Genomic DNA, 57,219 nt, shown 5'->3' on the forward strand with positions numbered 1-57,219 from the left:
CCTTACCGGCGTCGAGTGCCGGTAAGGAGGCCTTCACGGTCGCGGAATCCACAAAGGACACTTCCCGTGGGGGGCGGGCGGAAAGCGTCCGTCGTGTGCTTCCGTCAGCCGACGTCGGTGTTGCCGAGCACCGCGTCCTGGTCCGGCGGGTCGAGGGCGAGGTTCACGTCGAACTTCGCCAGCGACGGGTCCGAAACGTCGGTCGTCACGTGGGTGACGGCCTTCGGGTCGACCGAGATCGTCGCCTTCCCGGTCGGGGTTCCCTGCGGGACGGTGAAATCGACCTTGCCCTGAGAGGTGAACTTGATCGGGCCGCTCGGCGGAACCTGCGTGTCCGGGATGGGCAGGTTCACCTTCAGGGAAATGGACTTCCCGTCGCTGACCTTGATCGCCACCGCGGCGTCGATCGAGCCGCCGATCTTCTTCCCGCCGACGAGACGCAGGCCGTCGCCCACGCCGTCCCCGGTGTCCACGTCGAGGGTGAACGGCACCGAAACGGGCTGCCCTGGGGTCGCCTTGGCCGGGATGTCCACGTGGACGACCGTTTTCACCTGCTGGTCGCCGATGATCGGGAAGCCACCCTTCCAGGTCAGCGGCTTGTCCGCGGCGCTGGCCGCGCCCGCGCCGCACACCGTGACGACGGCCGCCGCCACCGCGACGATCCCGGCCCTGGCGAACCGGGTACGCGTTTTGGTCGCTGTCACATTCAGCTCCTTCTTCGTTGAACGAATACTGAACTGGGGGATAATGAATGGCAGGCCGGGCGCCCGGCCGCTCGAGGGCAACGGTAGTGGGTAAATAATGGCCACGACAACCGGGCCGTGTGACTTTTACGGGATATCTTCCTCTTCATCACAAGAGCACGAAACAATCTGGTATTCGTTGTCATCCGGATACGGATATCGCCGCTTCCATTCGTGAATACCGGAAACCGGGACCCGCACGGCCGTGACAATTTTCGCTTCAGGCGCGCAGGAACGGGAGCAGGAGACCGAGCAGGGCCTCGGGCCGGTCGAGCGGGATGATGTGCCCGCAGTCCTCGAGGAGATGCCCTTCCAGGTCGTCGGCGATCGGCCGCAGTTGCCGCTCCAGACTCCGCCCGACCGGATGCGCGCCGACGGCCATCGTGGGCACGGTGAGCCGCCGGCCGCGGACGGCGTCCCGGATCAGCTCCGCGTTCGCGGGCATCGCGCGGTAATGGGCGAAAGCACCTCGCAGGGCGTCGGATCCGGTGTAGGCGCTGACGAAGGCGTCGCGGATCGGCCCTGGCACGCCCCGACCGCGGGTACCGGCGCCGAGGAACCAGTCGATGTACTCCGCCTCGTGCCCGGCCAGTACCGTCTCGGCCAGCCCTGGCACCGAGTGGAAGCCGAACCACCACGGTTTCCCGCCCGCCAGGAACTCTTCGGCGCCGGGCAGAGCACCCAGCAGCGACTCCATCAGCACGAGCCGCCGGACCCGCTCCGGGTGGCGCAGGCCGAGCAGGAACGCCGGCGGCGTGCCCGCGTCGATGCCGACCACGGCGGCGGACGGCTCCCCCAGCGCGTCGAGGATCCCTTCCGCGTCGTCGGCGAGCGTGCCCGCGTCGTAGCCGCCGGACGGCCGGGTGCTCGCGCCGAGGCCGCGCAGATCCGGCGCGAGCACGCGGAAGTGCCGCGCCAGCACGGGAATGACCGCGCTCCACAGCCGCCAGGTGTGCGGGAATCCGTGAAGCAGCAGGACGGCGGGGCCGGTGCCGGCGACCGCGACGGACGTCTCGATGCCGTTGGTCGCGACGCGCCGCAGGGAAACCCCTTCGACAGTGGTGGTCATGACTTCTCCCGGGAAGGTGGTTACCATTGGTGACCAGATCAACGTAGGTAACCGTCTTGGCTCCGCCAAGACGGCACTTTCCCGACAGGTGGTGAGCCCGAGGTGACCTCCCGACCGGCCGCGCGCGGTGACGTGTTCGACCCGGCCTGCCCGGCCCGGCGGCTGCTGGACCGCATCGGCACGAAGTGGACGTCGATGGCCGTCAAGGTCCTCGCCGAGGCCGATCCGCCCGAGGTGCGCTTCGCCGAACTCAAGCGCCGGATGCCCGGCGTGTCCCAGAAGATGCTGTCCACGACCCTGCACAGCCTGATGCGGGACGGTCTGGTCGCCCGCCGCGTCGAGCCGACCGTGCCGCCGCGGGTGCACTACCGGCTCACCCCGCTCGGCCGGTCCCTCGACGGGCCGCTCGCCGCCGTCCGCGCGTGGGCCGAGGAGCACATGGCGGAGATCGACGAGGCCAACGCGCTCAGCGACGAAAACGGCGAGAACACGGAAAGCGCTGCCATCCCGGCGCCGTAACCGCTGCCCAGGCCCACCGTCGGTGTCGCCGGGACGGGTCGAAGTCGATCATTCGGAGTATCGGTGACCCCCGTTTGCTGATAGCGTCCCCAGATCCTGAGCTCGCGGAGGCGTCAGTTTTTGCCGGGGAACGCCCGAGCGCGCGATGTGAGGCAGGTGCAGATGCGTGACGATGTTGTCCAGGCGAGTTCCGTGCTGGCGCACCCGCCCGAGCGGGTGTGGGAAGTGGTCGGCTCGCCCGAGCGCTACTCGCGGTTCGTGCCGGAGATCAGCTGGTGCGAGGTGGTCGAACCGGCCTCGCTCGGCCGCGGCCCGCGCTGCCTGATCCGGCTCCGGCCGCGCCGGGGCGAGCTCGTCGAAGAACAGATCCACGCCGTCGTGCACCGCTCGGGCGAGCACGTCGTGTGGCGTGGCGTACAGGACGAGCGGAGCTGGGTCTCGGTCGAACTGCACGCGCTCCCGGACAGCCGCACCGAACTCGTCGCCCGGCTGATGCTGCCCTCACCGCGCGCCGAGATGTCCTCGGCGGCGCTGCGGCGCAGCGTCCAGGAAATCGCGCAGCGGATCGACCTGCACCTGTCCGGCCGTCCCGCCCCGCCGGACCGCGCGCAGGAGAACAAGGCCACCACGCTGAGAACCGCGAGCACGCTGGTACGGGCCGGCGTCCTGTCCCCGGGACGGCCCGACAAGGTGGCCCGGCAGCTGACCTCGCTCGCGCAGTGGGGCGCCACGGTGGCGGGCGGTTACCAGGCCGCGGCGGCACGCGGGCCGGACGAGCCCGCGCTGCACGACGAACGCTGCGTCCGCACGTTCGGCCAGACCGAGGAACGCAGCAACCGCCTGGCCAACGCGCTCGCCGACCGTGGGGTCAAGGCCCGCGACCGGGTCGCCCTGATGTGCCGCAACCACGCCGCGATGGTCGAGTCGTTCATCGCCTGCGGCAAGCTCGGCGCCGACGTCGTGCTGCTCAACACCGGCCTGTCGGCGAGCGCGGTGGCGAAGGTGATCGCCTCGCACCAGCCGGCCGCGGTGCTCGCCGACGACGAGTTCGCCCACGTGATCAAGGACGTCCGCGGCGAGTTCCTCCGGGTCAGCACCTGGCCGGAGGCCGAGGCGGGGTACCCGACGGTGGACGAGCTGATCGCGGGCGCGGCGGCCACCCGGCGCAAACCGGTGGACCGGCCCGGCCGGATCGTCGTGCTCACCTCCGGCACCACCGGTGTCCCGAAGGGGGCCCGGCGGCCGACCCCGAAGGGCGTCGGCGCGGCGGCGGCGCTGCTCGACCGGATCCCGCTGCGCGCGAACGACCGGATCGTGGTGGCCGCGCCCCTGTTCCACACCTGGGGGCTGGCCGCGATGCAGATCGGGATGGCGCTGCGGGCGTCGCTGTCGATGGTGCGCCGGTTCGACGCCGAGGAGACCCTGCGGACCATCGCCGAACAGCGGTGCGACGCGCTGTTCGCGGTGCCGATCATGCTGCAGCGGATCCTCGACCTGCCGTCCCGGATCCGCGGCCGGTACGACCTGTCCTCGCTGCGGATCGTGGCGAGCAGCGGCTCGGCGATGTCCGGCTCGTTCGTCCGCGAGTTCACCGAGACCTTCGGCGACGTGCTCTACAACCTCTACGGTTCGACCGAGGTGTCCTGGGCGAGCATCGCCGACCCCGCCGACCTGCGTGCCGCGCCGACGACCGCGGGGCGCTGCCCGCCCGGCACGCGGGTCGCGATCCTCGACGAGGACCGCCGTCCCGTCCCGCCCGGCGGGGAGGGCCAGATCTTCGTCGGCAACGAGATGCTGTTCGACGGCTACACCGACGGCGGAAGCCTGCCCAGGGCCCACGACCTGATGGCCACCGGCGACGTCGGCTACGTCGACGCCGACGGCAGGCTGTTCGTCACCGGCCGGGCCGACGAGATGATCGTCTCCGGCGGCGAGAACGTCTTCCCCCGGCCGGTCGAAGAGGCGCTGATGGCGCTGCCCGGGGTCTACGAGGTCGCGGTGGTCGGGGTGCCGGACAACGAGTACGGCCAGCGGCTCGCGGCCTACATCGTGCCCCGGCGCAACGCGCGGCTGCACGCCGAGGACATCCGCGCCTACATCCACCAGCGGCTGGCCCGGTTCGCGGTGCCGCGCGACGTCTACTTCGTCCCGGAGCTGCCGCGCAACGCGACGGGCAAGGTGCTCAAGCGGCTCCTCAACGACGACACCTGGCCGATCGACCCGGACGGCGGGATCGCTCCGGCCGGATCGTGGCCCGGCGTCTGACCCGGCCCCGGCGCGGGCTGAAGGGGACCTTCGTCTCGTCCGGCGAGCTGAAGGGGACTTTCGTCGCATGCGATGCGAGGAAAGTCCCCTTCAGCCCACGCTACGGCGCGACGGCCTCCACGCGGGCGGGAACGTACTTGTGCCACGGCGTGCCCGCCAGCCAGTCCCGCAGCCCGAGCGAGGTCAGCTCGTTCGGTGCCACGCCGGCGATCCCGTGTTCGGGGTGGTCGACGCCGAGGCCGTTGGGCAGCGAGACGTGGCCGGGCTGCATCATGTCGGTGATCTCGACGACGACCTCGGCCACGCCGCGTTCGGTCACCACGCGCGCCGGGCCACCGGCCGTGAGGCCGAGCCGCGCCGCGTCGTCCGGGCTGACGCGGAGCGCGCCCGCCGCGTCCCGGCGCCGCCAGGTCGGATCGCGGTAGATCGTGTTGGCGGTGAAGGAACGCCGCTCCCCCGCCGACAGCACGAACGGGAACTCCTCGCTGACCCAGCCGGGTTCGGTGTCCCGCAGTTCGCCGAGCTTGCCGAGCAGTTCGGGGATCTCGACGGTGAACCGCCGGTCGGGACGGCGCACGTAGGTCCACACGTCCTCCCACTCGTCGACGGTGAACGTCACCCCCGACGGCGTCGACACGATGGCGTCGAACAGTTCGTTGCCGTCGGCGAATCCGGCGCGGCGCACCGCTTCGGGGTTGGTCATCGCGCACAGCTGGGCCAGGCCCCACACCGCGGCGGTCCCCCGCTGACCGTCGGGCAGGGCCGCGCCCAGCGTCTCGTACAGCACGAATGGCGCGAGGCCCATGAGCGCGGGATCCGCTCCCGCCGCGGTGAAGAACGCGGCCGCGAACTCCGCGCGTCCCGCATGGGCCGCCGTGGTCAGCTTCGCGAGTACCCCGGGATCGACGACGTCGAGATGCCGCAGCACACGGGCGTAGATCTCCGGCTCCGCCATCGTGCCGGGCAGCGGATCGAGCGCGGGCGGACGCAGCTGGAAGGTGTTGTGCGGGAATTCGACGTTGAAGAACGTGGCTTCCCACTTCTCGAACTGGCTGGACGCGGGCAGCACGTAATCGGCGTGACGGGCCGTTTCGGTGAACGCGACGTCGACGACCACGACCAGGTCGAGCGCGTCCAGCGCCCGGCGGAAAGTACGCGAATCGGCGAGCGAGTGCGCCGGGTTCGTGCTCTCGATCCACATGGCACGGAAGCGATCGGGGTGATCGGTGAGGATCTCCTCCGCGATGGAATTGCACGGCACCAGACCGGAAATGATGCGCGCGCCGGTCACCGGCGTCCGTTTGCCGCGCACGCTCTTCCCGCTGCCGCCCGTCCCGGCGCCCGCGATCGCCGCGAAGCTCGAGTGCAGGAACATCGTGCCGGGCCTGCCGAAGTTGCCGGTGAGGATCCAGATCAGCTTGTTCAGATAGGACACCAAGGTGCTGTTCGGCGCCTGCTGCACACCGAGATCCTCGTAGGTGGTGGCGCTCGACGCGGTCCCGATGCGCCGCGCCGCCGTCCTGATCAGATCCTCGGGAACACCGCAGCGCCGCGCGTACACCGCGACCGGGACCTCGCCCAGCGCGGCCACCACGGATTCGGCGCCGGTGGTGTGCTCGGCCAGGAAGTCGTTGTCCAGCAAGCCTTCCTGGACGAGCACGCCGAGCAGCGCGGCAAGACACCACGCGTCGGTGCCGGGTTTGACCTGCAGGTGGATGTCGGCCATCGCGGCGGTCTCGCTGCGCCGCGGGTCGAGCACGATCATCGTCCGGCCGGGGTCCTTCGCGATCTCGCGCAGGGTGGGCCGTGCCCGCGGGAAACTGTGCGACTGCCAGGGATTCTTCCCGACGAACACCACGACCTCGGCATGCTCGAAGTCGCCCTTGGTGTGCCCGCCGTAGAGCTTGCCGTCGACCCACATCTCGCCGGTCTTCTCCTGCGCCAAGGCGTTCGAGAAGTACCTGGCGCCCAGCGCGGCCTGCAGCGCCCGGTTGTAGACGCCGCCGAGGTGGTTACCCTGGCCGCCCCCGCCGTAGAAGAAGATCTTGTCGCCGCCGTGGGCGTCACGCACGGCCGAAAGCCGTTCCGCGATTTCGCGGAGCGCGGTGTCCCAGTCGACTTCCTCGTACGTCCCGTCCTCACGACGGCGAAGCGGGGAGGTCAGCCGGTGCCTGCCGTTCTGGTAGTGGTCCAGCCGCAACGCCTTCTCGCAGGTGTACCCGGCGGACGCCGGATGCTCCTTGTCGCCGCGGATCCGCTCGAAGCGGCGGCCGTCGAGCTTGATTTCGATGCCGCAGTTGCACTCGCAGAGGATGCACGCGGACTTGCGCCACTGGTCGGTCATGACTCCCGCTCCCGGTTCAGGACGCCGCGGTCCGCTCGCGCTCGGCCTCGGACGCCTTCTTCAGGTCGGCGAAGCGGATCGTCTGGCCCGCCGCGCCCCAGTTGCCTTCCGGGACCTCGCGGATCAGCGTCCACACGTGCAGCGCCTGGGCGGGGTCGAGCCCGGCGGCCGCGGTGACGGCGGCGTGGACGTCGGCGACGAGACCGTCCTTGCGCCGCTGCGACAACGCTCCTTCGGGCACGGTGATGTCGACGCGGTAGCGCGGCGCGCCACCGGGACGTCCGCCGACGGCGAGCCCGCCCTCGGGGATCTCGTGCAGGTAGACCCAGGTGATCTCGCGGAAGAACTCGGTGTCCGGCGCGCCTTCCCAGCGCAGCAGGATCGTCGCGAGCTCGTCCGGCAGGGACTTGGCCGCGGCGTCGCCGAGGGCGCCGGCGGGAACGGTGATGTCGATCAGCGGCATGACGGCCTCCTGAGGCGGCGTACGGGCTACTGTCGAGTAACTATGGACTCTGTCATAATGCTGAGTCAAGCGGGTCCGCTACACGGAACGGGAGACGGAGTTGGGGCGAAGGCCAGGGCAAAGCCGTCAGCGCATGCTCGACAGCGCGATCGCGTTGCTGCGCGAGCGGGGCGCCTCGGGCGTGAGCATCGACGCCGTCCTCGCGCACAGCGGCGCGCCCCGCGGCTCGGTGTACCACCACTTCCCCGGCGGCCGGAACGAGCTGATCACCAGCGCGGTCGGGCAGGCGGGCGAGTTCATCGGCGGGCTGATCGACCAGGCGGTCGCCGACGGCGATCCCCGCGCGGTGCTCGACGGGTTCGTCGCGTTCTGGAAGCGGTCCCTGGTGGACAGCGACTACCGGGCGGGCTGCCCGATCGTCGCGCTCGCCGTCGACAACCGCGAAGACCTGCCCGAAGCGGCGGAACTGGTCCGGGAGATTTTCGCGCGCTGGCACGAAAAACTCCGCGACCTGCTCGTCGGCGGCGGCATCCCCGCCGACCGCGCACAGCGGCTCGCCACCCTCGCGGTCGCCGCGATCGAGGGCGCGGTGATCCTGTGCCGGGCGGAACGCAGCAGCGTCCCGCTCGACGACGTCGTCACCGAGATCGCCCCGCTGTTCGGCTGAAGCCGGATTACGAGGCGACCCCGGCGAGGAAACGTTCGACGAGCAGGGCGATGTCGTCGGCGGTGCGGTCCGGGCTCGCGCTGGGCTGCATGATGTGGCTCAGCACGGTCCGCACGACGGTGTCGATGGCGACGTCCAGCTCGCGGGCGGGCAGCGCGGGCGCCGTCGCCTCGACATGTTCGCGCAGCACGGTTTTCGCGGTTTCGATCAGGGTCCGCGACTGGGTGGTCAGCAGCGGCAGGAGATCGTGGCCCGCGCCGTGCGAAGCACTCACGATCGCGTGCAGCAGCGGGGTTTTCGTGGCCAGGACGAGGACGTTGTGGCAGGCGCGCCGCACCGCGTTCACCAGATCGCCGGGATAGGCCTCGAACGCGGCGTCCACCGCCGCCAGGAAGTTCTGCAGCTCCGCCAGCACGATCGCCTCGGCGAGCTGCTGTTTCCCGCCGATCTCGTTGTAGACGGTCTGCCTGCTGACCCCGACCAGTTCGGCGAGTTTGCCCATCGTCACCGAGGACCAGCCGGTCTCGACGGTGGCTCTGGCCGCGGCACCGACGATCCGGCTTCGCAGCGTCAGCTCCTTCTCCCGCGAGGACGGCGGCGCGACTGTCATATCCGCGATGCTAGCCAATCTTCCGCCCCAGGGCGGCGAAGGTGAGAGCCTCCTCCCACTCGCCGCGCTCGGCGACGCGCCGCCGGTACTTCATGATCTCGCGGGGCCGGTCCACGGTCAGCGCGCCCACCAGCCGGTCACCTCGCCGGTACAGCGCGGTGAATCCCTCGACCGCGCGGGAAGTCACGCGGACCTCGTCGGCACGCGGGGTGCCGACGAACTGGAGCCGGTGGCCGTACCAGTCCGACCAGAAGTAGGGCACCGGCTCCAGCGGGACGGCCGACGCCGGGTCGAGCGCGTGGCGCGCCGCCGCCGCTCCCTGCTCGGCGGCGTTCGTCCAGTGCTCGAGCCGCATCAGGTCGCCGTCGAAGAGGGGGCTGGCCGCATGGGCCACGTCGCCCGCCGCGTAGACACCCGGCACGTTCGTGGAAAGCGTCGAGCCGCAGACCACTCCGCCGTCCAGGGCGTGCAGGACCAGCCCGCTCCCCCGCAGCCAGCTCGTCGCGGGCGCCACCCCGATGCCCACGACGACCAGATCGGCGGCGATCTCGTCACCGTCGTCCAGTACGACGCCGATGACCCGGCCGGCGTGCGAAGCGATGCCCGTGACCCGCGTGCCGAGCCGCAGATCGGTCCCGTTCTCGCGATGCAGCGCGGCGCAGACCTCGCCGGCCTCGCGGCCGACCGACCGGACGAGCGGCAGTTCCAGCGCCTCCACGACGGTGACCGGCAGGCCGCGCTTGCGTGCCGCCGACGCCACCTCCGACCCGATGAACCCGGCCCCGATCACCACGGTGCGGGCACCGGCGTCCAGCGCGGCCCGGATCGCCAGCGCATCCTCGACGGTACGCAGCTGGTGCACCCCCGCGATCCCTTGTCCCGCGGGGAAAGCGCGCGGGGTGGCGCCGGTCGCGATCACCGCCGCGTCGTACGGCACGGGACGACCGTCGACGACCACCTCGCGCTCGGCGGTGTCGAGCGCCTCCGCGGGAGCGCCGAGGCACAACCGGACGTCCCAGTCGTCCCGGAGTTCGTCCGCCGACCGGAACGGCGTCACGACGCCGTCGTGCCCCTTGCCGAGGAAGGCTTTCGACAACGGCGGCCGGTCGTAGGGCAGATGTTCCTCGGCTCCGATCAGCGTGATCGAGCCGGTGTATCCGCCGCGCCGCGCGCTCTCGACCGCGCGAAGCCCCGCGAGCGAGGCGCCGACGACCACGAGGCGTTCCATGGCGTCAGCCCTTCAACGTCAACGCGAGCACCGGGCACGCGTCGACGGCGGCGGCCAGCTCCCGGCGGTGTTCCTCGCCCGGATTCTCGTCGAGGACGACCATCGTGCCGTCGTCGGTGACCTCGAAGAACTCGTGCGCCATCGCCTCGCACATGCCGAGGCCCTCGCACCTGGTCCGATCCACCACGATGTTCATGTCAGCGACTCCTTGATTCCTGCTCGGCTGCTGCGAAATCGACCTTTTCCCGCACCCCGCAGTCCGGGCAGCACCAGTCGTCGGGGACCTCGTCCCACGCGGTACCGGGCGGGAAACCCTCACGCGGATCACCGGCGGCTTCGTCGTAGACGTACTCGCAGCCGGGGCAGACGAACCGGCTCATGCGATCGCCTCGCTCCGCGAGACAGTGTTGAATCCCTTTTGGCGCATGATGTCTTCGATTCGCTCGCAAGCTTCGCTCATGACGCCACCACCGGATACCTCGCCAGCACCTTGCCGCGCTTGCCGGGCTGGATGTTCGCCCGGGAGATGTCGCCGTCGAAATGCGTGAGCACGCGGCGGTCCATCACCCGGCGCCACACCGGCGGCACCAGGGCGAGCACGATCATCCCGGCGTACCCGGTGGGCAGCACCGGGGACTCCTCGAAGTCGCGCAGGGTCTGGTAGCGGCGGGTGGGGTTCGCGTGGTGGTCGCTGTGCCGCTGCAGGTGATACAGCAGCACGTTGGTCGCGATGTTGTTGGAGTTCCAGCTGTGGCTGGGATCGACGCGCTCGTAGCGGCCCTTGCCGTCCGGGCCGGTGCGCTGCCGCAGCATCCCGTAGTGCTCCATGTAGTTCACGACTTCCAGCAGCGAGAAGCCGACCACGGCCTGGATGATCAGGAACGGCAGGATGCCGGCGCCGAAGGCGATGACCATCGCCGCCCACAGGGCCGCCGACATCAGCCACGCGTTGAGCACGTCGTTGCCGATCCGGAACGGGTGCTGGTCGCGGCGCGCGTAGCGCTTCTTCTCGATGTTCCAGGCGCTCTTGAGCGAACCCCACACGGTGCGCGGCCAGAACCGGTAGAAGCTCTCGCCGACGCGGCTGCTCGCCGGGTCCTCCGGCGTGGCGACGCGGACGTGGTGGCCGCGATTGTGCTCGATGTAGAAGTGGCCGTAGAAACTCTGCGCGAGGGCCACTTTGGACAGCCAGCGCTCGTGACTTTCCTTCTTGTGCCCCAGTTCGTGCGCGGTGTTGATGCCGATGCCGCCGACACATCCGATCGAGACGGCCAGCCCGATCTTGTCCACAAGGGACAGATCACCCTTCGCGATGAGCCAGAACGCGCCGATGAAACCGACGTACTGGATCGGCAGGTAGAGATAGGTGATCCAGCGGTAGTACTTGTCGTTCTCCAGCGCCTCGATGACGTCGTCCGGCGGATTGGACCGGTCGAGGCCCGCGATGAGGTCGATGGCCGGGACGACCACCAGGATCACCACCGGGCCGATCCAGAACCACGCGCCCCAGCCGGTGAGTTCCCGCATCCCCACCGCGATGAACGCGAGCGAGGGCACTACCAGGCCGATGAGCCAGAGGTAGCGCTTCTTGTCCTTCCACTGCCCGGTCGATCCCTCGGGGATCGTGCCGGTGTCCTCGGCTGTGACGGCCACTGCGTCCTCCTCGACGAGCGTGCTTTGACAACACCATAGATTTTGTACAGTGGATTTGACAAGTGGAAGTCGGTTGTAAAGTTCTGACGGCGTGTCAGGTCACCCGTGGATGGCCAAAAAACTCCGTTCGGGCCGGGCACCGGGGCAGCCCTGCACAATGGGACCCCGAACCGAGCCGAGGAGTGCCGTGCCCGAGAAGCTGACCGTCGACCTGCACCCGTTCTTCCGCAACGACCGGGACCTCGACGCCACGGTCCGCCGCACGATCTTCCGCGCGGCGAAGGAGCGGGTGCCGGTCGTCGAGTTCATCCCCGGCAAGGGATCGGGCAAACTCAAGAAGCGCGTGCTGGCCATGCTGAATCAGCCGCACCTCAAGAAGCTCTACCGCAGCGTGGAAGCCGACGCGACCAACGAGGGCCGCGTGCTGGTGAGGTTCTGAGCGGCGATCAGGCCGTGAGGCGCCGCTTCTCCTGACGCAGCCAGCCGTCGATCCACCAGCCGAGTTCGACCAGCACGATCCCCACCGCGGCGCAGGCCAGCCCGGACAGCGTGTAGCCGACGTTGCCGGGGTCCAGCATGAAGATCTTCCGGCTCAGCGGCAGCAGGAACATCAGCGCGGAGATCCCGATCATCGCGACGATCAGGCCGAGCCGCCACCAGGTGTAGGGCCGCGCGATGATCGCCAGCACCCACAGCGCGATGGCCATCAACGTGATCAGCGCGGTCGTGCTGGCCTGGACCTGGGCGGTCTCCCCCGCATTAGCTCCGGGGTGCACGAGGAGATAGGACACGAACGAGGACACCGCGATCACGACCCCGGCCGGCACGGCCATCCGCATCACCCGGCCGACGAAGCCGCCGCGGGCGCGGTCGTTGTTGGGCGCCAGCGACAGCACGAACGCGGGCAGGCCGATGGTGAACCAGCCGACGATGGTGACGTGGCGGGGCAGGAACGGGTACGGCAGCGCGTCGAAGCCGATCAGGCCGGGGATCCCGACCATCAGGGCGAGCAGCACCGAGTAGACGGTCTTGGTGAGGAACAGGTTGGCGACGCGCTCGATGTTGCCGATCACCCGCCTGCCCTCCCCCACGACGTGCGGGAGCGTGGCGAAGGCGTTGTCCAGCAGGACGATCTGGCCCACCGACCGGGTGGCCGGGCTGCCCGCGCCCATCGCCACGCCGATGTCGGAGTCCTTCAGCGCGAGGACGTCGTTGACGCCGTCACCGGTCATCGCGACGGTGTGCCCGCGCGACTGCAGCGCCTTGACCATGGCCCGTTTCTGGGCCGGCGTCACGCGGCCGAAGACCGCGCCCTGCTCGACGATGTCGGCCAGTTTTTCGGGATCGTCCGGCAAGGTCCGGGCGTCGACCGGGGCGTCGGCGCCGGGCAGGTCCAGCGAGCGGGCGACCGCGCCGACCGACACGGCGTTGTCGCCGGAGATCACCTTCACCGCCACGCCCTGGGCGGCGAAGTAGTCCAAGGTCTCCCTGGCGTCACCACGGATCTTCTGTTCCAGCACCACCAGCGCGACGGGCGTGACCGAGCCGGGCGCGTTCTCGGCGTCGACCGGCTGCCCGGCACGCGCCAGCAGCAGGACACGCAGGCCCTGGGCGCCGGTCTCCTCCGCCTCGGCCCGCTCCGCCGCGTCCGCGGGCAGCAGGACGTCGGGCGCGCCGAGCACCCAGTTGCCGTGCTCGCCGAAGCTCGCTCCGCTCCACTTCCGCGCCGAGGAGAACGGCGCGACGGCCGTGTGCTGCCAGCCGGGATTGTCCGGGTAGGCCTCCGCGATGGCCTGCAGGCTGGCGTTCGGACGGGTGTCGGCCGCCGCGAGCGCGGCGAGCACGACGCCGGGGTCGGTACCGCCGTCACCCAGCGGCCGCACCTCGGTCAGCCGCATGGCGTTCTCGGTCAGCGTGCCGGTCTTGTCCGCGCACACGACGTCGACCCTGGCCAGACCCTCGATCGCGGGCAGCTCGTTGACCAGGCACTGCCGCCTGCCCAGCCGGACGACGCCGACCGCGAAGGCGATCGAGGTGAGCAGGATCAGCCCCTCGGGCACCATCGGGACGAGCGCCGCGACCATGCCCCGCAACGCGTCCGGCAGCGCCTGGTCGCCGGAGAGCTGGTTGTAGATCGACAGCGCGCCCGCCGGGACCAGCAGGTAGGTGATGACCTTCAGGATCGTGTTGATGCCGTTGCGCAGCTCGGAGTTCACCAGCGTGAAGCGCCCGGCCTCTTCGGCCAGCTTCGCCGCGTACGCCTCCTTGCCGACCTTCGTGGCGCGGTACGCCCCGCTGCCCGCCACCACGAAGCTGCCGGACATCACCGGGTCGCCCGGGTTCTTCACGATCAGGTCGGATTCGCCGGTGAGCAGCGATTCGTCGACCTCCATCGCCTCGGCCTCGAGGACCTCGCCGTCCACCACGATCTGGTCGCCGGGGCCGATCTCGATGACGTCGTCGGCGACGACCTGGTCCGGCGCCACCTCGGCGGTCTTCCCGTCGCGGCGCACCCGCGGCCGGACCTGGCCGACGATGGCGAGCTTGTCCAAGGTGCGCTTCGCGCGGAGTTCCTGGATGATGCCGATGACGCTGTTGGCCACGATCAGCCCGGCGAACAGGCCGTCCAGCAGGTACCCGGTCGAGAAGATGATCACCGCGAGCACCGCGAAGATCGCGTTGATCCGGGTGAACACGTTGGACCGGATCACGTCCCACGTGCTGCGGCTGGCCCGTGCCGGAACGTCGTTGGTCCGCCCCTGCGCGACCCGCTCGGCCACCTCGGCCGCGGTGAGTCCCCGCTCGGCGTCCTGGATCAGCAGCCGTTCATCCCCTGACATGATCCCGACTTTACGCACATTCCGGGCAACGCCGCCCCCCGAGGTCGGCATCGGGGGTCACCCGGCCGCGTAAGCGGGCGACAACTGCGCCAGATGGTCGGCCAGCATCCGCCGGGAAAGCCGCGCGACCTGGCCGAGCAGCGCGGGTGATCCGCCGGTGAGCAGGCCGAGGCCGCCGAGCAGCACCAGTATCCGGTCGGTCTCGTGCCGCGGGTCCACAGTGGACGGCAGTTCACCGGCGGCGACGGCGTCGGTGAAGACCCGGGTCAGCCATCCGGTCAGCGCGCCGTATCCGGCCCCGCCGCCCTCCTTCGCGGTCAGCTCGTGGGCGGCGCGGTCACCCCAGAAGGCGAGCCAGACCGTCCACGTCCGGAGCCTCGCCTCGTCGAGCGGGAGCAGCGCTTCGACGCCGCGGCGCACCGCCTCCAGCCCGGTCGCGTCCCCCACCGCGGCCAGCACCTGCTCGGTGGCCAGCTTGTTGTTGTAGCGCAGGACCGAGGACATCAGCTCGGCCTTGTCCTCGAAGTAATGGGTGACCGAGCCGGTCGAAACACCGGCCTCGGCCGCGATCGCGCGCACGGTCGTCGCTTCGACGCCGTGCCGGGCGACCAGCCGCCACGCCCCGGCGGTGAGCCGGTGGCGGCATTCGGGGTCTCGGGTCCTGCGTGCCACCCCCGCAGTCTACTTACGTAACGAATGTTGCGTAACCAGCGTTGCGTAACGCTCGTTCTTACTGCACAGTAGGTAGCTGACCGAAGGCAAGGGGGCCTCATGACGGCAGCCGGACGCGGGCGATCGGGATCGGTGGCCGAGGTCGGGGTGCTGTTCGGATTCGCCGCCGACACGGCGGTCGCGGGCTGGCGGACCCTCGCCCGGCGCCGGTTCGCCTGGCGCGAGGCGCTGGAGCAGATGTGGTTCCTGGCCGGGGTCACCGCGGTCCCGGCGATCCTGGTGATGATCCCGTTCGGGGTGGTGGTCGCCGCCCAGGTCGGCGCGCTGACCGGGCAGATCGGCGCGCAGAGCTACAGCGGCGCGGTCGTCGGCCTGCTCGTCGTCGGCCAGGCCGCTCCCCTGGTCTGCGCGCTGATGATCGCCGGCGTCGGCGGGTCGGCGATGTGCGCGGACCTCGGCGCCCGCACCATCCGCGAGGAGACCGACGCGCTGGAGGTCATGGGCCTGTCCGTGCTGGAGCGGCTGGTGCTGCCGCGGATCGTCGCGGCGGTGGTCGTCACGATGCTGATGGACAGCCTCGTGATGGCCGTCGGGATCACCGCGAGCTTCCTGTTCCAGGTCGTGGTCCAGGGTGTACCCGCCGGGAGTTTCCTCGGCACCCTCACCGATTTCGCCCACCTGTCGGACTTCCTGGTCTCGCAGCTCAAGTCGGCGGTGTTCGCGTTGCTCGCCGCGTCCGTCGCCTGCTTCAAGGGCATCACCGCGAAGGGCGGCCCCGACGGCGTCGGCAACGCGGTCAACGAAGCCGTCGTGCTGGCGTTCCTGCTCGTGTTCTTCGCGAACGTCGGGCTCGGCGAGCTGTACGCGCTCGCCGTGCCGCCGGACGGAGGTTTCTGATGGCCGTCCCCGTCATCGGCTCGCTCACCCAGCGCCTCCGCCCCCGGCTGCGCCGGAGCATGCGCGGCTTCGCCGAGGCCGGGGCCCAGTTCACCTTCTATCTCCGGGTCGTCGCCGACATCCCGTACGCGCTGGTGAAGCACTGGCGGCACATCCTGCGGCTGATCGCGCAGATCAGTTTCGGCTCGGCCACCCTGCTCGCCGGCGGCGGGAGCATCGGCGTCGTCTTCGCGATGAGCTTCGTGACCGGGTCCCAGATCGGGCTGGAAGGCTTCCGCGGCCTCGATCTCGTCGGGCTTTCGCCGCTGTCCGGGGCGATGTCGGGACTGGTGAACACCCGCGAGCTGGCCCCGGTGGTGGCCGGGATCGCCCTGGCGGCCAAGGTCGGCACCGGGTTCACCGCGCAGCTCGGCGCGATGCGGATCGCCGAGGAGATCGACGCGCTCGACGCGATGTCCATCCGGTCGCTGCGGTTCCTGGTGACGACGCGGATGATCGCCGCGTTCTTCGCGGTCATCCCGCTCTACCTGGTCGGGCTGTTCGGCTCGTACGTGGCGACCCGGCTCATCGTGGTGACCGCGAACGGCCAGTCCGGCGGGACCTACGACTACTACTTCCACCTCGTGCTGCCGCCGCAGGACATCGTGCTCTCGCTGGTCAAAGCCCTTGTCCTGGCGATGATCGTGACGATGGTGCACTGCTACTACGGCTACACCGCCACCGGCGGGCCGGAAGGCGTCGGCAAGGCGGCGGGGCGGGCGCTGCGCACCAGCATCGTGCTGATCATGATCGCGGACATCCTGGTGACGTTCGCGCTGTGGGGTGTCTATCCGGAGCTGCCGGGCATGGGGGTGGCGCGATGAGCCACCACACCACGTTGGTACTGCGGGGAATCCTGGCGTTCGCCGCGAGTGTCGCGCTGATCGTCACGGTCGTCGCGTATGGCAGCGGCGCGCTGAGCGGCGACCCGGAGCTGACCTCCGACATCCCGCCGCAGAGCGTCGGCGTCACCGAACGGTCCACTGTGGAGTATCGCGGGGTCGTGGTCGGCACCGTCGAATCCGTGCACAGCGACGCGCGGCGCACGCGGCTCGGCCTGCGCCTGGCACCGGACCAGCTGGCGAGCATCCCCGCCGGGGTCCGCAGCCGGGTACTGCCGCGGACGCTGTTCGGCGACCAGTACGTCGACCTCGTCCCGCCCGCGCACCCGACCGGTACCCGGCTGGACGCGTCCGCGCCGATCCCCGCGGACACGTCCGGTGAGACCATCGAGCTCTACACGGCCTACAAACGTCTTTTCGACGTCCTGACCAAGGTCCGGCCCGCCAAGATCGACGCCGCGCTGTCCGCGGTGAGCAAGGCGCTGTCCGGCCGCGGCGAGCGGCTCGGCCGGATGATCGACCAGGTCCACGACCTCACCGACAGCGCGCCGGCACTGCTGACGACCTTCGGCGACACCCTCGGCTTCCTCGCCGACCTCTCGGGCCAGCTCACCGCCGTCGCGCCCCAGGGCGTGCAAGCGCTCAAGGACGCCACCGCGCTGAGCCAGGACCTGGTGAACCGGCGCGGTCAGCTCGAAGCGCTGCTCAGCGGCGGGCTGACGCTGTCCGGTCAGGCCAGGCAAATCCTCGGCGACAACAAGGACCGGCTCATCCACCTCGTCGGCAACAGCGGGCAGATCCTCGACATCACGGCGGACAACGCGAGCGGCCTCAGCGGCCTCTACGACAGCTTCGGCACACTGCTGAACGGGCTGCAGGGCACCCTGCGCACCGGGCGGCTGCCGGTGAACCTCGACGTCACCCTCGACCGGAACGCCCCCTACACCGGCGCCGACTGCCCGCGCTACGGCTCGCTCACCGGCCCGAACTGCGTCGCCGCCCCGAAGCCCGCTCCCCCGCCCGAACCGCCGACGTTCGGGGGCACGTCCGGACCGGTCGGCAGCGAGCAGGAAGCCGCCGCGCTCGAGCAGTTCGCGAGCCGTCTCCCCGGCGCGCCGTCGCTGCCCGATCTGCGCCAGAGCGTCCGTCAGGGCGTGCTTTCCCTGCTGGCGGGCCCGATCCTGCGGGGCAGCGAGGTGAAGCTGCCGTGAGGACGTTCCGCGCGCTGTTCCCGACACTGGTCAAGTTCGGCGTGTTCGCCGCGCTTTGCCTGCTGTGCACCGCGCTCGTGGCCAACACGCTGCACCGGCCGTTCGGCAGGCCCACGACCGGATTCACCGCGGTGTTCACCGACGCGCTCGGCGTCAAGCCCGGCAGCGAGGTGCGTGTCGCCGGTGTCCGCGTCGGCAAGGTGAACGCCGTCAGCCTGCGCGACGGCACGGCTTCGGTGTCGTTCGAGGTGACCGACGATCAGAAACTTCCCGCGGACACCACGGCGGTGATCCGTTACGCCGACCTTCTCGGCGCGCGTTACGTCGCCCTCTCGCCGGGCGGCGGTGCCGTCGGCCCGCTCGCGCCGGGAGCGACGATCCCGTTGTCCCGCACCAAACCCGCGCTCGACCTCACTGTGCTGTTCAACGGGTTCAAGCCGATCTTCGACGTGTTGCGCCCGGAAGACGTCAACCAGCTGGCGAAGGAGATCGTCGCGGTGTTCCAGGGCGAGGGCCCGACGATCAACGCGCTGCTGTCCAAAGTGGTCTCACTGACCACGACGTTTTCCGGGCAGGACAAGCTGATCGGCGAGGTGCTGACGCATCTCCGGCCGGTGCTGGACAGCGTGATCGGGCACGGTCAGGACTTCAAGGACCTCATCGCCGGGCTCGGTGTCCTGGCCGACGGGCTCGCCGGGAACCGGCAGCTCATCATGGACGCCCTCGACAGCGGAACGCGGCTCGCTGGGACCGTCGCGGACCTCGTGCGGCAGGTCCAGCCGTCGGTGAACCACGACCTCGCGGCACTGAACGAGGTCGCACACGGCTTGGTGCGGAACGAAAAACCGATCACCGAAGCGCTGAAGGACCTGCCGAACCTGCTCGGCAGGGTCGACGCCATGCACAGCTACGGCAGCTGGACGAACGTCTACTTCTGCACTCTCGGCATCAAGATCGGCGGGCTCACGGCCGACCTTGGTGCCGGCCCGCATTCGGAGGTGTGCCGATGAGGCGGCCGTTCCGCGAACGCGACCCGCTCAAGCTCGCGCTGGCCGGGACGCTCGTACTCGCGCTGCTGGCCGCGCTCGCGATCGGCCTGCCGCAGGTCGTGTTCTACACCCGTACCACCGACTACACCGCCGAACTCGCCAACGCCGCCGGGCTCCGGCCCGACGACCAGGTCTTCGTCGCCGGGGTCCCGGCCGGACGGGTCCGCACGATCGCCCTCGCCGGTGACCGGGTCCGCGTGAGCTTCCGGCTCGACGGCGGCCAGCCGCTCGGCGATGCCACCACCGCCGGGGTCAAGATCCAAACCATCCTCGGCAAGCGCTACCTCGACGTCCATCCCGGCGGCGGCGGACGGCTCGCGAGCGGCGGCACGATCCCGCTCGCCAGGACGTCGGTGCCGTACTCGCTCGACGATCTCGGCCGCAGCGCGGCGAGCACGACCCAGCAGCTCGACCTCGCCGGGCTGCGGCGGATGATCACCACGTTGCAGGACAACGCCCCGGACGCGAAGCTCGCGGCACAGGCACTGCAAGGCGTCGGGACCGCGACCGCCGTGTTCGACAAGTACCGCGAACAACTCCAGGCACTGCTCAAGGGTGCCCAGCAGGTGACCGGGAACCTGGTGAGCCAGCAGGACAGCCTCGTCAAACTGCTCGGCGACACCGATCTGGTCACCAGCGCGCTCGCGCAGCGCAAGAACACCCTGAACACACTCATCGCCGAGGTGGCGGACATCGCCGCCCGCATCAGGTCCATTGTGGACACCAACCGGCCGCTGATCGGCCCGATGCTGCAACGGCTCGACACCGTCGTGAGTGGACTGACCGCGCACCGGGGCGAACTCGACCGCGTCGTCGCGATGCTCGCCCCCACCGGGCGATACCTCGCCAACGCGAGCGGCAACGGGCCGTGGCTCGACGTCACCGGCCCGGCGGGCCCGCTCCCGGACAACCTGCTGTGCCTGGCCGGACTGGTGAAGGGATGCCGATGATCGCCCGTCTAGTGGCTCTACTCTGCGTCGCCGCTTTGCTGGTGGCCGGGGCGATCCTGTACCTGCGGCCCGAGCCGAAGACCACCGTGGTCGCCGAATTCGCCCAAGCCGAGGGCATCCATCCCGGCAGCAAGACCGCCATCCTCGGCGTGCCGGTCGGCGAGGTGACCGCCGTCGACCCGCACGGCACCGGGGTGCGCGTCACCCTCTCCCTGCCCGCCGGGACGAAGGTGCCCGCGGCGGCACAGGCGTGGGTCTTCTCGCCCGCCGTGATCAGCGACCAGTACGTCGAGCTGACCCCGGCCTACACCGGTGGCGACACGCTCCCCGACGGCGGGGTCATCCCGCTCGGGCGCAGCCACGCGCCGGTGAAATGGGACGACCTGATGAACTCGCTGAACCGGCTGCTCGCCACGTTCGCGCCGGGGGACGGGAAAACCGGCGCGCCGATCGGCGAACTGCTGGACTCGGCGGCGAAGCTGCTGAGCGGGCACGGCAAGGACTTCCGCGACGCCGTCACCGGGGTGAGCCAGGCCAGCGGGTTCCTCGCCGGACAGCTCCCCGACGTCGAGGCCCTGCTGACCACGCTCGGCACGCTGGTCTCCACTTTGGACAAGAACAAGGCCACGGTGGACCGGGTGACCGGCTCGGTGCGCCTCGCCGCCGACGAGTTCGGGAAACAACAAGGCACCATCACCGGCACGATCCAGAACCTGTCGGTGGTGCTCGACGACGTCGCGAAACTGCTGAAGGAGCACGGAACCACGCTCACCAAGGACGTCTCCCAGCTCGGGACCGTCGCCGGGGACATCGCGAAACGGCAGGGAGAACTGGCGGAAATCCTCGACACGCTGCCGTTGGCGGGCCAGAACCTGAGCAAGGCGATCTCGCCCGACGACCGGCTGCGCGTCCGGCTGGACGTGTCGACCAATCTCAGCCAGTTCGCGGCGGGACGGCAGCTGTGCGAGAAGTTCCCGATCCCGCTGTGCTCGGGCGCCGGGCTGATCAACCCGATCGCCTTCCCGCCCTCGGTACCCGACCCGCTCGGCCTGCCCGCGGCCGCGTCCGCGCCGGGAGGCAAGTGATGCGCCGCCTTCTGGCCGGGCCCGGCCTCGCGCTGACCGCGATGCTGCTGGCGGGCTGCGGGGTCAGCCTGCAGAACCTCGACGTGGGGCGAGACGTCGACGGCCCGTCGTACGAGCTGACCGCGGTGTTCGGCGACGTCTCCGGGCTGCCGATCGGCGGGCAGGTGAAGCTCGGGCCGACGGCGGTCGGCCGGGTCGTGTCCGCGAGGTCGGAGAACTTCCAGGCCCACGTGGTACTGCGGCTGCGTGACGACGTCCGGCTGCCGAAGGGCACCCGCGCCGAGCTGAAGCTGAGCACCGCGCTGGGCGATCAGTACGTCGACCTCCAGCCGCCGCCGAAACCGGGGCCGGACGTCCTGGCCGCGGGCGCCGTCATCCCGGCCGCCGACACCGCGCGCGGGCCGGACATCGAGAACACCCTCGCGGTGCTCGGCGCCGTGCTGAACAACAGCGGGTTCGACCAGGCACGCACGATCATCACCGAGCTGAACACGATCCTCGGCGGGCGCGAGGACAAGATCCGCGACCTGCTGGCCAGGTCCACCACGATTCTGACCACTTTGGACAATCGCACCGAGGACTTCAAGCGCACGCTCGACTCGCTGAACCGGCTCAGCAAGGTCGCTTCGGACAACAAGGAACTTCTGGACACCGCGTTCGCGCGCATCACACCGGCGGTGAACCTGCTGCGGAGCCAGCAGGACTCGCTGACCGCGATGCTGGCGAGCCTGCCCCCGCTCGCGAAGTCCGCCGACGAAACCCTCGGGCGGACCAAGGACACGCTCGGCGGCATCGCCCGCGACCTCGGCCCGATCCTCGACCGGCTCAGCGGGTTCAGCGGCAGTCTCGGCGACACGCTGGGCACGCTGAAATCCGTGACGGCCCTGGCGGGCAAGGCGATCCCCGGCGACTACCTCGACCTGAACGTCACCTTCGACGTGCCGAAATCGCTGATCTCGCTGTTCAGCCCGATCGTCAGCGCGGCTGCGCCGGGCGGCGCCCCGGTCGTCCCGCTGCCCGGCGGCCTCGGGCAACTGCTGCTGGGAGGAACGCGATGAGGACGCGCTTCAGCCGTCGCCTTCCCCTGGTGCAGTTGCTGGTGTTCGTGGCGATCGGCGCCTTCTGCACGATCTACCTCGCCGTCACCGCCGTCGGTCCCGCCGAGTTCCGCGCCGCCACGCACGTGACCGTCGAACTCCCCGACGCGGGCGGCATCTCCCCCGGCGCACCGGTCACCTATCACGGTGTGCGTGCCGGGTCCGTCGACGCGGTGCGGCTGCGCGCCGACGGACAGGGTGTCGACGCGGTCCTCAGCATCGACGGGGCGTTGAAGATCCCGGCGAGCACCGAGGTCGTCATCGCGCAGGACACCGCCGTCGCGCTCAAACACCTCGATCTGCGCCCCGGCACCGAGACCCCGCCCTATCTCGCCGACGGCTCGACCATCCACTCCGGACAGACCGCGGCGCCGGTGCCGCTGCAGACCGTGCTGGTGAACCTCATGAAGGTCACCGACAGTGTCGACCTCGACGACGTGTCCACGATCGCCGACGAGCTGTCGGCCGGGCTCGACGGCACCGCGCCGCAGCTGGAGAACCTGACGAGCAAGGGCAGCGAGATCGTCGAGGCGCTGAACCGCATGCGGCCGTCTGTCACGACGTTGCTGGGCGACGCCAAGGACTTCCTCGGCGAGGGAACCTCCGCGCGGTTGCCGAAACTGGTCGACTCGCTGAGCCGGATGACGCGGGAGCTGCGCGACCTCGAACCGCAGGCCGCTCCGCTGCTCGACAAGGCACCCGGGCTGGTCGAGCAGGTCATCCCGCTGGTGCAGGCCAATGCGCCGGGACTGCCGGTGCTGCTGGCGAACCTGGTGTCCGCTTCGGACGTGATCGCGGTGCGCGCGCCCGCGCTGGAAGGCATGCTCACCGACGTCCCGAAGGGACTCGGCGACCTCGCCAAGGCGGGCCGGGGCGATCACGCCGCGATGACGCTCGTGCTGGCGCAGGGCGGGATCTGCTACTACCCCGCCGAACGACGCCCCCCGACCGACACCACACCACGCGATCCCGCGCTCGACTTCCACTGCACCGGCGGGCAGACCGGCGGCCTCGGCGTCCGTGGCGCCGCGAACGCACCCCGGCCTTCCGAAACGCCCGCGCCGGTGACCGCTCCCGGGAGTCCGCCGCGGGAACCGCCGCCCGGCACGGCTTCCTGGCCCTCGCTGTATCTGCAAGGAGCGCACTGATGAAGAGTCCGACGAAGACCGTCAAACGCCGCGTGACCGTGGCGGGCACGAAGACGCCGCCCCGCCCTGTTCCGTCACCGAAGCCACGCGAACCTGCCGACGTCGTGTCCGACGCAGCGAAGCCGGAGGACGCCGTACCCGAAGAAGCAGAGCCGGATGCTCCTGTGGTGCAAGAGGAATCCGACCACAAACCGTCCCGGCGCAAGCGGCTACGCGCGGCATTGAGTCCGAAAAGGATAGTGCTCGGTGTGGTCATCGTCCTGCTCGTGGCGGCCACCGCGGTCACCGGCTGGCAGTGGTACCGGCACCAGGAACTCGAGTCGGCGCGAGCCGACGCGACCACGGCCGCCGGGAGGTTCGCGCTCGACCTGACGACCTACGACTACACGAAGATCGACCAGAACTTCAAGACCGTCGCCGCGAACTCGACGCCCGGGTTTTCCCAGCAGTACCAGACGATCACGAGCAACCTGACCGGGGTGCTGACCCAGTACAAGGCGGTGTCGCAGAGCAAGCTCGTGCAGTCCGGCGTCGTGGACGCGAGCACCGGCCGCGCGGTGCTGCTGCTCGCCGTCGATCAGACGATCACCAACACCAACAGCCCCCAGCCCCGCGTCGAACGCAACCGGATGCAGCTGACGGTGCTCAAGCAGGACGGCCGGTGGCGCCTCGACGACATCAGGATGGTCTGACCCGGATCGTCAGGCTGCCCGGGGCTTGAGCAGGTTCTCGACCAGGGTGCTCACCAGGGCACGCGGGATGGCCGACCCGGTCAGTGCACAGTAGACGATCGGGCCGACCAGCGCGTCGAGCGCGGCGTCGAGACCGAGTTCGGGCGAGATCTCGCCGGCGTCGGCCGCGCGCGCGAGCAGATCGCGTTCCCGGTCACGGCGCGGGCCGAGATAACGCTCGTGGAAGCTTTTGGCCGTCTCGGGATTGTGCTGTGCCTCGGCGATGAGCGCGAGCAGGACCTTGCCCGCGGGGTCGCGGGTGAGGAATCGCGCGTAGCCGCGCAGGTAGCCGCGGATGCTTTCCGCGGTGGGCTTGTCCGCCGGGACGGGAAACCGCTTTTCGCTGTCCTCGATGAGCGTGTCGAGGAGGATCTCGACCTTCGAGGGCCACCAGCGGTAGATCGTCTGCTTGGCGACGCCGGCGCGGCGCGCGATCGACTCGACGGTCAACCCGCCGAAGCCGTTCTCGACGAGCAGATCGTCCGCAGCATGCAGCACAGCCTGACGCGCGGCCTCGTCGCGACGGTTGCCGGAGCGCGTCCGGCGCGGCTGGGAGTTCACCTCGGGCATGCGGATCACCATACCCGGCGGCGGAGCCGTGACCCGGGCCGTGGCGCGTGCTACTGTCGAGACGCAACGTCTCGTCTAAACAGAGTTTTCGCACTAAGGAGTACCTGTGTCCACCACGTCCCCCCGTCAAGCTCTCGTCATCGGCGCCTCGCGAGGCTTGGGGCTCGTCCTCGTCGGCGAACTCGCCCAGCGCGGCTGGCAGGTCACCGCCACGACGCGCACCAGCGGCGGCGAACTCCAGGCGGACGCCGACGCCTCCCGCGGACGGCTGACCGTCGAATCGCTGGAGATGACCAGTTCCGGGCAACTCGCCGCGCTCCGCGAGCGGCTGTCCGGCCGCCGGTTCGACCTGCTCTTCGTCAACGCCGCGATCGACCGCGGCAACCTGCCGATCAGCGAGGTCCCGACGGAGATGTTCACCGAAGTGATGATCACCAACGCGCTGAGCCCGCTGCGTGTCCTCGAAGCTCTTCGCGACCTCGTCGTGCCCAGCGGAACCGTCGCGGTCATGTCCTCGGAGCAGGGCAGCATCTCGCAGAACACCGAGGACGGCTACGAGCTCTACAAGGCCAGCAAGGCCGCGCTCAACCAGCTCATGCGCAGTTACGCCACCCGCTACGCCGGCGACGGGCAGACCAAACTGCTCATCGATCCCGGCCACAACAAGACCCGGCTCGGCGGGCCCGACGCGCCACTGACCCCCGAGGAGAGCATCCCGGCCGTCGTGGACGTCCTCGAAGCGCAGGCAGGCGCCCTCGGCCTGCAGTTCCTGGACCGCCACGGCGAAACCGTCCCGTGGTGAGGCTCACGCGTCCCAGGTGAGCGTGACCAGTTCACGTCCGGACGACCCGAGGTCGGGCGGGACGTCCGGACGGTGGCCCAGCTCCAGCAGCACCCGTCGGACCTCGCCGGCGGCCGAGGGCGGCAGGCACAGCCGTCGCCGGGTCACCTCGACGAGTCCGGGGAACTCCGCGTGTTCCGGCTCGGGCGGGCGGCGCCAGCGGCGCACCTCGGGCTCGACGCCGAGTTCCCGCAAGGCCGCGACGCAGTCGTCGGCGGTCGGCCCCTCGGGGCGGGCTATCCCGTGGAAGTGTGTCCACAGTGGATTCAGTTCGGTGAGCGGATGCCGGGCCGCCAGCTCGGCGACCACCCGGCGGCGGGCATGGCCGGTCAGCGCCGTCACGAACGGCTCCAGATCCGGCACGTTGTAGAGAACGTTGCCGCAGACGACGACGTCGGCGATCCCGGCTTGCGGAGCGACCTCGGGCCAGTGCCCCGGGACCACGGTGACGGGCACCCCGAGCTCGCCGGCATTGCGCGTGAACGCCTCCAGCAGGGCCGCGTCACCGTCGACGGCGGTGATCGCGGTGACCTGTCCCGTCGCGGCGAGCGGCAGGCTCGTCGCGCCCGCCGCGGCACCGACGTCCAGCACGGTCCCCGGCTCCGCCAGCGCCGTAAGGGCTTCCCGGTAGGTCGCGCCGATCGGCGCGGCGAGCTGTTTCCGCGCCCGGCGGCGGAACACTTCGCGGGGCAGCACCCAGGGTGTCTCGTCCGTCCCGGCCAGCACCTCCGGCGGGATCGCCCACTCCGCCAGCGCGGACGTCCACGCCTCGTTCGCACTCATCGCCGTCCATTTTCCCCTCATCCGCGGGTAACCCACCAGACGGCGACTGTCCGTGTGCGTGTGGATTCCGCTGGTAGTATTCGATCACGATGAGGATGCGACCGGCAGCCCCGCGCCGTCCCGGCCCGACGCGAAGCCGTGGTCTCGTGATCACGGCCGCGTTCCTGGTGCTGCTCGGCTATCTGGGGCTCCACGTTTCCTTGTGCTGCCTGAGCGAATCGGGCTCGGCGTCCCCCGTGGCCGCCGTGTCCGATGCCGGGCACCCCGGTGACTGCCACGACGAGCACGACCGGCACGCCCACGACCACACCGACGTCCTCTGCGCGCCCCCACGCGCCGACGACGGTGGCGCGCTCGCCGCCGTTCCCGCCGTGCTCCCGGCGGAAGCCGTGCTGCGCCAACCCCTTTCCCGGGTTTCCGCCCGGCGGCGATGTCCACTCCGGAGCCGCCCCGGCCGGTCCCTGCTGCTCGACCTCTGTATCGCGCGGACCTGAGCGAGCCGCACCCGTTTCCCGCCCCGTCCTTTTCCCACGTCCGGCGTGGGGCGGGCCGAGGCATGCCGAAAACGGGCTTCGCGACTCCCTTCCGCCCGTGCTTCCGCACGCGATACCGAGAAAGCCAACGCCATGAACAGCGTCATTTCCGCGCCCGTCGCGGCGCCGTCCTCCCCCGCGCGGCTGCTCACCAGCGCCGTCAGCTGCCACTCCCCCGCCACCGCCGTCGGCAACACCCCGGTGCTGTGGATCGGCGAACCACTCGCCCCCGGCGGCCGCGGTTTCTGGGCGAAACTCGAAGGCCACAACCCCGGCGGGATGAAGGACCGCCCCGCACTGCACATGGTCGCGAAGGCCAGGGAGCGCGGCGATCTCGCTCCCGGCGCGCGCATCGTCGAGTCCACCAGCGGCACGCTCGGGCTCGGCCTCGCGCTGGCGGGCATCGTCTACCGGCATCCGGTCACGCTGGTCACCGACCCCGGGATGGAGCCGATCGTCCGGCGATTGCTGGTCGCGCACGGCACCGAGGTCGACGTCGTCGCCGAACCACACGCGACCGGCGGCTGGCAACAGGCCCGCCGCGACCGGGTGCGGGAGGCGCTGGCCGCGCATCCCGGCTCGTGGAGCCCGGACCAGTACCACAATCCCGACAACGTCGAGGCCTACGCGTCGCTGGCGATGGAACTGCTGGCCCAGCTCGGCCGCGTCGACGTCCTCGTCTGCTCGGTCGGGACGGGCGGCCATTCGGCCGGGATCGTGCGGGTGCTCAAGGAGTTCAACCCGCATCTGCGGCTGGTCGGCGTCGACACGATCGGCTCGACGATCTTCGGCCAGCCCGCCCGCACGCGGCTGATGCGGGGCCTGGGTTCGAGCATCTTCCCCCGCAACGTCGACTACGCCGCCTTCGACGAGGTCCACTGGGTCGCGCCGGGCGAAGCCGTCGCGACGTGCCGCCGGCTCGCGGCCACGCACCACGCCACCGGAGGCTGGAGCGTCGGCGCCGTCGCGCTGGTCGCGGGCTGGCTGGCCCGGACCGAGGACCCGCACGTCCGGATCGCCGCGGTGTTCCCCGACGGGCCGCACCGCTACTTCGACACCGTGTACAACGACGCGTACTGCGCGACGCACGGCCTTCTCGACGTCGAACCCGCCGAGCATCCCGAAACGATCGAGCGCTGCGACGAACGCGAAGTCACCCGATGGACGCGCTGCGCCGACGTCACCGACCCGGCCGGAGCGGCCCGATGAAGCTGCTGACCGAATTCCGCTCGTTCGACCGCCCGAGCAGGCTGCTGATGGTCAACCAGTTCACCATCAACGTCGGCTTCTACATGCTCATGCCCTATCTCGCCGGGTACCTCGCGGGCCCGCTGGGCCTCGCGGGCTGGGCGATCGGGCTGGTGCTGGGCGTCCGCAACTTCTCGCAGCAGGGCATGTTCCTGGTCGGCGGCACACTCGCCGACCGGTTCGGCTACAAACCGCTGATCGTCGCGGGCTGCGTGCTGCGCACCGCCGGGTTCGCCCTGCTGGGCCTGGTGGACGCGCTCCCGGCGCTGATCGTGGCGTCGGCCGCGACCGGGTTCGCCGGCGCGTTGTTCAACCCGGCCGTCCGCGCCTATCTCGCCGCCGACGCGGGTCCGCGCCGCATCGAGGCCTTCGCGTTGTTCAACGTGTTCTACCAGGGCGGCATCCTGCTCGGCCCGCTCGTCGGCCTGGCGCTGACCGCGTTCGACTTCCGGCTGACCTGCCTCATCGCGGCCGCCGTGTTCGCCGCGCTGACCGTGCTCCAACTCCGCGCGCTGCCCGCCCGCGCCCCGCGTGACCCGGACGAGGAACGCCGCTCGGTCCTGCACGACTGGCGGACCGTGCTGGCCAACCGCCCGTTCGTGGTCTTCGCGCTGGTGATGGTCGGCTCGAACGTCCTGACGTTCCAGGTCTACCTCGCGCTTCCCTTGCAGGCCAAGGCGATCACGGGTTCGGGCACGGCTCTCGTGACCGCGTTGTTCGTGGTGTCCGGCGCGGTCGCGATCGCCGGGCAGCTGCGCGTCACCGCGTGGTTCCGGCGGCGCTGGGCACCCAGCCGGTGCCTGGTCATCGGCATGGCGCTGCTCGCGATCGCGTTCCTGCCCCCGCTGCTGGCCACCGGCCGCACCGGTCCCGGCGGGCAGGCGGGCGCGGCGGCGGCGTTGCTGCTGACCGCCGCGCTGCTCGCGCTCGGCACGGCGGCGATCTTCCCGTTCGAAATGGACACCATCATCGGGCTCTCCGGGGAACGCCTGGTGGCCACGCACTACGGCTTCTACAACACGATCGTCGGCGTCGGCATCCTGCTCGGGAACCTGTTCACCGGCAGCGTTTTCGACCTCGCCCGCGCGGCCGGGTACCCCTGGCTGCCGTGGGCCGGGCTCGCGCTGCTCGGCGTCGTCTGCGGCGCCGGTCTGTACACATTGGACCGTCGGCGGGTCCTGGCACCGGCCGCACCGTAGCTGTCCGTGGGGGCCTCCCCGAGGGAGCTGTAGTCCCTCAAGGAGGCCCCACGGACTTTTGCTCTACTCGGTAGCATACGTTGTATGCTAGCGTGACGCGGCACACAGCGAAGTGCCGACCGGGAGGAGCGCGATGGCCGGGCAGCGCACCCCTCGGGGGACCCTCAGCCGGGAAAAGATCGTCGCGACGGCCGTCGAGGTACTCGGCAAGGACGGGCTCGACGGCGTCACCATGCGCTCGGTCGCGAACGTCCTCGACGTCAACGCGATGTCGTTGTACCGGCATTTCCGCGCCAAGGAGGATCTCCTCCTCGCGCTCGTCGACGAGCTCATGGCCGGGCTGCCGCTGCCGCCGCCCGGCACGCCGCCGGTCGAGGCGGTCCGGGAGATCGTGCGGGCGCATTTCGCGCTGCTGCTGCAGTATCCCGGGCTGCATCTGGTGGACACCGGCACCATCCCGGCGCCCGGCGAGCTCCGGGTGAGCGAGCGGCTGTACGCCGCGCTCCTCGAGTCCGGAATGGACATTCCGGGCGCGGTCGGCCTGCTGGCGGTGATCCAGCGTTTCGTCGTCGGCTGCGCGTTCCGCTACCCCGCCCGGCACGACTGGGACCACAACCTCGTGTACTGGAACGAGGTCCGCGCCTCGCTCGCGAAGCTGCCCGCGGACGACTACCCGACGCTCCGGAAGCTCGGCGCCGGTCTCGACGACGCGATGCGCACGCAGGAAGAGATCTTCGAGGAAGGCCTCGACGCCCTCCTCGCCCCGCTGACCACCCGGACGAGGAGGGGATGACCCGTGACCGAAGGGCACCGACCAAGCCTGGGCCGGGTCGTCGACGACCTGGGGAGCACGCTGCTGAAGGTGGTCGCCGGGCCGCCCGAGGCCGATCTGCGGGTCAGCTCGGTGTCGATCTACGACCCGGCCGACGGCGTGACCGTCGCGCCGGGCGGGATCCTGCTGGGTGTCGGGGTCACCGATATCGCGACGGTCGCGTCGCTGCTGGCCCAGCTCGAGCGTTGTGAAGGCGCGGCGTTACTGCTCAAGACCCCGGCCCCGCTGGACGACGGCATCCGCGAAACCGCGCTGCGAAGCGGTGTCTGCGTCCTGGAGGTGAGCCGGGCCGCGTCCTGGGAGCAGCTCGTCGTCCTGCTGCGGACCCTGCTGGATCCACCCGAGTTCGGCGACCCGGACGAGGAGATCGCGGGATATCCGGCCGGGGACCTGTTCCAGCTGGCCAACGCGGTGGGCGCGCTACTGGACTCGGCGGTCACCATCGAGGACCGCTCCTCCCGGGTGCTCGCGTTCTCCAGCGGGCAGGAGAACACCGACGAGGGCCGCGTCGAGACCGTGCTGGGCCGCCAGGTTCCCGAACGGCATACGCGCACGCTGACCGAGATGGGGATCTTCCAGCAGCTCTACCGCAGCAAGGAACCGGTGTACGTCCCGGCGATCACCGACAGTGCGCTCCCCCGGACGGCGATCGCGGTCCGGGCCGGGGACGAGGTGCTCGGCTTCCTGTGGGCGGTCGTGTCCGAACCGCTGACCGAACACCGCAAGCAGGCTTTCATCGACGCCACCAAGATCGTCGCGCTGCACCTGCTGCGCGAACGCGCGGGCTCGTCGGTCGACGCCCGGCTGCGCGCCGAGCTCGTGGCCCGGCTGTTCGACCGGAGCGGCGATCCCGCCGAGGCCGCCCGGCGGCTCGGGGTACGGGACAAGCCGGTGTGCGTCCTCGGCCTCGAACTCGCCGCCACCGCGGACGACGACGAGGTCAAGCGGGCGGCGGAGATCCGGCGGGTCGCCGACGCGCTGGCGCTGCACCTGAGCGCACTGCACCGCTCGGCCGCCGCCACGACGCTGGGCGACGTCGTCTACGGCCTGCTCCCGGTGTCCGGGAAGTCCGACGGCGAAGCCATGGCGCTGCGTGTCGCGGAGGATTTCCTGGAGCGCATGGGAACCCGGGTCGCGCTCCGCGTCGGCATCGGCCGGGTGGCCTGCGCGCCGGAGGGCATCGTCCGCTCCCGCACCGACGCCGACGTCGTGCTCCGGGTCCTGCGCGAAACCGGCCGCGCCGAACGCTGCGCCACGGTCCGCTCGGTACGTCTCGACCTGCTGTTGTTGCGCCTGGCCGAAATCTCGGGTAGCGACGATGGTGACCACGACGGCGCCGTCACGAGTCTGCTGACCTACGACGCCGAGCACCGCTCGGACCTCACCGGCACCCTCGCCGCCTATCTCGAAGCCTTCGGCGACATCGCGAAGGCGTCCGCCGCGGTGCACATCCATCCGAACACCTTCCGCTACCGGCTCAACCGGTTGTGCGAGATCAGCGGCCTCGACCTCACCGATCCCGACGCCCGCTTCGAGGCGCTCATCGATCTGCGGCTGCACCGGCTGCGGCGGATGCCCGCCGCCGGGTGAACGCCACCTGACCGCCGCCCGGTCCGTGGGCTGCCCACTCGGTGAAGTCCACGACCGGAGCGGACCGCTTTCGTGCGTTCTCACGAAGTGGCGTGGGTCACCGCCTGCCTACTCTGCTCCCGATCACCCCGTGAGCCAGGTCCCCGTAGGCGAAGGCGGTACCGCTCCATGCTGACGAGATTTTCCTTGCTGGGCGCCATGGTCGTGGCCGCCGCGTTCCTTACCGGCTGTACCGGAGGAGTGCCGAGAGCCGCGGGGCCACGAGCCGCGACCGACGCCGACGTCCCGCTCATCACGTGGGCGGCGAGTGGCCCGCCGCGCTCGCTCGACATCGCGCACGCCCTCGACACCCGATCGGAACTGCCCATCGTCGCGGCGTTCGACGCATTGCTGACCATCGACGCCGAAGGCCGGTTGCAGCCCGGCCTGGCCAAGTCGTGGTCCTCGCCCGATCCGCTGACCTACGTCTACCAGCTGCGCACCGACGTCAAGTTCTGGAACGGCGCGCCCATGACCGCCGAGGACGTCGCGTACTCGCTCGCGCGGCAGGCCGATCCGGCGAGCGGCACCGAAAGCGCGCTGTACCTGCCGGCGGTGAAGAGCGTGGACGTCACCGGACCGGCGGAGGTCACCGTCAAGCTCTCCCGGCCGGACGCGTTGTTCCAGTACGTGCCCGCCATCGTGTGGTTCGTCCAGCAGAAGGCGTACGTCCAGTCGGCAGGCAAGGACCTCGGCACCGGGCAGAAACCCGGCATGGGCACCGGCGCCTATCAGGTCACGTCGTTCTCCACCGACGGTGTCCACTTGCGACGGAACGACGGCTACTGGGGCGTCCGGCCGAAGGTGGCCGAAGTGGCCATCAAGGTCATCCCGGACCCGGACGCGCTACGGCTGGCGATGCAGTCCGGCGCGGTGGACGGTACCTTCGACTTCCCGGTGCAGCGGGCCCGCCAGTGGGAACAGACCCGTGGTGTGGCCACGGTGTACCCGCAGTCGCCCGGCTCGATGTACCTCTCGTTCGACATCACCCAAGCGCCCTTCGACGACGTCCACGTGCGGCGCGCGATCGCCGCCGCCGTCGACCGCCAGGGCCTGCTCCAGCCCGCGTTCGGCGGGAAGGCCACGCTCGCGGCGAGCATGATCTCCGGTGTCCAGCTCTCTTCCACGCTGGGGAAGGAAAAGTCCGATCAGCTCACGAAGTCGATTCCCGGGCAGGCGTTCGACCTCGCCAAGGCCCGTGCCGAACTCGCCCAGTCGGCTCACCCACAGGGATTCACGACCGAGGTACCGTTCACCACCAGTCAGCCGTGGGCCCAGCTGACGCTGGAAAACCTGGCGACCAACCTGGCGCCGCTCGGGATCAGGCTGAACCTCAAGGCGCTGCCGGACCAGCAGTGGGTCGCACAGCTCTACGCACACCAGAACCTGGGCATGCAGATTCTCCGCGCGAGCGGCGGGACGCCGTACGCGGGCGAGATGGCCAGCGTCCTGTACGGCAAGAAGTCGGCGGGCCCCAACGGTCTCAACACCGCGAACTTCTTTCCCGACGACATCCAGCGCGTCCTCGTCCAGCTGGCCGAACCCGCGGGCACCGACCAGCGCGCCGAACAGCTCGGGACCCTCATGCGCGCCACCGCCGAGCAACTGCCCTACGTCCCGCTGTTCGAATCGCAGCTGGGGATCGCCATCGCGGACCGGCTCACCTTCGACCCGCCCATCAGCACCGCCTTTCTCCTGAACAGCAACTGGGTTTCGCTGATCAGGGCGGCCGCGAAATGACCGGGGGCCGCTCGTGGACGCGCTGATCTTCCTCGTCCGCAGGCTCGGCACGACCGTCCTGCTGCTGGTGATCGTCTCGTTCCTCATCTACAGCCTGCTCGCGCTCAGCCCCGGCGACCCGGTGCGGATGCTGCTCGGCACGCGCCCGGCGTCGCCGGAACTGCTGGCGAGCATCCGCGCCGAGTATCACCTGGACGCGCCGTTCCTGACCCGGTACTGGGACTGGCTGGGCGCGGTGGTGCGGGGCGACCTCGGCCGGTCGATCCAGTCGCGCGAGACCGTCACGGCCCTCATGGGCCAGCGGCTCGGCGTGACCGTCCAATTGGGACTGTTCAGCTTCGTGCTGGTGCTGCTGATCGGGCTGCCCGCCGGCATGCTCGCCGGGACCCGGCGTGGTTCGGCCACCGACCGCGCGGTGACGCTGGCCGCGCTGGCGGGCATGAGCGCCCCGGTGTTCGTGATCGGCCTGGTGCTGCTGTACGTGCTGGGCCTGGCGACCGGCCTGTTCCCGATCTTCGGGGCGGGCGGCGCGGGCCTGGACCGGCTGTGGCATCTGACGCTGCCCGCGATCGCCCTCGCCGTCGCGCAGATCGCGGTGGTGACCCGGCAGACCCGGGCCGCCGCGATGGGCGTGATGGCCAAGGACTTCGTGAGCTTCGCCCGTTCCCGCGGCCTCCCGGGCAGCCGGATCTGGCGGACCTACGCGCTGCGGAACTCGGCGCTGCCGGTGGTGACCTCGGCGGGAATGGTCCTGGCCTACTCGCTGTCCGGCACGGTGCTCGTGGAGAACATCTTCGGCCTGCCGGGGCTCGGCTCACTGCTGGTGACCTCCGTCGGCACCAAGGACATCCCGGTCGTGCAGGGGCTGACGCTGATCACCGCGACCGTCGTGATCGTGGTCAACCTGCTCGTGGACCTGTGTTACCTCGTCCTCGATCCCCGCGCCCGGCACACCGGAGGTGTCCGATGACCACGATCGTGGGCGCCCGCCGGATCCCGGCGTCGACGGTGACCAGCGCGGCGGTCCTGGGGCTGCTGCTGATCGCGGCCGTGCTGGGGCCGTGGCTGGCGCCGCAGGATCCCGGGGCCCAGCACCTGGCCGACGCCGCGCTCGGCCCCGGCGCGGACCACTGGCTCGGCACCGACGGCCTCGGCAGGGACGTCTTCTCGCGGCTTCTCGACGGCACCCGGCACGCGCTGGCAGGCCCGTTGATCGTCGCCGCCTGCACCGTCGTGCTCGCGACGGCGATCGGCCTGCTCGCCGGGTTCGCCGGCGGCTGGGTCGACGCGCTCATCATGCGCGCGATCGACCTGATCTACGCGGTCCCGCCGCTGCTGGTGGCGATCGTCGTGGTCGGTGTGCTCGGCGGTTCGTACCCGGTGACGGTCGGCGTCCTCATCGTACTGACCGCGCCCGCCGACATCCGCATGGTCCGCAGCGCGGTCCTCGCCCAGCGAGGGCTGCCCTACGTGGAAGCCGCCGTGACGCTCGGCGTCGGCCGTACCCGCGTGATGGGCCGTCATCTGCTGCCGAACGTGCTGCCGACAGTGCTGACCAACGGACTGCTCGACTTCGTCACCGCGCTCGTCGCCCTGTCGGCGCTGGCGTTCCTCGGGCTCGGCATCCAGCCCGGCACCCCGGACTGGGGCCTGATGCTGGCCGAGAACAAGGACATCCTCGACCTCAACCCCGCCGCGACGATCGTGCCCGCGATGCTGATCACCCTGGCCGCGGCGTCGGTCACGGTGCTCGGCGACGGGATCTACGACCGTCTCGCCCACCGGGAGGCCCGATGACCGGGGACAAAACGCTGCTGCGCGTACGGAATCTGACCGTCACGCACGATTCGGGCGGCGGACCGCGCACCCTGGTGCGAGAGGTCGGCTTCGAGGTCGCCCCGGGCGAAGCCGTGTGCCTGGTCGGCGAATCCGGCTCCGGGAAGTCGATGACGGCGAAGGCGCTCATCTCGCTGCTGCCGCCGTCGGTCCGCGCGAGCGGTTCGGCAGTGTTTTCCGGAACCGAGTCGTCCGGAACCGAGTCGTCCGGAACCGAGTCGTCCGGAACCGAGCTGATCGGCGCGGACGAGACCACGCTGCGCGGCCTACGCGGCCGCGCGCTCGCCCTGCTCATGCAGGACCCGTTCACCATGCTCAACCCGGTACTCACGATCGGCACCCACCTCGCGGAAAGCCTTGCCGTGCGCGGAAACCGGCGCACGCTCCGGGCCGAGATCCAGCGCAGGCTGGACGAGGTCGGGATCACCGACCCGGCGGTGGCCGCGAAGTACCCGTTCCAGCTCTCCGGCGGGATGCTGCAACGGGTCGCGCTCGCCGCCGCGCTGGCCAAGGATCCGGCACTGCTGATCGCCGACGAGCCGACGACCGCGCTCGACGTCACGACGCAGAGCGAGATCCTGGCGCTGCTGAAGGAAATCCAGCGCACCCGGCGGATGGGGCTGGTGTTCATCACGCACGATCTCCGTGTCGCGATGTCGGTCAGCGAGCGCGTCCTCGTGATGTACGCGGGCTCGCTGGTGGAACGCTCCCCCGCCACGGAGATCACGGCGGCGCCCGCCCACCCCTACACCGCCGGGCTGCTGCGCTCGGTGCCCTCGGCCCACGTCCGGACCCGCGAACTGGCCGGTATCCCCGGTTCCGTGCCCCACGCCGACGACGTCGCCGGCCGCTGCCCGTTCGCCGGCCGCTGTGCCTGGGCGGAACCGGCGTGTACAGCCGATGCGCCCACGCTCGCCGAGCGCATGCCCGGCCGGTTCACCGCCTGCATCGCCTTTCCCCGCATCGCCGAGGAGCTGGCGGCGACCGTCGCCGAGTCCGAAGTGGACGACCCGGCGCCGCGGCCGGACAGTGCGGCCGTCCTGCGGGTGAGCGGCCTGCGGAAGACGTTCTACAGTGGACGTTCCCGACGGCACGGAGTCGAGGTGCTGCACGGAGTCGACCTCACGCTGCCCGCCGGCTCCAGCCTCGGTGTGCTCGGCGAATCGGGTTCCGGCAAGACCACCCTGGCTCGCTGCCTGCTCGGGCTGAGCGAACCGACCGAGGGAAGCATCGAACTCGACGGCATCGATGTCACGTCCTATCGCCGATTGAGCCGCCGCGACCGGATCACCGCTCGACGCGCCGTCCAATGTGTCTTCCAGGACCCGTACTCCTCCCTCAACCCGTCCCTGTCCATCGGGTCCACGCTCGCCGAAGCCGTCCGGCAGCGGGCGGAAGTCCCGGCCGACGTGCCCGCCGAGGTCAGGGAGCTGCTGCGCACGGTCGGGCTTCCCGGGGAGTTCGCCGCACGCAAGCCCGCCGCGCTTTCGGGCGGGCAGCGGCAGCGGGTCGCCATCGCCCGCGCGCTCGCGGTGCGCCCCAAGCTCATCGTCTGCGACGAACCGGTGGCCGCCCTCGACGTGTCGGTGCAGGCGCAGATCCTCGGCCTGCTTCGCAAACTGACCACGGAGACCGGGACCAGCCTGCTGTTCATCACCCATGACCTCGCGGTGGCCCGGCAGATCACCGACGACGTCCTCGTGCTCTATCGCGGCGACGTCGTCGAGCACGGACCCACCGCGCGGGTACTCGACGCGCCGGTCCATTCCTACACCCGCAAGCTGATCAGCTCACTTCCGGAGTCGTTCCCGGGCCCGAAAAACCCGGCCGGAGTTCGTAATCCGGCACAGTCGAGCCCGGGGCAACGCGCCGTAGGCTGCGAAGACGACCAGCGTTCTCGCGCAGTGAAGGAGGCTCACGGATGACCATCGACACCGCGGCATTGACGCGGGTGGCCGAGACAGCGGCGAACGAGCTGGGCATCGTCGGCGCACAAGTCGCCTTCGCCATCGGCGACGAATTCGCCGAATGCCCCGTCGGCATCGAAAACGTCGCGACCGGCCGCGCGGTCACCCGTGACACGCTGTTCCAGATCGGGTCCACCACGAAGGTGTTCACCGCCGCACTGGTCATGCAGCTCGCCGACGCCGGGCTGGTGGACATCGACACCCCGGTCGCCGAGTACGTCCCCGGATTCCGCCTCGGCGACGATCGCGCGACCGCCTCGGTGACCCCGCGTCAGCTGATGTCCATGACCAGCGGCATCGACAACGGCCCGTACACCGACACCGGCCGCGGCGACGACTCCGTGCGCACGTCGGTCGGCCTGGTGGCCGACCTCCCGGTGATCGCCCAGCCGGGCCGGACATTCGGGTACACCAACGCTTCCACGAACGTGTCGGGCTTGATCGTCGAAACCTTGACCGGGAGCACGTGGGACGAAGCGCTCCGCGAGCGGCTCCTCGAACCGGCCGGGCTCCGGCACGCGGCGAGCCTGCCCGAAAACCAGCTCTATCATCCCGTCGCCGTCGGCCACGTCCGCACCGACGACGGCGTCGAGCACGCGAAACCGTGGATCTTCGGGCGCGGATACGGGCCCGCGGGGTCGTCTCTGGCTTGCAGCGCCGGGGATCTGGTCCGGTTCGGCCAGGTGTTCCTGCGCGGCGGACTCGCCGCCAACGGCACCCGCGTGCTGTCGGAGCACGCCGTCGCCGAGATGCAGACCCAGCAGGTGGACGTACCCGCCAAGGTGCTCGCAGACGGCTGGTGTCTCGGCCCGTACACCAAAATTTGGGACGGGGTAAGGATTTTCGGCCATTCGGGCACGACCCCGTGTGGATCGTCGACGCTGCTGTGGGCTCCCGGCCTCGACGCCGCGGTCGCGGTGACCGTCAACGTCGCCAACCGTGGCTATCACTTCGCCGACCGGGTCTTCGACCACGTCTTCGGCGAGGTCCTCGGCGTCGAGAAGCCGAGCCGTCCCGCCAAGGTACCCGGTGATCCGGTCGATCCGGCGCCCTACCTCGGAGAGTACGAATCCGCCGACACGCGCTACCGGGTGAGCGCCGAGAACGGAGTGTTGTTCGTGACCATGGCCGTCAAGAAGCCCTCGGAACTGCACGGCGACCGCGCCCCGGTGACATCGGAGCTGTACGCGCTCGGCGGACACCGGTTCTTGCCCGCCGACGACGCTCTCGGCAGTGACCACCTCTGGGACGTCGCGTTCTCCGTCGGGGACGATGGGAAGGCCTCCCACTTCCTCAACGGCGCTTTCGCCGCGCGCCGTGTCGGGGCTGTCGCATGAGCCCCGCCGCGAACGGCAGCCAGCCGTGCGACATCGTTTTCACCGGCGCCAGGGTGATCGACCCCGAGACCGGCCTCGACGGCATCCGCGATGTCGGCGTCACCGGCGGGACGATCACCGCGGTGTCGGACACTGCGGTATCAGACACTGCGGTATCAGACACTGCGCTGGCCGGACGCCGGACGATCGACGTCTCCGGGATGGTGCTCGCTCCCGGGTTCATCGATCTGCACAGCCACGCGCAGTCGAGGACCGGGCTGCTGCTGCAGGCCATGGACGGGGTGACCACCGCGCTCGAGCTGGAGGCCGGCGCCGCTTCGGTGTCGGCCGCGCTCGCCGATGCCGAACAAGACGGGCGGCCGGTCAACTACGGCTTCTCGGCCTCGTGGCTGCTGTCGCGGATGATGCTGTTCGACGACGCGCCGCTGGCCGATCCGATGACGATGTTCGGCGCGAACCACGACCGTCCACTGTGGAAGATCCCGGCGAGCGGGCGGGACGTGGACCGGCTGCTCGACCACGTCGCCGGTGAGGTCGACAACGGCGGCATCGGGATCGGCGTACTCGTCGGCTACGCGCCGGAGACGGGCACCGCCGAGTACTTCGCGCTCGCCCGCCGGGCCGAGCAGCTGGGCATGCCGACCTTCACCCACACCCGCTACATCTCGACGCTGGAGCCCCATACGTCGCTCGAAGCGGCGTTGGAGGTCATCGCCGCTTCGGCGGGCACAGGCGCACACATGCACATGTGCCACGTCAACAGCACGTCGAACCGGATGATCGACGAGATCGCCGAAGCGATCGCCCGCGCGCAGGCCACCGGGGTCAAGGTCACCACCGAGGCATACCCGTACGGCTCCGGATCGACCGTGATCGGCGCCGACTTCCTCGCCCCCGAGAAGCTGCCGCGGATGGGCATCACCCCGGACCGGCTGCGCTACCTGCCGACCGGAGAGCTCGTCGCGGACGCGGAACGCCTGGCCGAGCTGCGTGCCAACGATCCCGGTGGCGCCGCGGTGATCCAGTGGGCCGACGAAACCCTCGAAGCCGACCGGGAGTTGCTGCTGCGGTCGCTGCTCTTCCCGGACACCGCGATCGCCTCCGACGCCACACCCATCGTCGCCCCGGGCGGCGCACCGGTGCTGCACGACTGGCCGGTGCCGGACGCGTCGCTGACCCACCCTCGCAGCACCGGCTGCTACGGGCGGACCTTCGGCTGGCTGGTCCGCGAGCTGGGTGTGCTGTCGCTGCCCGAAGCCGTCCACCGGTGCACGCTGGTCCCGGCGCGGATCCTGGAGGAAGCCGTGCCCTCGATGCGCCGCAAGGCCCGCATCCAGCCAGGCGCCGACGCCGACCTCGTCGTCTTCGATCCACAGACGTTCGCCGAACAAGGCGACTACCTCGTCGTCGCGCCCTCCACCGGGGTCCGGCACCTGCTGGTCGGCGGGCAGTTCGTCATCGCCGACGGGAAACTCGACACCACCTCCACCGCGGGACGGCCGATCCGAAGTGGACAGCGCTGAGGCGGCCAGCGCTGCAGGGGACGGCTCTGGGGGACGGCTCTGAAGGGACAGTGAGGAGAACCATGGGAACCCGGGAAGACACGATCGCCGAGATCCAGGCCGAGGCCGCACGGGCAGGCGTACGGGTGTGGCTGCACGCTCAGTCCGTCGACGGCGGCCCCGAACTGGGGATCGGCGACGAAGATCCGGTGGTGACCGCGTCGGTGTTCAAGGTGCCGGTGGCGGTGGAGCTGGCGCGGCAGGCCGCCACGGGGGCGATCGACCTCGCCGAGCAGGTCACCGTGCGGCCGGGTGAAGGGCCACCGTCGCCGTATGGGCTCGCCACGTTTCCCCACGAAACGACGTTGTCCTGGGACGCGCTGGCGGGCTTGATGATCAGCGTCAGCGACAACGTCGCCACCGACCTCGTGCTCGGCAAGGTGACCAAGGAGTCGGTGAAGGCGCTCCTCGCGGACCTTCAGCTGCCGGGAACAGCGGTTCCCGCGAACTGTGCCGAGTTGCTGAGCACTGTCGCCGAAGATCTCGGCATCGACTACGCGGACGACGAGCGTGCGCTGAGCGACCTGTCGGCCGAGCAGCTTGCGTGCCTGCGGGCGCTGGACCCCGCGCAAACCTGCCGTTCCACACCCGCGGAGACGACGCGGCTGCTCGAGATGATCTGGCGAGACGAGGCGGCACCGCCGGCGGCCTGCGCCGACGTCCGGCGCTGGCTGGGCGGGCAGGTGTGGCCTCATCGGCTGCGGTCCGGATTCACCGGCGACGACGTCCGCGTCTCCGGCAAGACCGGTACCCTGCCCACGGTCCGCAACGAATCCGGCGTGGTCGAATTCGACGGCGGCGGCCGGTACGCGGTCGCGGTCTTCACCCGTGCCGAGGACGCGCGTTCGCAGGTTCCCGCCCGGGACGCATTCATCGGCTTCGCCGGGGCGAAGGCCGTGGAGTGGTTGCGCGGCAACGTGCCTGCGTGATCTCCGTTCATCGGCGGTCAGGGGCCGTTCACTCATTCATCCCCTCCTGTAGTTCGTCCCAGCCTGACGCCGATCTGACCTTTGTGGACAGATCGGCCTCGAGATCACGGGCGCGACGCCGACCCTGAAAATGCGCAGCACCGGCTGTTCGGTGCGACGAAGCGCGACGTCGCCGTCTCTGCCGTCGGCCGGTGTCAGGCGGCTGTGCGGGGTGGGTGGAATGGCCGAGGATGGTGGATGAATCTGCGTCCCGTGGGAGTGATGATCGTGTAGCTCCCGTCTTCGTGGGGGATGTGGTACCAGCCGGGTTCGTTCTTGACTTTGTGGTGGAAGCCGCAGCGTCCGCCCAGGTTGTCCGCACTGGTTTCGCCCTTTTTGGCATGCCAGTCCTCCACGTGGTCGAGTTCGGCGAACTGGGCCGGACGTTGACAACCCGGGGTGCCGCATTCACGGTCGCGGACCCGGATGAAGCTGTCCAAATCGGCCGGCGGCCGGTACTTGTGCCGGCCGACTGACAGGAGCTGGCCGGTTTCCGGGTCGGTGATCAACCGTCTCCAGGTCGAAGAGGGTTCGGTGGCGATCTGCCGGGCCAGCCACGGCGGGATAGGCCCATACCCGGCCACCTCCGCGGGTTCGTTGTTCAACCCGGCCAAGGTCAGCAGGTCGACATAGACATGGATGTCCGCACGGATACTCGCGTCACCGCCGCGGGCAGCCAGCAGCCGCTCGGCGAACACGTCGGCCCGCAGTTGTTCGGTCGTGCGTTCCTCACCCGGCAGACGGCGGAGTTTCCGCGCGGCACGGTCGACCGAGGCATAGATCGCGCCGGCCTGCTCGACCGGCAGCTTCGCGGTAAGGCTGCTCATGGTCTCGTCCTCGTGGTGCAGCCGTACCTGCCGGGTCTGTCGCCGGGCACGGGCGCGACGCTCGTACCCGTCCGGATCCACGGTCATGACGACCCCATTGACCGCGCGCCGCAGAGTACTGGAGTTCTTCCCGGCAAGCCGGTGCACGATGATCTCATCCACCCGCCGCGCCGCCTCGTCCGACAGCACGGCCGTCACTTCGGCGATCTTGGACGCCTTGAGTTCGTCGAGCTCACCCTCCTCCATCGCCGCCAGCGTGCGTGGCAACCGATGGACCAATGCCTCGGCGAGAGACAGTTTCCGCTCCGCCTGCCGCACCGTGAGACCAGCGGCGAGAGCGAGCTCCGCGGTGGCGGATCTTCGCGACCCGGCACATCCGGAATACCGCTCCAGCGCACGCAACTGACGCGCCTGCGACCGGCACATCTCCTTTCCTATACCGCAATAGTCGGACAAAGCCACGTCGGCGCCGACGGCATCGAGCGGGGACTGGGAAACAGCAGAACTGGACACGAATTCGACAGTACCTCGAACACTCGTGCGAGCCAATCACTCACACGAGCGAACTTGACCATAACTGTCCACGGAGGACTATAATGACGAATATGCGTTGTCACATAAGGAAATCTCTCGTACCTGGCCAAGATTCGCGGCCGTCCAGCTTGCCTGTCGCCGCAGAATGAAGCACGAACCGGGACCGACGAAAGATGACCACTCGCTCCGGGTCTGGTAAACGTGTTTGAAGTGAAGCGCGGCCACCCCACTCCACCATGAAGCCGCGTCTGGAACCCCGCCGCACCAACGACAACGGAGCCTGAATGTGGAACTCACACACGCGAACGTGGAACTCGCGCGCAAGACGAGCGGACTCGGCAGAGCGGTGTCTCCCCGGCCAAGGGGTATCGCCGAGGAGACACCGCGAACCTCAGAGCTTCGGCGCGGCCCGGCCACCGAAGTGAACGTACGGGGTGCCGTCGGCGAGCCGGTAGAACAGCGCGGGCGTCCACTGCCGCTCCCCTGGCATGCGCGCGAGGTACCGGTTTTCCTTATCGGGAACCAGATCCAGCACCATCGGTTCGGCTGCGCCCAGCTCGGCCATCGCACCGGTCTGGGTCACACGCATCCGCACCGCACCGCGCTCTTCGAACACGTCGAGCCGGATGCCCGCCCGTTCGTACACGCCGGTGACACTCGCGGCGTCCACGGACACCGGAACCTCGGGTTTTCCGAAGGGCGCGGGCATCTCCACGTCCACCAGGTCGCGGAAGATCTCGCGGTACAGGGCGTTGTAGAGGTCGCGCGCGGGGCCGCCGTTGGTCAGCAGGCACACCGCGAGACCCCGCTCCGGCAGGATCCGCAGGCACGCGATCTGACCGATGGTCCCGCCGTCGTGGCCGACGATCTCGTGGCCCTGCCAGTGGTGCCGGAACCAGCCGAGCCCCCACGAGTCCGCCAGGCCCACCCCCTCCGGCAAGGTGACCTGGTTCCGCCGCATGTCGGCGGCGAGCGCCTCCGAGAGCACGCGGGTGCCGTCCGCCGCCACTCCCCCGCGCAGGTGCAGCCGGGCGAACTCGAGGACTTCGCGGGCGCTGGCGCTGATGGTCCCCGCGGGGCCGGACGAGCGCGGGATCTCCCAGCGCGGTGCGGGCACCGGCACGCCGTCCTTGCCGTTGACGTGCCCCAGCGCGGCGTTGTGCAGCAACGCTTCCTCGGGCAGCGTCACGGTCGCCGTCAGCCCGAGCGGGCGGAACAGCAGCTCGCGCATCGCCTCGTCCCAGACCAGCCCGGTGACCCGCTCGATCATCCGGCCGACCAGGACGAACCCGGAGTTGCAGTACGACCAGGTCGCGTCGATCGGGTGATTCTGGGCGACCTCGGCGAGGCCGGCCACGTACCGTTCGACACAGTCGTCACCCCTGCCGGTGTCGGTGAAGACGTCCCCGTCGATCCCGCTGGTATGGGTCAGCAGATGCCGCAGTGTGACCCGCTTCGTCACGTCCGGGTCGGTGAGCACCAGGTCGGGCAGCACGTCGACGACCGGCGCGTCCAGGCTCAGCTTGCCCTCGTCCACCAGCCGCATGGCGACGGTCGCGGTGTACACCTTCGAGATCGAGCCGATCTGGAAGATCGAGTCGGGGGTCGCGGGCACCCCGGTGCGCTTGTTCACCACGCCGTACGCGGCTTCGGCGGTCTCGCCGCCGAAATGGATCGCCAGCGACGCCCCGACGATTCCGTGTTCCTCGGCGAGCAGATCCAGCCGTCGCTGCCAGTACGCCTGGTCCAGGGGCACCGCGGCCGACACCGCCCCGTCCGGCGCAGCGGCGCGGGTGTGCCGCACGACCCAGTCGACGACGCGATGGTTGTAGTCGGCCCGGTGCGAGGGCTTTCCGTTGAGGATGAACAAATGCGACGCGCCAGGGTAGAGCACGAGCTCCGCGGGGACGTCGCGGGCACGCAGCGCGCCGAACCACTGCTCGGCCTGACCGACGGGGCACCGCTCGTCCGCCTCACCGTGCAGGACGAGCGTCGGGCTGGTGACCTTGCCGACCTGCGCGATCGGGGACAGCGCGGCGAACCGCGCGGGGTCGTCCCAGAAGGTCACCCCGAGTTCGGAACGGAACAACACCGATCCGGCGTCGGAGGTGCCGGTCATGCTCACCAGGTCGCTGACGACACCGCCCGCCACGACGGCGGCGAAGCGACCGGTGCGGGTCGGCAGCCAGCAGGCCATGTAGCCGCCGTAGCTGTAGCCGCACAACGCCAGGCGCTTCGGGTCCGCGGTCCCGTCGGCGACCAACTGATCCACCGGCTCGAGGAAATCGCGTTCGTCCGCCTCACCCCACGCTCCGACCGCGCCACGCAGGAAGTCTTCACCGTAGCCGTCGCTGGCTCGCGGGTTGAGCAGCAGCACCGCCCAGCCGCGCGCGGCCAGGACCTGGTGGTACCGGTGCGCCGGGTCGAGCACCGGGCTCCACGCGTTGTGCGGTCCGCCGTGCACGTCCACCAGCAACGGGAGCGGCCCGGTCGCCGAGGGGTCGCGCACCAGCCAGCCATGCACCTCGCCGCCGTCGGAGACGGTGAACGTGCGCTCCACCGGAGTGAACAGTTCGACGTCGCCGAACGCGTCCGCAGTGTGCGATGTGAGTGGCGTGAGTTCTGCGGACGCGGGGTCCAGCAGCACGACCTCGCCGACTGTGTCCACTGTAGACACAACGAGCGCCGCGACGCCGGCGGAGCCCGCCACGGAAAGCCCGGCCACGACGCGGTTCCCGTCGATCAGCTTCCTCGTCCCGGCGGCACCGGTTGTGTACAGCTGCGTACAGCCGCGATCCCTGGCACAGAACAAGATGCCCTCCGCCCAGGCCTGCGGGAGCGCGCCCGGGTAGCCGCCCGCACCCGGCATCACGTTGCGGTCGAGATCCGCGGTCAGGTACTCGAGGTCCCCGGTATCCGGGTCGACCCGCGCGAGCCGGGCGTTGCGCACTTCGGTGTCGGGCGCGCAGACGAGCAGGATGTCCGCGCCCGCCCAGTTCACCGCGCTCACCGTGCCGCCACGCGGTCCGATCCGCCGGGGTTCGGCCTCGTCGTCCGAGAGGTGCAGCACGTACGCCGAGGACTCGCCGCTGAGATCCGCGTCGGCCGTGAGCGCGTTACCGTAGACCAGCTTCTCACCGTCCGGCGACCACGCTGGGGTGCTCGCATGGAAATCACCCCTCGTCACCTGCTTCACCGAGCGGTCGGTGAGGTCGAGGACGAAGACGTGCTGACGGATGTCGCGAAGCCGCCCCGCACCGTCGAGCTTGTGGAACAGCCGGTCCTGTGTGAGCGGCGCGCCGGCCCGTGCTCCCCGCGCTTGCTCGCTCTCCCCGGACGTGGCGGCCAGATCGACCGGGGCGGAGAACGCGATCCGCTTGCCGTCGGGGCTCCACACCGGGGTACCGGCGCCCAGCGGCAGTTCGGTCAGCCGTTCGGGTTCGCCGCCGTCCAGCCGGAGCCGCCACAACTGCTGCGGGCCGTCCTGCGCCCGAAGGAACGCGACGCTGGTGCCGTCCGGGGCGAAGCGCGGGCCGCTGTCGGCGCGTCCCGTCGTCAGCTCACGCGGCGCTTCGCCAGACGTCGTGGCCAGCCAGAGCCGATCGACGTTCTCGTCGGCGTCGGCATCGACCGTGCGCAGGACGTACACGACCCGAGTGCCATCCGGAGAGATCGTGGGATCCGACGGCACCGCGAACCGGGCGAGGTCGGACAGGGCGGGTCGGCGAAGCTCGGCCATGAGTTCTCCCTAGCTGAGGCGGGGTCCCGGCGCACAGGGCCGAAGCGGTTACGTCGGCGCCCGGCGTTTCACCACCCCGAGAGTAGGAATGCCGCGCCCGGCCCACCTCGTCGATTCGCCCGAAAGGCGGCTGCCCCGATTGTGTGCTCCACCAACCGGTGTCAGCGGCGGTCCTTGACCACCAAGCCTTCCCGCAGCACGAGCACGACCCTCGACCGGTCACCGAAGATCGCGGGTTCGGCCAGCGGATCACCTTCGAACGCGACGAGGTCGGCGACCTTGCCCGGCTCGATCGTGCCGGCCTCATGTCCGATGCCCAGGATCTCCGCGTTGTCTCGGGTCGCCGACACCAGAACGGCCATCGCAGGCTCGACCTTCGCCCGCAGCACCAGCTCGGACCCCCGCGTGCCCTGGCCGGGGCCGATGAGGTCCGACCCGAGCCCGACGCGCACGCCTGCCGCCCGCGAGGCGAGCAGCCCCGCGATCTGGCCGTCGCGCACCGCGCCGAGCCGCGCGGCGATGTCGGCGGACAACCCGGTCGACTCGGCGTCCGACACCAGCTTCTCCACCACGCTCAACGTCGGCACGTGCGCGACCCCTTCGGCGGCCATCAGGGTCGCGGTCTCCTCGTCGATCTCCGACCCGTGCTCGACACACTTCGCGCCGGCCCGCACCGCGTTCCGCACGCCCGCGTTGTTGTGCGCGTGCACGGTCACGTACGTGCCCCGCGCCTCCGCCTCGGCCACCGCCGCCGCGATCTCCTCGACGCTGAACTGGGTGTCGCTCAGCTTGTCGTGCCGGGAAACGACGCCGCCGGTGACGCAGAGCTTCAGGAACGTGGCACCGCGCCGGAACGCCTCGCGGGCATTGCGGCGCATCGAATCCGGGCCGTCGCACAGCAGCGAAAGACCGCGGAGGCCGGGCACATCGCGTTCGGACCACAGCTTCGCCGGCTCCCAGTCCGCGGCGAAATGCCCGTGCCCGCCGGTCTGGCACAGGACCGGGCCACACGGCAGGATGCGGGGGCCGCGGACCCGGCCCCGCTCGACGGCGCGCACCAGCCCTCCGTCGATCCCGCCGGTGTCCCGGACCGTGGTGAACCCGGCGTCCAGCGTCTGCCCGCAGGTGTCGAACATGTCGGCCGCGAGTTCGGCGACCGACAGCTCGTATCGCAGACTGGCGTCGATCGGGCTGGACAGGCCGAAGTGCACGTGCGCGTCGATGAGCCCCGGGGTGAGCGTCAGCCCGGTACAGTCGAGGACGCCCGACCGGGCGGGCCGTTCACCGCCGACCCGGGTGATCCGGCCGTCCTCGATCAGAACACCCGTACCGGGCAGGGGATCCCGCCCGGTACCGTCGACTACGACCGCACCGTCCAGCCACAGAGCCGAGCTCATCGCATCTCCTCTTCGAGTACGCACGCCGACACTCCCGGTTCCGAGATTGCCAGCGGCGAGCCGTATCGTCGACCCCACTGTGCACAGTGGACAGTGCGACGGCTAACCGGCGAGCGTGGCGCGGAGGTGGTCGAGCAACGCTCGTGCGGCGGGGCCGGCCGGCCCGGCCGCACGCCAGGCGAGCGCGATGCGCCCGCGGAGCGCGGGTTCACGGATCTCGAGGACGTGCAGGTCCGCGGGATGTGCTTGGGCGATGGGCAGCGGAAGCACGGCGACGCCGAGACCGCTGGCGGCGAGTTCCGCCAGCACCGCGGGATCGCTGGCCTCGAACGCCACCTGCGCCGGGAAGCCCGCCGCGGCGCAGGCTTCGTCGACGGTCGCCCGCGCGCCGATGCTGCGGTGGAAACTGATCAGCGGCCGGTCGCGGAGATCTTCGACCGTGATCGAGGTCTTCCCCGCCAGCTCGTGGTCGTGGCCGACCGTCGCCACGAGCGGCTCGTCGGCCACGACCAGCAGCTCGATCCCCGGTGGTGCCGTGGCCGAGGGCGCGACGACCGCGGCGTCCAGCTCGCCGGACCGCAGCTTCGTCAGCAGATGATCCGAATCCGACTCGGTGAGCGTGACGGTCACGGCCGGGTGGTCGCGGTGGAACTGGGCCAGCAACCGCGGAAGGTCGTACGAGAGCGGCGAAGAGGCGACCATCCCGACGGCCACCTGGCCCTGCAGCAGCCCCACGTGCTCGTCGACGACCTCGCGGATCTCCCGGACCGAGGCGAGCGCGGCCTTGGCGCGCGGCAGCACCGCGGCGCCCACCTCGGTGAGCCGCACGCGCCTGCCCGACCGGTCCAGCAGTGTCTGCCGCAGTTCGCGCTCCAGCTGACGGATCCGGGTGCTCACCGCGGGCTGCGCGGCGTGGACCTTCGCCGCCGCCCCGGTGAAGCTCCCCTCCTCCGCGACCGCCACGAAGTATTCCAGCTGACGAAGGTCCATATCGGCAGAAGATACCAGGTGTAAGAATCCGCTATTGGACACACCACACGCGAATACCGGATTGTGGTGACGGGATCACCATTCACATGAAGACGTATTCCGGTGGGGAAGATGACGTATACAGAAACCGCCGCTCCGGCGGCGAATACCGTTACGCGCTGGGGAGTTCCGGTGCTGGGGTTCGGCGTGTTCGCGGTCGCGACCAACGAGTTCGTGCTGGCCGGAATGCTGCCGCAGCTGAGCGCGACTTTGCGCGTGCCGATACCGGCCGCGGGTCAGGTCGTCACCGTTTACGCGCTCGCCTGCGCGCTTTTCGGGCCGATTCTCGCGACGGTGACGACCACTTGGCCGCGCCGCCGGGTCCTGCTCACGGCGGTGCTGGTCTACGGTGTCGGCACCGTGGCGGCGGCCTTGTCCCCCGCCTTCGGGATCCTGCTCGTCGCGCAGGCGGTCGCGGCGGCGGGCACCGGCCTGTTCGTCCCGGTCGCGGCCGCCACCGGCGCGGCGCTGGTCCCGCCCGAACGGCGGGGCCGGGCGATCGCGGTCGTGCTCACCGGTTTCACCACCGCGACCGCCCTGGGCGCGCCGATCGGCACCGCCGTCGGCAGTCAGCTCGGCTGGCGGGCGACGATGTGGTTCGTCGTCGCGCTCGCGGTGCTCGGCGGACTCGGGCTGATGGCACTGGTGCCCCGTGCGGTGGCGACGCCCGCCCCGGCGGGGATCCGGCAGCGGATCGCGCCACTCGCCGACGGCCGTGTGCTCACCACGCTCGCGACGACCATGCTGGCGTTCACCTCGGTGTACATCCTCTACACCTACGTCGCCGAGGTGTTCTCCGGCGCCACCGGCAACTCGGGGCAGCGCCTGGCCACGATCATGCTCGTCTTCGGGGTGGTCGCGATCTTCGGCAGCTATGCCGCCGGTGTGCTGACCGACCGCGTCGGCGGCCGCGGTGTCATGGTGCTGTGCCTGGTGTGGGTGGCGGCCTGCCTGGTGGTGCTGCCACTCGTCTCGTGGTCCTTCGGCACGGCGATCGCTTTCGTGGCCGTATTCGCCGTGGCGGCGTTCAGTATGAGCGCTCCGCAGCAGCACCGGCTGATCGAGCTGAACCCCGCCTCGGCGCCGATCCTGGTCTCCCTGCACTCGTCGATCCTGTACCTCGCGATCGCCTTGGCCGGCGTCGTCGGGGGGCTCGGCATCACCTGGGCGGGCGCCGCGCGCCTGGGCTTCGTCGCCGCGGCGGTCGCAGTGCTGGCGCTGCTCATGTCCGAGGTCTCCCAGTTGCTCACCCGGCGTTCTCGCCGGTCGTGACATGCGGGACATCGCCGAGCGGGCGACCGGGCTCGTCTCGCACGAAAAAGCAGGCGACGAGCCCGATGATCGTCATGACCGCGAGGTACCCGCCGACGGCGTACACGGTGCCGGTGCCCGACTGCAGTGCTTCGGCGATCGTCGGCGCGAAGGCGCCGCCGAGGACCGCGCCGATCGCATACGAAATAGCGGCACCGCTGTACCGGACCCGCGTCGGGTACATCTCCGCATACAGCGCCGCCTGCGGGCCATAGGTGAATCCGAGACCGACCGCGAAGAGGATGAGCGCCACGACGAGCAGCCCGACGCTGCCGGTGTCGACCAGTGCGAAGAACGGGAACATCCAGAGCAATTGCACGACGAATCCGATGCGGTACACGCGGATCCGGCCGCTCCGGTCGGCGAGCCAGCCGCCGGCCAGTGTGCTCACCAGCCATGCGACCGCCGAGATCATCACCGCGACGAGCACCGTCGACCGGTCCAGGTGCAGCGACCGGACCGCGTACGACTGGACGTACCCGCCCGTGGTCATGTACCCGACGGCGTTGTTGGCCGCGAACAGCAGCGCGCCGAGCAGCACCAGCCGCCAGTGGTGCCGGAACAGCGGGGCGAGCGGCAGGCTCGACGCGGCCTTGGCCCGGCGCACCTCTTCGAACACCGGGCTCTCCGCGACGCGGGTCCGGATGAGCAGGCCGGCGACGATCAGCACCACGCTGAGCAGGAACGGGATCCGCCAGCCCCAGTCGAGGAACTGCGCCGGGGTGGTGAGCGCGGCGACCAGCGCGAGGACGCCGTTGGCCAGCAGCAGCCCGATCGGGACGCCGATCTGCGGGAACGCGCCGTACAGCCCGCGGCGGTCGGGCGGGGCGTGCTCGACCGCGAGCAGCGCGGCCCCGCCCCACTCACCACCCGCCGAGAGTCCCTGCACGATCCGCAGCAGGACAAGAAGGATCGGCGCGGTCACGCCGATGGCCGCGGTGCTCGGCACGACGCCCATCAGGACCGTGGACGCGCCCATCAGCAGCAGGGTCAGGATCAGCATGGCCCGCCTGCCGATCCGGTCGCCGAGATGCCCCGCGACCACGGCGCCGATCGGCCGGAAGAAGAAGCTGATGCCGATCGTGGCGAACGAAAGGAGCAGCGCGTCCTTGCCCAGCACCGCGAAGTACTGGGTGGCGAAGACCTGCCCCGCGCAGATCGCGTAGATGAAGAAGTCGTACCACTCGATGGTGGTGCCGATCATCGCGGCGAGCACGACCCGCCGGTGCTCGGTCCCGATGCCCCCGGCCGATCGCGACATGACAGCTCCCTTGCTACCGATGCGGCGCCCGATGCAGACGCCAGATCGTATATAGTCTGACCGGATCTAACAAGGCAGCGCGTAATATCCAGCGGTAACCAGCAGGGTCGTATATGATCAGGCCGTGCCTTCCTCAGTCCCGGCCGCGGGTACGAGCAAGTCCCAGCGCGCCTACCAGGTCATCAAGGCCAGGATCACCGACGGCGACTACGGTCCGGGGCACCGGCTCGTACTGGGATCCCTCGCCAAGGATCTCGCCGTGAGCCCGGTACCGGTCCGCGAGGCCATCCGCCTGCTCGAGGCCGAGGGGCTCGTGCGCTACGTGCACAACGTGGGCGCCACCGTCACGGCGATCGACCCCGTCGAATACCGGCACACCATGCAGGTGCTCGCGATCGTGGAGGGCGCCGCGACCGCGCTCGCCGCCCCGCACGTCACCGCGGCCGGCCTGGCGAAGGCCGCCGGGCTCAACGAGCGGATGCGGGACTGCCTGACCGAGTTCGACCCGGTGACGTTCACCCGGCTCAACCACGAGTTCCACGAGGTGCTCTACGAACGCTGCCCGAACCCGGAACTCCTCGACGCGGTGCGACGCGCCTGGACGAAGCTGGCCGCGATCCGGGAGTCGACGTTCTCGTTCGTGCCCGAACGTGTCGCGGCGTCGGTCGCCGAGCACGATCAGCTGCTCGATCTCGTCCGCTCGGGTTCCGGCGCGGAATGGATCGAACACCAGGCCCGCGGCCATCGCACCGCGACGCTGGACGCGTTCCTCCACTGGGAAAGCGGGCAACACGCCGAACACGGGTGATCGGCGTACCGCGCAACGGGACATCGGCACGGAAACCCGGAGCGGACATTGACATTAGTAAAGGCTCCTAATTAACTCGGTGCCACCCCGTGTCCCCGACCGAGGAGTACGCCATGGCTGCGGAGCACCCGGGTTCCTCCTCGGCACGACTGGCACGGCTGGCACGACGCCGTTTCCTGGTCGGCTCGGCGGGCGTCGCCGGGCTCGCGGCGCTGCCCGGTACGGCCTCCGCCACCCCCGAAGACGCGGAAGACCGCGCCCGCTACGAAATCTTCGTCAACAACGTCGGTTACGAGGCGACCGGCCGTAAACGCGCGATCATCGCCGGCACGGTGGCACGGAACGCACCGGTGTCCTTCGCCGTCACGGGCCGGTCCGGCGACGTCGTGTTTCGCGGACAGGCCCGCTTCGCCGGCGCGGTCGATGACTGGCGGCGTGACCAGTTCCCGGCGACGCCGAGCTTTTATTGGATCGCGGACTTCTCCGAGGTCATCGCGCCCGGCGAGTACACCGTCACCCTGCCCGGCGCCCGGGCCGCGATGTCGTCGTGGCCGTTCCGGATCGAGCAGAACGCGTTGGAGCGCCTCACGCTCGGCCAGGTCGCGCACTTCTTCCGGGACTCCCGTTCGGACGGTCAGTTCGACAAGGCCGACCGGCGGCTCCCGATCAGCGGCACGGCACAGCACTGGGACGCACACGGCGGCTGGTACGACGCGGCGGCCGACTGGGGCAAGCATTTCACGCAGCTGTCGAACCTCTCGTACTTCAACACGCTGTCCATCCCCCTGACCGCGTGGATCCTGTTCGCCGCGCACGGAAACCTCGTCCGCCGCACCGACCCGAACTTCACCGCGCTGACGTCCTGGCTGCTCGACGAAGGACTGTTCGGCGCGGATTACCTCGTCCGTGTGCACGCGCCGGGAAAGTCCTTCTACAGCTCGGTTTCCCAGCCCGAGGGCGACGATCTCGGCATCGACCCGGCACAACGCACCCTCAGCGCGCACCAGGTGAACTTCCGCGAAGGCGGCGGACTCGCGATCGCCGCGCTCGCCCGCGCGAGCACGTACAGCGTCACCAGTGAGTACCGGCAGGCCGACTACCTCGCCGCCGCGAAGGACGCGTTCGCCTATCTCCAAGCCCACAACCCCGAGCTGACCAACGACAGGAAGGAGAACATCCAGGACGACTACAACGCGCTCCTCGCCGCGACGGAACTGTTCAAGGCCACCCGGGACACGCAGTACCGGAAGGCAGCCGACGAGCGGGCGGCGAACCTCCTCGCGCGGCTCGTGACCTGGCGGTCCTATCGCGACTACTGGCGTGCCGACGACAGCGGCCGCCCGTACTTCCACCCGTCCGACGCCGGGCTGCCGGTAATCAGCCTACTGTCCTATGTGGACAGCTTGGGCTCCTCGGACACCGGCGTCCGCGCACGCGTGCTCGATGTCGTCCGGCGTTCGCTGGAGTTCGAGCTCGCCGTCACCGCCGAGGTGCCCAATCCGTTCGGTTACGCACGTCAGCTGATCCAGGGCGGCAAGGGAAATCGCTACAGCGGGTTCTTCATGCCCCACGACATCGCGCCGCGCGCCGACGACGTCTGGTGGCAGGGTGAGAACGCCCGCATCGCCTCACTCGCGTCGGCCGCCCGGCACGCCGCGGTCGTCTTCGCCGACGACAAGGTCTTTTCCGCACGACTGAAGGCGTACGCGCTCGATCAGCTCGACTGGATCCTCGGCGTCAACCCGTTCGGCGTGTGCATGATGGAAGGCCCCGGCCGCGCCGTGCCGCAGTACCTCGAATACGCGAGCGGCGACGCGGCGGGCTCGTGGCGCTGGCTGCGGTCCGCGGGCGGCATCGTCAACGGCATCACCGGGAAGGGCGAGGACGGCCGCGGGCTGCACTGGGATCCGGGCCGCGCGAGCACCGGGCCGAACACCGACTGGCGCTGGCTGGAGCAGTGGCTGCCGCACGCGACGTGGTACCTCCACGCCGTCAGCGTGGGCTAGCAGGTCACGGACACCTTGGCGCTCGGCGAAAACGACACGTGGACGTGGTCGTAGTGGTTGGCGGTGGTGCCGCCGCGGTCCTCCATCATCGACCATCCGCCGCCGTCGTTGTAGCGCTGCCGCCAGATCACGTAGGTGACGCCGAACGCCTTCTGGTTGGCCAGGACGTACTCGGCGAGCTGGTTGCCGGTGGCGGTGTCCACCATGAAGTCGAGGGCGAGCCCGAGGGGATGCTCACCACCGCCGCTGCGCCCGTTCGCGCCGCCGACGGTCTTGACGCCGAACTTCGCCTTGATGTGGTTGCCGACCTGCGCGACGTGGGGCTTGGTCCCGGCGAGCGTGGTCGAACACGACGCGGGCTCGGGGGCCGCGGTGGTCTTGGAGGTGGCCGTGGTGGGCGGCGGAGGCGACGACGTGGTGCTCGTGGGCGTCGCACTCGTGGTCGGCGGGGGCGGTGGCGTGCTCGAAGCGGAGCTGGTCGGGGGCGGCGGTGCCTGCAGGGCGAGCGCGGCGCCGCCGGGCTGCACCGCGGGGGCGCTGCCGGTGGTCAGCCACACCGTCGCGGGCAGGGCCGTGGCGACGGCGGCCGCCAGACCGGCGGGCAGTCTCCAGGAAGTGCTCTTCCGCTTGCGATGTCGTCCGGACATTTTCGATCACTCACCAATTCGGGGCCTAAGCTCGCGCAACATTACGAAACGGACACGGCAATGTCACGCCAGGGTGTCGTCGGCCACAGTTGACGCTGAGCAGCCACGCCGTCACCGAGTTGCCCCTGGTCAGCGGCGGGGACGAAAATGACCGGGAGCGATCAGCGGGGAGGCGACACCACCCATGGACATCACGGTGGCCGGCAGCGGTGACGCGTTCGGCTCCGGCGGGCGGTTTCAGACGTGTATCGCGCTGGGGAATACGAATTCCGTCCCGCACACCCTGATCGACTGTGGATCCACCAGTCTCGTGGCGATGCGGCGCAGGCGGATCGACCCGAACGCCATCGAGACGGTGCTGATCAGCCATCTGCACGCGGACCATTTCGGCGGGCTGCCGTTCCTCATCCTCGACGGCCAGTTCCGCCGGCGCACCCGCGATCTGACCGTCGTCGGGCCGCCCGGCACGCGCGAACGGCTCACGGCCGCGATGGAGGTCTGCTACCCCGGTTCGAGCGAGGTCGAGCGCCGGTTCTCGGTCCACGTTGCCGAGCACCACGACCGGACCCCGTTCCGGACCGGACGCTTCACGGCGACACCGTTCGAGGTGCGGCACGCCTCCGGCGCGCCCGCGTACGCGCTCCGCGTCGAGGACGCCGAAAGCAGCGCCGTCATGACGTACTCCGGGGACACCGAGTGGACCGACGCGCTTCTCGACGCCTCGGCGGGCGCGGACGTCTTCCTCTGCGAGGGATACGCGCCCACACCGGTGCGCTGGCATCTCGACCTGGGCACGCTCGCCCAGCACCGGCAACGGCTCACCTGCCGCCGCCTGGTGCTCACGCACCTTTCGCCCGCCGCGCTCGCCGCGGACCTGAGCGCCTGGGAGGTCGCCGACGACGGCATGGTGCTGACCACCTGAGCCGGGCCCGCCCCCGCGGGCCCGGCCCGGCGCGGCCGTCATTCGCGGCACGTCCTGCCCTTGTTGATGCACGCCACGACGCGGTTCATGATGCTCTGGGACATCACGTTGGCGAAGTCGTCGTGGTCCGAGGCGGGATTGTGCTTCTCCTCGGGGAAAGAGTCCACTTTGTACTGACGGTTCCGCTGGACGTCGGGCGGGATGTCGTAGGTCAGCGTCACCCGCAGCTGCGGCACCGCCTTGAAGCCCCGTTTGCAGCGCCCGTCCCGGCCGGGGAAGACGATGTGGTCGCGATGGTTGGCCGAGTCGATCCGCTTGCCGTCCCAGCAGCTGGGGAAGTCGTGGATGCGCTCGACCCGGCTGCCGCGCGGGCAGATCGGGTACTTGCCGATCAGCACGCGGTTCTCGAATCCGGTGCAGGTCCACGAATCCCGGGCGTTCTTCGGGCCGTTGGTGGTCACCTTCGCGTCGCCGTAGAGCACCCGCAGGAAACGCGGCATCGCGGTGACCCGGCCCGCCGGGCTGCCCCGGAAGGTCAGCGCGACGGTGGCGGGCCGCTGGATCTCGCCGTCGTTGCCGTCGAGTTCGAGGTTGTCGTTCTCCTCCCCCAGTGCCTGGCCGCTGCTCGTCCCGGCCCCCTCGGCCTGCGCGGTGTCGCTGTTGTCCGCGCCGTCGCCGAGCCCCTGCCGGTTGTCCCGGTCCTTCAGCGCGCAGGGCGCCAGGCGGCCGAGGTCCTGCGGCTGCCCGCCGGCCGCGCCCGCCATCCGGTCGATGACCGCTTTCCGGTGCGCGGCAAGGGGTTCGAGGATGGTGGTGCGGACGAACTCCGGGCCGCCCTGGCCCCGGGCCGCTTCCAGCCGCTGGTTGGCCTCGTCGGTCCGCTGGTCGAGGTCGTCGAGGTTCCCCGCGATCTCCTGCTGTGCCTGGTCGGGGATCTCGTCCGGCAGCGCGCTGCCGACGTCGGGGCAGTCGATGCGGGGCGCGGCCTTGTCCTGGCCGTCCCTTGTCTGCTGATCACGGCGCTGCCGCTTCTTCTCCCCCGCCGGCGGGTTCTTCCCGCCGTCCTCGCGATCGATCCGGACGACGGGCCAGAAGTACGCCGACTTGTCCCCGTTCCTGCACGTGGTCCCGGCCTTCAGCAGGCTCTTGTTGCTGGAATCGGCGTTGGTGGAAAGATTCCCGACGTAGTCGTGCAGATGCTGGGCGCCGTTCTTGACGCCCGGCTGCGCGATGAAGTTGTCGGGGTTGAAATGGCCGTTCTCGTTCTTTCCGCAGTCCACCGTGAACGTGCCACGGGAAGCGCTTTCCTGCTGGTTCGGGCCGTTGACGTTCGGCCGGACCTTCGTGATGTCCACGAAGAACGAGCCGTCAACGGCGTCGGCACTGGCATCGCCGGGCTTGCCGACCGTCGTGACGGTCACCAGCGTCGCGCCCACCAGGGCGGGCAGGGCGATCGCCGCGGTCACGAACTTGGCGCGGCGGGACACCCGATGCCGCCCGTTGCGTTGCGCCATCGAATTTGTCACCTCACTACTCGTACGAACGGAAAAAGGCAGGGGTCATCGACGGAA

General features: G+C 70.2%; 49 protein-coding genes and 1 pseudogene. 30 read left to right on the top strand and 20 right to left on the bottom strand.

Translation table 11 applies throughout. From position 1 onward, the window contains the following. Nucleotides 1–104: 104 nt before the first annotated feature. Nucleotides 105–704: a DUF6801 domain-containing protein gene (locus ACFWX1_RS01630; protein WP_378382868.1), complete on the bottom strand. Its 600-nt coding sequence runs from the start codon at nt 702–704 to the stop codon at nt 105–107. A gap of 259 nt (nt 705–963) precedes the next feature. After that, the gene (locus tag ACFWX1_RS01635; protein WP_378382869.1) at nt 964–1,812 is read right to left on the bottom strand and encodes an alpha/beta fold hydrolase; all 849 of its coding nucleotides are present in this window, start codon (nt 1,810–1,812) and stop codon (nt 964–966) included. A 102-nt stretch (nt 1,813–1,914) separates the two neighbouring features. Between ACFWX1_RS01635 and ACFWX1_RS01640 the strand changes: the two genes are divergently transcribed. Together ACFWX1_RS01640 and ACFWX1_RS01645 are read left to right on the top strand one after the other, a co-directional pair. Then, nucleotides 1,915–2,331, top strand: a complete 417-nt coding sequence (locus tag ACFWX1_RS01640) for a winged helix-turn-helix transcriptional regulator (RefSeq protein WP_378382870.1) — start codon at nt 1,915–1,917, stop codon at nt 2,329–2,331. 162 nt (nt 2,332–2,493) lie between these two features. Next, complete coding sequence (locus tag ACFWX1_RS01645) at nt 2,494–4,596, top strand: AMP-binding protein (protein WP_378382871.1); 2,103 nt, start codon at nt 2,494–2,496, stop codon at nt 4,594–4,596. Nucleotides 4,597–4,696: 100 nt separating this feature from the next. Here ACFWX1_RS01645 and ACFWX1_RS01650 read toward each other — a convergent pair whose 3' ends face one another. Then, nucleotides 4,697–6,940 (bottom strand): molybdopterin-dependent oxidoreductase, encoded by a 2,244-nt coding sequence (locus ACFWX1_RS01650; protein ID WP_378382872.1) that lies wholly within the window; start codon nt 6,938–6,940, stop codon nt 4,697–4,699. A gap of 16 nt (nt 6,941–6,956) precedes the next feature. Next, nucleotides 6,957–7,403, bottom strand: a complete 447-nt coding sequence (locus ACFWX1_RS01655) for a 4-oxalocrotonate tautomerase family protein (protein ID WP_378382873.1) — start codon at nt 7,401–7,403, stop codon at nt 6,957–6,959. 133 nt (nt 7,404–7,536) lie between these two features. Here ACFWX1_RS01655 and ACFWX1_RS01660 point away from each other — a divergent pair, with 133 nt between their 5' ends. Next, on the top strand, nt 7,537–8,070 hold the full coding sequence (locus tag ACFWX1_RS01660) for a TetR/AcrR family transcriptional regulator (protein ID WP_378382874.1): 534 nt from the start codon (nt 7,537–7,539) through the stop codon (nt 8,068–8,070). 7 nt (nt 8,071–8,077) lie between these two features. Here ACFWX1_RS01660 and ACFWX1_RS01665 read toward each other — a convergent pair whose 3' ends face one another. From ACFWX1_RS01665 to ACFWX1_RS01685, 5 genes and pseudogenes are all read right to left on the bottom strand, one after another. Next, nucleotides 8,078–8,680 carry a TetR family transcriptional regulator gene (locus ACFWX1_RS01665; RefSeq protein ID WP_378382875.1) on the bottom strand — a complete coding sequence of 201 codons (603 nt, stop codon included), beginning with the start codon at nt 8,678–8,680 and terminating at the stop codon, nt 8,078–8,080. A gap of 10 nt (nt 8,681–8,690) precedes the next feature. Beyond that, nucleotides 8,691–9,908: an NAD(P)/FAD-dependent oxidoreductase gene (locus ACFWX1_RS01670; RefSeq protein ID WP_378382876.1), complete on the bottom strand. Its 1,218-nt coding sequence runs from the start codon at nt 9,906–9,908 to the stop codon at nt 8,691–8,693. A 4-nt stretch (nt 9,909–9,912) separates the two neighbouring features. Continuing rightward, the gene (locus ACFWX1_RS01675; protein WP_378382877.1) at nt 9,913–10,104 is read right to left on the bottom strand and encodes a ferredoxin; all 192 of its coding nucleotides are present in this window, start codon (nt 10,102–10,104) and stop codon (nt 9,913–9,915) included. A 1-nt stretch (nt 10,105) separates the two neighbouring features. After that, nucleotides 10,106–10,276: pseudogene (locus tag ACFWX1_RS01680) on the bottom strand (rubredoxin); the annotation flags it as partial. An 88-nt stretch (nt 10,277–10,364) separates the two neighbouring features. After that, nucleotides 10,365–11,561, bottom strand: coding sequence for an alkane 1-monooxygenase (locus tag ACFWX1_RS01685; protein WP_378382878.1), 1,197 nt, complete (start codon nt 11,559–11,561; stop codon nt 10,365–10,367). Nucleotides 11,562–11,748: 187 nt separating this feature from the next. Between ACFWX1_RS01685 and ACFWX1_RS01690 the strand changes: the two genes are divergently transcribed. Continuing rightward, a complete protein-coding gene (locus ACFWX1_RS01690) occupies nt 11,749–12,000 on the top strand; it encodes a Smr/MutS family protein (RefSeq protein ID WP_378329389.1) in 252 nt (83 codons plus the stop codon). 7 nt (nt 12,001–12,007) lie between these two features. Here the strand turns inward: ACFWX1_RS01690 and ACFWX1_RS01695 are convergent, their stop codons facing one another. Further along, nucleotides 12,008–14,401 carry an HAD-IC family P-type ATPase gene (locus ACFWX1_RS01695; RefSeq protein ID WP_378382879.1) on the bottom strand — a complete coding sequence of 798 codons (2,394 nt, stop codon included), beginning with the start codon at nt 14,399–14,401 and terminating at the stop codon, nt 12,008–12,010. A gap of 57 nt (nt 14,402–14,458) precedes the next feature. Further along, nucleotides 14,459–15,073, bottom strand: a complete 615-nt coding sequence (locus tag ACFWX1_RS01700) for a TetR/AcrR family transcriptional regulator (RefSeq protein ID WP_378382880.1) — start codon at nt 15,071–15,073, stop codon at nt 14,459–14,461. 99 nt (nt 15,074–15,172) lie between these two features. Here ACFWX1_RS01700 and ACFWX1_RS01705 point away from each other — a divergent pair, with 99 nt between their 5' ends. Genes ACFWX1_RS01705 through ACFWX1_RS01745 form a run of 9 tightly spaced genes read left to right on the top strand, consistent with a single transcriptional unit; the run spans nt 15,173 to nt 24,083 of the window. Then, nucleotides 15,173–15,970: an MlaE family ABC transporter permease gene (locus tag ACFWX1_RS01705; protein ID WP_378382881.1), complete on the top strand. Its 798-nt coding sequence runs from the start codon at nt 15,173–15,175 to the stop codon at nt 15,968–15,970. Further along, the gene (locus tag ACFWX1_RS01710; protein WP_378382882.1) at nt 15,970–16,833 is read left to right on the top strand and encodes an MlaE family ABC transporter permease; all 864 of its coding nucleotides are present in this window, start codon (nt 15,970–15,972) and stop codon (nt 16,831–16,833) included. The genes ACFWX1_RS01705 and ACFWX1_RS01710 overlap by 1 nt, the downstream gene beginning before the upstream one ends. Then, nucleotides 16,830–18,062, top strand: a complete 1,233-nt coding sequence (locus ACFWX1_RS01715) for an MCE family protein (protein ID WP_378382883.1) — start codon at nt 16,830–16,832, stop codon at nt 18,060–18,062. The genes ACFWX1_RS01710 and ACFWX1_RS01715 overlap by 4 nt, the downstream gene beginning before the upstream one ends. Then, nucleotides 18,059–19,072: an MCE family protein gene (locus ACFWX1_RS01720; protein ID WP_378382884.1), complete on the top strand. Its 1,014-nt coding sequence runs from the start codon at nt 18,059–18,061 to the stop codon at nt 19,070–19,072. The genes ACFWX1_RS01715 and ACFWX1_RS01720 overlap by 4 nt, the downstream gene beginning before the upstream one ends. Further along, the gene (locus ACFWX1_RS01725) at nt 19,069–20,061 is read left to right on the top strand and encodes an MCE family protein (protein WP_378382885.1); all 993 of its coding nucleotides are present in this window, start codon (nt 19,069–19,071) and stop codon (nt 20,059–20,061) included. Before ACFWX1_RS01720 ends, ACFWX1_RS01725 begins: the two co-directional genes overlap by 4 nt. Beyond that, the gene (locus ACFWX1_RS01730; RefSeq protein WP_378382886.1) at nt 20,058–21,146 is read left to right on the top strand and encodes an MCE family protein; all 1,089 of its coding nucleotides are present in this window, start codon (nt 20,058–20,060) and stop codon (nt 21,144–21,146) included. The genes ACFWX1_RS01725 and ACFWX1_RS01730 overlap by 4 nt, the downstream gene beginning before the upstream one ends. Beyond that, a complete protein-coding gene (locus tag ACFWX1_RS01735; RefSeq protein ID WP_378382887.1) occupies nt 21,146–22,204 on the top strand; it encodes an MCE family protein in 1,059 nt (352 codons plus the stop codon). The genes ACFWX1_RS01730 and ACFWX1_RS01735 overlap by 1 nt, the downstream gene beginning before the upstream one ends. Then, on the top strand, nt 22,201–23,391 hold the full coding sequence (locus ACFWX1_RS01740) for an MlaD family protein (protein WP_378382888.1): 1,191 nt from the start codon (nt 22,201–22,203) through the stop codon (nt 23,389–23,391). Before ACFWX1_RS01735 ends, ACFWX1_RS01740 begins: the two co-directional genes overlap by 4 nt. Beyond that, nucleotides 23,391–24,083, top strand: a complete 693-nt coding sequence (locus ACFWX1_RS01745) for a VirB8/TrbF family protein (protein WP_378382889.1) — start codon at nt 23,391–23,393, stop codon at nt 24,081–24,083. Before ACFWX1_RS01740 ends, ACFWX1_RS01745 begins: the two co-directional genes overlap by 1 nt. A gap of 9 nt (nt 24,084–24,092) precedes the next feature. On the opposite strand, the gene ACFWX1_RS01750 is transcribed toward ACFWX1_RS01745, so the two are convergent. Further along, a complete protein-coding gene (locus ACFWX1_RS01750) occupies nt 24,093–24,692 on the bottom strand; it encodes a TetR/AcrR family transcriptional regulator (protein ID WP_378382890.1) in 600 nt (199 codons plus the stop codon). Nucleotides 24,693–24,798: 106 nt separating this feature from the next. Between ACFWX1_RS01750 and ACFWX1_RS01755 the strand changes: the two genes are divergently transcribed. Then, nucleotides 24,799–25,494, top strand: coding sequence for an SDR family NAD(P)-dependent oxidoreductase (locus ACFWX1_RS01755; protein WP_378382891.1), 696 nt, complete (start codon nt 24,799–24,801; stop codon nt 25,492–25,494). Nucleotides 25,495–25,497: 3 nt separating this feature from the next. Here ACFWX1_RS01755 and ACFWX1_RS01760 read toward each other — a convergent pair whose 3' ends face one another. Then, nucleotides 25,498–26,316 (bottom strand): class I SAM-dependent methyltransferase, encoded by an 819-nt coding sequence (locus ACFWX1_RS01760; RefSeq protein WP_378382892.1) that lies wholly within the window; start codon nt 26,314–26,316, stop codon nt 25,498–25,500. Nucleotides 26,317–26,405: 89 nt separating this feature from the next. Between ACFWX1_RS01760 and ACFWX1_RS01765 the strand changes: the two genes are divergently transcribed. From ACFWX1_RS01765 to ACFWX1_RS01820, 12 genes are all read left to right on the top strand, one after another. Continuing rightward, on the top strand, nt 26,406–26,810 hold the full coding sequence (locus ACFWX1_RS01765; RefSeq protein ID WP_378382893.1) for a hypothetical protein: 405 nt from the start codon (nt 26,406–26,408) through the stop codon (nt 26,808–26,810). A 132-nt stretch (nt 26,811–26,942) separates the two neighbouring features. Then, nucleotides 26,943–28,058, top strand: coding sequence for a PLP-dependent cysteine synthase family protein (locus ACFWX1_RS01770; RefSeq protein WP_378382894.1), 1,116 nt, complete (start codon nt 26,943–26,945; stop codon nt 28,056–28,058). Then, on the top strand, nt 28,055–29,296 hold the full coding sequence (locus ACFWX1_RS01775) for an MDR family MFS transporter (protein WP_378382895.1): 1,242 nt from the start codon (nt 28,055–28,057) through the stop codon (nt 29,294–29,296). Before ACFWX1_RS01770 ends, ACFWX1_RS01775 begins: the two co-directional genes overlap by 4 nt. Nucleotides 29,297–29,429: 133 nt before the next feature. Then, entirely contained in the window at nt 29,430–30,089 is a 660-nt protein-coding gene (locus ACFWX1_RS01780) for a TetR/AcrR family transcriptional regulator (protein WP_378382896.1), read from the top strand. A gap of 3 nt (nt 30,090–30,092) precedes the next feature. Continuing rightward, nucleotides 30,093–31,718, top strand: coding sequence for a PucR family transcriptional regulator (locus tag ACFWX1_RS01785; protein ID WP_378382897.1), 1,626 nt, complete (start codon nt 30,093–30,095; stop codon nt 31,716–31,718). A gap of 168 nt (nt 31,719–31,886) precedes the next feature. After that, a complete protein-coding gene (locus ACFWX1_RS01790; protein ID WP_378382898.1) occupies nt 31,887–33,497 on the top strand; it encodes an ABC transporter substrate-binding protein in 1,611 nt (536 codons plus the stop codon). 13 nt (nt 33,498–33,510) lie between these two features. Further along, nucleotides 33,511–34,467, top strand: coding sequence for an ABC transporter permease (locus ACFWX1_RS01795; protein WP_378382899.1), 957 nt, complete (start codon nt 33,511–33,513; stop codon nt 34,465–34,467). Further along, entirely contained in the window at nt 34,464–35,294 is an 831-nt protein-coding gene (locus ACFWX1_RS01800) for an ABC transporter permease (protein ID WP_378382900.1), read from the top strand. The genes ACFWX1_RS01795 and ACFWX1_RS01800 overlap by 4 nt, the downstream gene beginning before the upstream one ends. Next, nucleotides 35,291–37,258: a dipeptide ABC transporter ATP-binding protein gene (locus ACFWX1_RS01805; protein WP_378382901.1), complete on the top strand. Its 1,968-nt coding sequence runs from the start codon at nt 35,291–35,293 to the stop codon at nt 37,256–37,258. Before ACFWX1_RS01800 ends, ACFWX1_RS01805 begins: the two co-directional genes overlap by 4 nt. Continuing rightward, nucleotides 37,255–38,637 (top strand): serine hydrolase domain-containing protein, encoded by a 1,383-nt coding sequence (locus ACFWX1_RS01810; RefSeq protein WP_378382902.1) that lies wholly within the window; start codon nt 37,255–37,257, stop codon nt 38,635–38,637. The genes ACFWX1_RS01805 and ACFWX1_RS01810 overlap by 4 nt, the downstream gene beginning before the upstream one ends. Next, the gene (locus ACFWX1_RS01815) at nt 38,634–40,160 is read left to right on the top strand and encodes an amidohydrolase family protein (RefSeq protein ID WP_378382903.1); all 1,527 of its coding nucleotides are present in this window, start codon (nt 38,634–38,636) and stop codon (nt 40,158–40,160) included. The genes ACFWX1_RS01810 and ACFWX1_RS01815 overlap by 4 nt, the downstream gene beginning before the upstream one ends. 62 nt (nt 40,161–40,222) lie before the next feature. Then, a complete protein-coding gene (locus ACFWX1_RS01820) occupies nt 40,223–41,128 on the top strand; it encodes a serine hydrolase (RefSeq protein ID WP_378382904.1) in 906 nt (301 codons plus the stop codon). Nucleotides 41,129–41,322: 194 nt separating this feature from the next. Here ACFWX1_RS01820 and ACFWX1_RS01825 read toward each other — a convergent pair whose 3' ends face one another. The 4 genes from ACFWX1_RS01825 to ACFWX1_RS01840 all read right to left on the bottom strand — a co-directional run bounded on the left by ACFWX1_RS01825 (nt 41,323) and on the right by ACFWX1_RS01840 (nt 48,654). After that, nucleotides 41,323–42,507 carry a DUF222 domain-containing protein gene (locus ACFWX1_RS01825; RefSeq protein ID WP_378382905.1) on the bottom strand — a complete coding sequence of 395 codons (1,185 nt, stop codon included), beginning with the start codon at nt 42,505–42,507 and terminating at the stop codon, nt 41,323–41,325. A gap of 412 nt (nt 42,508–42,919) precedes the next feature. Continuing rightward, the gene (locus ACFWX1_RS01830) at nt 42,920–46,267 is read right to left on the bottom strand and encodes a serine hydrolase (protein ID WP_378382906.1); all 3,348 of its coding nucleotides are present in this window, start codon (nt 46,265–46,267) and stop codon (nt 42,920–42,922) included. Between the two features lie 161 nt (nt 46,268–46,428). Then, entirely contained in the window at nt 46,429–47,664 is a 1,236-nt protein-coding gene (locus ACFWX1_RS01835; RefSeq protein ID WP_378382907.1) for an amidohydrolase family protein, read from the bottom strand. Nucleotides 47,665–47,766: 102 nt separating this feature from the next. Next, nucleotides 47,767–48,654, bottom strand: coding sequence for a LysR family transcriptional regulator (locus ACFWX1_RS01840; protein ID WP_378382908.1), 888 nt, complete (start codon nt 48,652–48,654; stop codon nt 47,767–47,769). A 111-nt stretch (nt 48,655–48,765) separates the two neighbouring features. Between ACFWX1_RS01840 and ACFWX1_RS01845 the strand changes: the two genes are divergently transcribed. After that, nucleotides 48,766–49,965: an MFS transporter gene (locus tag ACFWX1_RS01845; protein ID WP_378382909.1), complete on the top strand. Its 1,200-nt coding sequence runs from the start codon at nt 48,766–48,768 to the stop codon at nt 49,963–49,965. On the opposite strand, the gene ACFWX1_RS01850 is transcribed toward ACFWX1_RS01845, so the two are convergent. Beyond that, on the bottom strand, nt 49,940–51,265 hold the full coding sequence (locus ACFWX1_RS01850) for an MFS transporter (RefSeq protein WP_378382910.1): 1,326 nt from the start codon (nt 51,263–51,265) through the stop codon (nt 49,940–49,942). The two genes, ACFWX1_RS01845 and ACFWX1_RS01850, sit on opposite strands and share 26 nt — an antisense overlap. 124 nt (nt 51,266–51,389) lie before the next feature. On the opposite strand from ACFWX1_RS01850, the gene ACFWX1_RS01855 reads away from it, so the two are divergent. Further along, nucleotides 51,390–52,073, top strand: coding sequence for a GntR family transcriptional regulator (locus tag ACFWX1_RS01855; RefSeq protein WP_378382911.1), 684 nt, complete (start codon nt 51,390–51,392; stop codon nt 52,071–52,073). Between the two features lie 113 nt (nt 52,074–52,186). Further along, complete coding sequence (locus tag ACFWX1_RS01860; protein WP_378382912.1) at nt 52,187–54,079, top strand: glycoside hydrolase family 9 protein; 1,893 nt, start codon at nt 52,187–52,189, stop codon at nt 54,077–54,079. On the opposite strand, the gene ACFWX1_RS01865 is transcribed toward ACFWX1_RS01860, so the two are convergent. Next, a complete protein-coding gene (locus ACFWX1_RS01865) occupies nt 54,076–54,726 on the bottom strand; it encodes a hypothetical protein (RefSeq protein ID WP_378382913.1) in 651 nt (216 codons plus the stop codon). The genes ACFWX1_RS01860 and ACFWX1_RS01865 overlap by 4 nt on opposite strands. A gap of 184 nt (nt 54,727–54,910) precedes the next feature. On the opposite strand from ACFWX1_RS01865, the gene ACFWX1_RS01870 reads away from it, so the two are divergent. Beyond that, nucleotides 54,911–55,648 (top strand): MBL fold metallo-hydrolase, encoded by a 738-nt coding sequence (locus tag ACFWX1_RS01870; RefSeq protein WP_378382914.1) that lies wholly within the window; start codon nt 54,911–54,913, stop codon nt 55,646–55,648. 38 nt (nt 55,649–55,686) lie between these two features. Here ACFWX1_RS01870 and ACFWX1_RS01875 read toward each other — a convergent pair whose 3' ends face one another. Continuing rightward, on the bottom strand, nt 55,687–57,162 hold the full coding sequence (locus tag ACFWX1_RS01875) for a DUF1996 domain-containing protein (RefSeq protein WP_378382915.1): 1,476 nt from the start codon (nt 57,160–57,162) through the stop codon (nt 55,687–55,689). Nucleotides 57,163–57,219: the final 57 nt, after the last annotated feature.

Origin of the sequence: Amycolatopsis sp. NPDC059021 (genome assembly GCF_042739895.1) — a bacterium.
In the GTDB taxonomy this organism is placed as follows: Bacteria; Actinomycetota; Actinomycetes; order Mycobacteriales; family Pseudonocardiaceae; genus Amycolatopsis.

Coding starts and splice junctions, on each gene's coding strand:
- ACFWX1_RS01635 (WP_378382869.1), bottom strand. CDS start 1,812: ATGACCACCACTGTCGAAGGGGTTTCCCTGCGGCGCGTCGCGACCAAC.
- ACFWX1_RS01780 (WP_378382896.1), top strand. CDS start 29,430: ATGGCCGGGCAGCGCACCCCTCGGGGGACCCTCAGCCGGGAAAAGATC.
- ACFWX1_RS01770 (WP_378382894.1), top strand. CDS start 26,943: ATGAACAGCGTCATTTCCGCGCCCGTCGCGGCGCCGTCCTCCCCCGCG.
- ACFWX1_RS01860 (WP_378382912.1), top strand. CDS start 52,187: ATGGCTGCGGAGCACCCGGGTTCCTCCTCGGCACGACTGGCACGGCTG.
- ACFWX1_RS01730 (WP_378382886.1), top strand. CDS start 20,058: ATGATCGCCCGTCTAGTGGCTCTACTCTGCGTCGCCGCTTTGCTGGTG.
- ACFWX1_RS01710 (WP_378382882.1), top strand. CDS start 15,970: ATGGCCGTCCCCGTCATCGGCTCGCTCACCCAGCGCCTCCGCCCCCGG.
- ACFWX1_RS01645 (WP_378382871.1), top strand. CDS start 2,494: ATGCGTGACGATGTTGTCCAGGCGAGTTCCGTGCTGGCGCACCCGCCC.
- ACFWX1_RS01775 (WP_378382895.1), top strand. CDS start 28,055: ATGAAGCTGCTGACCGAATTCCGCTCGTTCGACCGCCCGAGCAGGCTG.
- ACFWX1_RS01790 (WP_378382898.1), top strand. CDS start 31,887: ATGCTGACGAGATTTTCCTTGCTGGGCGCCATGGTCGTGGCCGCCGCG.
- ACFWX1_RS01800 (WP_378382900.1), top strand. CDS start 34,464: ATGACCACGATCGTGGGCGCCCGCCGGATCCCGGCGTCGACGGTGACC.
- ACFWX1_RS01765 (WP_378382893.1), top strand. CDS start 26,406: ATGAGGATGCGACCGGCAGCCCCGCGCCGTCCCGGCCCGACGCGAAGC.
- ACFWX1_RS01655 (WP_378382873.1), bottom strand. CDS start 7,403: ATGCCGCTGATCGACATCACCGTTCCCGCCGGCGCCCTCGGCGACGCC.
- ACFWX1_RS01670 (WP_378382876.1), bottom strand. CDS start 9,908: ATGGAACGCCTCGTGGTCGTCGGCGCCTCGCTCGCGGGGCTTCGCGCG.
- ACFWX1_RS01715 (WP_378382883.1), top strand. CDS start 16,830: ATGAGCCACCACACCACGTTGGTACTGCGGGGAATCCTGGCGTTCGCC.
- ACFWX1_RS01850 (WP_378382910.1), bottom strand. CDS start 51,265: ATGTCGCGATCGGCCGGGGGCATCGGGACCGAGCACCGGCGGGTCGTG.
- ACFWX1_RS01725 (WP_378382885.1), top strand. CDS start 19,069: ATGAGGCGGCCGTTCCGCGAACGCGACCCGCTCAAGCTCGCGCTGGCC.
- ACFWX1_RS01870 (WP_378382914.1), top strand. CDS start 54,911: ATGGACATCACGGTGGCCGGCAGCGGTGACGCGTTCGGCTCCGGCGGG.
- ACFWX1_RS01735 (WP_378382887.1), top strand. CDS start 21,146: ATGCGCCGCCTTCTGGCCGGGCCCGGCCTCGCGCTGACCGCGATGCTG.
- ACFWX1_RS01675 (WP_378382877.1), bottom strand. CDS start 10,104: ATGAACATCGTGGTGGATCGGACCAGGTGCGAGGGCCTCGGCATGTGC.
- ACFWX1_RS01745 (WP_378382889.1), top strand. CDS start 23,391: ATGAAGAGTCCGACGAAGACCGTCAAACGCCGCGTGACCGTGGCGGGC.
- ACFWX1_RS01875 (WP_378382915.1), bottom strand. CDS start 57,162: ATGGCGCAACGCAACGGGCGGCATCGGGTGTCCCGCCGCGCCAAGTTC.
- ACFWX1_RS01815 (WP_378382903.1), top strand. CDS start 38,634: ATGAGCCCCGCCGCGAACGGCAGCCAGCCGTGCGACATCGTTTTCACC.
- ACFWX1_RS01695 (WP_378382879.1), bottom strand. CDS start 14,401: ATGTCAGGGGATGAACGGCTGCTGATCCAGGACGCCGAGCGGGGACTC.
- ACFWX1_RS01665 (WP_378382875.1), bottom strand. CDS start 8,680: ATGACAGTCGCGCCGCCGTCCTCGCGGGAGAAGGAGCTGACGCTGCGA.
- ACFWX1_RS01865 (WP_378382913.1), bottom strand. CDS start 54,726: ATGTCCGGACGACATCGCAAGCGGAAGAGCACTTCCTGGAGACTGCCC.
- ACFWX1_RS01760 (WP_378382892.1), bottom strand. CDS start 26,316: ATGAGTGCGAACGAGGCGTGGACGTCCGCGCTGGCGGAGTGGGCGATC.
- ACFWX1_RS01650 (WP_378382872.1), bottom strand. CDS start 6,940: ATGACCGACCAGTGGCGCAAGTCCGCGTGCATCCTCTGCGAGTGCAAC.
- ACFWX1_RS01840 (WP_378382908.1), bottom strand. CDS start 48,654: ATGGACCTTCGTCAGCTGGAATACTTCGTGGCGGTCGCGGAGGAGGGG.
- ACFWX1_RS01805 (WP_378382901.1), top strand. CDS start 35,291: ATGACCGGGGACAAAACGCTGCTGCGCGTACGGAATCTGACCGTCACG.
- ACFWX1_RS01820 (WP_378382904.1), top strand. CDS start 40,223: ATGGGAACCCGGGAAGACACGATCGCCGAGATCCAGGCCGAGGCCGCA.
- ACFWX1_RS01705 (WP_378382881.1), top strand. CDS start 15,173: ATGACGGCAGCCGGACGCGGGCGATCGGGATCGGTGGCCGAGGTCGGG.
- ACFWX1_RS01750 (WP_378382890.1), bottom strand. CDS start 24,692: ATGCCCGAGGTGAACTCCCAGCCGCGCCGGACGCGCTCCGGCAACCGT.
- ACFWX1_RS01660 (WP_378382874.1), top strand. CDS start 7,537: ATGCTCGACAGCGCGATCGCGTTGCTGCGCGAGCGGGGCGCCTCGGGC.
- ACFWX1_RS01740 (WP_378382888.1), top strand. CDS start 22,201: ATGAGGACGCGCTTCAGCCGTCGCCTTCCCCTGGTGCAGTTGCTGGTG.
- ACFWX1_RS01830 (WP_378382906.1), bottom strand. CDS start 46,267: ATGGCCGAGCTTCGCCGACCCGCCCTGTCCGACCTCGCCCGGTTCGCG.
- ACFWX1_RS01810 (WP_378382902.1), top strand. CDS start 37,255: ATGACCATCGACACCGCGGCATTGACGCGGGTGGCCGAGACAGCGGCG.
- ACFWX1_RS01845 (WP_378382909.1), top strand. CDS start 48,766: ATGACGTATACAGAAACCGCCGCTCCGGCGGCGAATACCGTTACGCGC.
- ACFWX1_RS01835 (WP_378382907.1), bottom strand. CDS start 47,664: ATGAGCTCGGCTCTGTGGCTGGACGGTGCGGTCGTAGTCGACGGTACC.